Origin of the sequence: Metamycoplasma orale ATCC 23714 (assembly GCF_000420105.1) — a bacterium.
GTDB classification, from domain to species: Bacteria; Bacillota_I; Bacilli_A; order Mycoplasmatales; family Metamycoplasmataceae; genus Metamycoplasma; species Metamycoplasma orale.
Genome location: NZ_ATUH01000001.1, coordinates 57,672 through 108,908, shown reverse-complemented (window position 1 = coordinate 108,908; position 51,237 = coordinate 57,672). Strand labels below are relative to the sequence as shown.

The window sequence follows — 51,237 nt, the reverse complement described above, 5'->3', positions numbered from 1 at the left end:
CAAGGATGACAATATACTCATGAAGAGTATATAAATTATTTGAAGGAGAAACAAACAATTCAAAGCATGTCAAGAAAAGGAAATTGTTTAGACAATAGTCCCACTGAATGTTTATTTAGTGTTATAAAAAGAGAATTTTGATTTGAAGAAGAAAATAGATTTAAAAGTTTTAAAGAATTTAAAACTGCTTTAGAAAAATATATTTCATATTATAATAATGACAGAATTGTTAATAAATTAAAAGGACTTAGTCCTGTTCAATACAGGAATAAGTCCAAACACAATTAAAAAGTCCAATATTTGGGGTTCATACCAAAGGTTATTGTTCATTTAATTTGTTTTTCTTCTTAGTAAGTTCTTCTTTGTAACCTTCAATTTGAGAAATAAAATTATTTAATTTTTCAGTTTTTTCAGCAATAATCTTTTTGCTTGCTTTTTCTAAGAATTTAGGATTTTCTAACATCTTTTTATTAAAATCAATATCAATTTGTAATTGTTTGATTTTTGCTTCTAAATCATTGATATCATTTTTAATATTTTCCTTATTTAATTTGACATAAATTCTTGCATTAGGAATTTCTATTAAATAATCAAAGTTTTTTTCTTGTTCAAAATTTGTCATCTTATTTACTATAGTTGCATATAAAGTACTTAAACTAAACTCTTCAAGATGGAATTTTAATAATTCAGATTTAGAAATCTTTTTGCTTTCACGATATTGTCTTAATGCAGTAATTATATTTATTAATGAATCAATTTCTTGTAGATCGCTTTGAACAAAGTCAACATTGAAATTGTATGAAATATTATTTAAAAGTTCTTCATGATAAATAGTTTCAAATAAATAGTCAGTTAAGAATGGCATGAATGGATGCAATGTTAATAAAAGTTCTCTAAATAAAACATGGATAAATTTTTTATTTGATTTTAATTTGAGAAATTCTAAATATCAGCTAGAAAGATCATTTACAATGAAGTTTTGAATATTTTTAAAAATAACTGTAAATTCATATTTAGACATACTATCATCAATTGATTTTCTTAATTGTATAAATTTATTTAAAATTCATAAATCAAATTTATCAATTTTATGTAAGTCATAGTCAATTTCATCTTTAATTTTAATTTGAGAAATTAAACGGGCTATATTTCAAAACTTATTGATAAATAGTTTAGCACTATTTATTTTATCATCACCAAAATTGATATCTTGGCCAGGAGTTGAATTAAATATTAAAGCATTTCTTAAAACATCTGAACCATATTTATCAATAACGTCGATAGGATCAATTCCATTTCCTAAAGACTTAGACATTTTTCTACCTTGACTATCTCTAACTAGACCATGGATTAAAACAGTATCAAATGGTTTTTTATCCAAAAAGTATAGAGATTGGAAATACATTCTAGCAACTCAAAAAAAGATAATGTCATATCCGGTAACTAAAAGTGAAGTAGGGAAATATCTATCTAACTTTGCAGTACTTTGAGGTCAACCTAAAAATACAAATGGAGAAAGTGCTGAACTAAATCAGGTATCAAGAACATCTTCATCTTGAACTCAACCATCGCCAGGGCAATTTTTTTGTACCAAGACTTTATTGTCTTTATATCATGCAGGTATTCTATGTCCTCATCATATTTGACGACTAATAGTTCAATCATGAACATTTTCCATTCATTTTCTTAGAACATCTTCAAAACGCTTTGGAATAAAATTAACTTTATCTTCTTGATTAAAATGTGCTAAAAGGCCTTCTGCAAGTTCTTTCATTTTAACAAATCATTGAGGTTGAACTAATATTTCTATTGGGCAATCGCTTCTTTCACTAAAACCAACAGCAGAAGTTATTTTCTCAATTTTTTCAATTAAATTATTTTTAGCTAAATATGCTTCAATTTGTTTTCTAGCTTCAAAACGATCAAGGCCTTTAAATTGCATAGCATTTTCATTTAAAATACCATTCTCATCAATACATTCAATTAATTCTAATTTATTATCTTTAATAATATTAAAATCATCCATAGCATGAGCTGAAACCTTCATAAGTCCAGTTCCAAAATCTTTATCAATTAATTCTGAAGCAATGATAGGAATTTCTTTCTTAGTTAACGGATTAATAACTAATTTTCCAAGTAAGTTTTTTGCTCTTATATCACTAGGATTAATCGCAATTGCAACATCAGAAAACATAGTTTCAAGTCTAGTAGTAGCAACAACAATAAATGAAGAAGAATTTTTCAACATGTATTTAATGTAATACATTTTTTGTTCAACATCTTTATTAATAACTTCAATATTAGAAAGTGCAGTTTTTAAAATTGGGTCTCAATTTATTGGTTTAACATCTCTATAAATTAATCCATCATTATATAAATCAATAAACACTTTAATAACAGCTTCATTAGCATCATTATCTAAAGTAAATCTTTCTGCATCATAATCTAATGCTAAACCTAATTTATTTCATTGATTAGTAATGTTTTTTGAATATTCATCTTTTCATTTAATTGCTTCTTCTAAGAATTTATCTCTACCAATTTTATACTTATCAATTTTCTTTTCGGCTAATCTTTTTTCAATTTTAGCTTGTGTAGCAATTCCAGCATGGTCTTTACCAGGAATTCATAAAACATCAAATCCTTGTAATTTTTTATATCTAATAACAGTGTCTTGAATATAATCACCAAAAGCATGACCTATATGTAACTTACCTGTTACATTAGGAGGAGGTAAAATAACTGTAAATGCTTTTTTATTTAAATCATGAGTAGAAAAGAATTTTGCTTCATTTCATTTATCTACTCTTTTTTCTTCAACAATTTTATGATCAAATTGTGGCTTCATTTCTTCTCCTTTGCTTTCCTTATTAAGAAGGGTATTTGAAAAATCAAATAATTCTGTATCTTTTTCATTTGCATTTGGGTTATCAAAATTTACTTCAACGCTTTCACTATGTTCAACTTCATTAAATATAAGTGCAGCGAGTTTGGGGTTTGCAACATTTTCCTTTGTTGCTCATTTATTTAGTTCTTCTCATGTACATCAAACTTTATGATCTGTATCAATTTCATATCGATTAATATTTTCATAATCATCTAAATAGGAAATATAATCAGTAATATTTTCCACTGTTCTTTCATCAGCACTACCAACGAACCCTTTAACAAGTGGGTTAATCGGGTTTGAAATAATTTTTAAAGTTTTTCCTTGTTCAATTGGCTTCTTATTATTTATAAATATTATGTTAGTGGTTACATCCTTTGCAACTTGAAAGTCATTTAATAAATAAATACCAATAATATTGTTTTCAAAAATATATTTATTAATTTCATTTAAAAATTTTTTTTGCATTAATTCGCTTAATTTAGAAATATAATGACCAATCACAATTAAACTAGGTTTATTAATTTTAATTTTTTCTATCTCGACTTTTAGCTTTGTTTCATTCGAAAATGAATCTAAACTGAAATTATATTTTTCTAATGAAATATTAGATTTTTTCATTATTGTATAAACTAAGGAACGAATAATAAACTTTCTTATAATTGGGCAATCATGATAAAGTCCATTAACAAAAATCTTACGATAACCTTGAAAATCATTTCTTTGCGATTCTAAAGTTTTTCATAAATTATTAATTTTCATCATGTTAACATGATAGTCAGTAATTAGTTTATAATCAAATGAATTATAATTATCAATTACAACACTATTTATAGAATATAAATAGTGTATAAACAATGACGAAATTTTTTTGAAAATATTCTTGTTAGCTTTTTTAACTTTGCTAATTTGAGCCATTTCCCTTGAATATACACTAGTTGAATCATTATATAAATTATTGTAATTTCACAAGTATTCATTTTTGATTTTTATATATTCATTTTTAATTTGATTTAATTCTTCAAGTGAAAATCTATTTTTAAAATTAATTTCAAATTCGTCTGTTGATATTTTTTTCTTTGAACTATATTGAGAAATTTTTTCTATATAATTAGCTTTCTTTTCATCAATAATATCTTTATAGAAATCTTCTTTTATAACAAAACTATTATTAACTAATAAAGTAATATTTTTTCTTATATTTCTTTTTGACTTGTTTAAATTAATAAAACTGAACTCATCGAATATTTCAGTTTTTAATTCATAAATTTTTTGAAGAATAATGCTAATTATTTCCATATTTAATCATTTAGCATTTTTCAATAAAATTTTGATTAAATTAGATATTTTATTATCAATTAAATAGTTTTCTAAATAATAAGCATATTCTTTATTGCTTTGAGCTTTAGATAATTTATACATACAAAATTTATTTTCAATTTTTATATCATAATAAATTTTCTTAAGAAGTAAAGTTACATCATTTGATTGAATAAAGAATTCATTTCTAATTTCTTTTCTTCTTTGAGCTTTAAATTTTTTAATTTCTTTTCTTAAATTGAAAAAATTATAATACTTGTTGTGTGCATCGATGTATTTGTCTCTACATGCAACATATTGATTGTAATTTAAAAGAATTTCACCTTTTTGAAATCTATTGATAGTGTTATAAGATATTTGCATAAGTTCATATTCAATATCTTTATATTTATTAATTATCAAAGTGAATTTTTCTTCCAATTCTTCTAAGTTTTTATTAATAGCAGATAAACTTGTTCTAGCTGATTCAACTTTAAAAGTTTCTAACATTTCTAGCAAATCTTCTAACATATATTTAAGAGTTTTTTCTAGATTATTAAAATTAAGGGCAAATTCTTTTTTTAAATAAAAGCCATAATTATCAAAAGTTTCTTTTCAAGCACTACTAAAATCATCTAGTGAAGTTTTTAATAAATTAGATTCTACAAAATAATTTTCTAAATATTGATAAAGAGAAATTTGACTCGCTTTAGAATCATCAGAATCATTATCAATTAATTTTGTATCAAAAGAATATGCTAAGTTTTTAATGTATTGTTTATTTTTAATTGATAAATTCTTTTCATAATCAAATTTTACACTTGCAAGTCCTTGATAAGATTTTAGAGACTTTCATTTATTGGTTACTAGTTTAAAAATATCTTCTTGCAAATTTGCATTATAAGAAATAATACCCAAAATTTCATTTTGCTCTAAATGCATATTGAAATTTCTTAATTTGTAAGATCATTTGTTAGCTTGCTTTTCATAAATTCTTATATCTTTAAAATCCAAAGATTTAATTTTAGTTTTAGCCATTAGAACTTATCTCCTTCTTTTGATTTTAAAAGAGGGGCTACAATTCTATAAGTTGTTGTTATTATAACAACATTAAAGAAAATTTTAATTGGCCCGGTTAAAGAGTGATTTGCTAAATTAACTCAAAAGTCAATTTTAAGAGTAGCAGCATCAGCTCAAGAAAGTATAATAACATTAAGAAATTCCAGGATTGCAGAAAATGTGACTATTGCCATAATATCAATAAATAATTGATAACGTTTTTTAATAAATATTCTAAATAAAATTAGAAATACACCCATTCCAACAAAACCAGATGAAGTTGCAAATATATAAAATAATTTGTTTTTAATAAATCTATTATTTTCAAAATATGATGGATCTAATTTTATAAAAATAGAAATTATTAAAAAGACTTGTATGGTGAGCACTGCTAAAGCTGAAAAGAATGCAAAATTAATCATTGCAATAGGTTTTGCTTTATTTTCTAATAAAATAATTTTAACTTCATAATAAGCAATACATTCAGAAAAATATTGAACATCTTCTGTATTTCCTTTAATGGTTGCTTCGCTATATTGCTTTTTAAAAAAGTCAACAATTTCTTTAAACTTAAAAATTTTATATTTATTTGAAAATAACATTTCATTAAGACCAAAGAAATAATATCCACAAAGTCCAGGAATAAAACCAGCAATTGATATTGAAATTGTATATAAATAGTGATAATAAGTTGGGACTAATAAAAATGAAATTAAATCAGCTAATATTCCTGTAAGCATACCAATAATTGGACCAAATATAAAGCCTGTTATTTTAACAGGAAGCCCAATAAATGAAAACTTATAGCTTGGTAAAGCACTAATAGGAATAATTCTAACTGAAATTAAAAAGAAAACAACCGATATTGCTATCAATACCGATACAAAAGCAATTCTTTTTGAGCTTCATTTTTTATATCCTAAACTAACTTTAGAACGCGCCCAAGAAAGATAGTGTCTAATTCCTCCCGGAACTCTAATATCTGATTTTTTCTTTTTAGTTTCAAACATATATTATATTTTATATTATTTATAATAATAATTGATAAAAGGTTTATTTTAAATTATTTAGATTAAGACATTCTTTTCTAAATAAAATAACTTTTTTACTTTTAAAATTTATTTTTATTTTTGAATTAAATGGAAGTATAGATTTTGGATGGGCATGGCCAATATTAAAATTATATAAAACAGGTATGTCTTTAAAAAAATTAGTTAATATGTTTTTATATTCGTGATAGTAAACTTCATTTTGAGGTTTTCCTACAATAATGCATTTGGGTTTGATAAATACATTATTTTCTTTTAACTTCAATAACATTTTATTAAATAATTCAGGATTTGGTTTTTGTTCAGAAGTTTCTAGAAGAATAATTTTATCTTCTCATTCTTTAGCATTTGGAAATATGTTATATATTTCGTTTATTTGTCTATAAAGAGGGTTTTCAAAAATTTCATACATACTATCAATACAGCCACCCAAAATTTGTCCTTCAATTATTTTTAAATTGTTTGAATTATTTAAAATTTCATATCCATATTTTTCTTTATGTTTAACACGCTTTTTCCCTAAACTATTTATAGAATAATCACTATATTCCTCAAATCAATACTTTGATGATTTAATTATAAAATTTTGTTTTTTATTATTTAAAAATAAACGTAATGATCTTTTATTATAAGATAGAATTTTTTTATTAAATTCAACAATACCAGATAAAACATTAATTCCATAAAAAGTAATTAAACCAATTTTGTTAAACATAAAATGGTTAATGGTGCTATCTGAAAAACCAAGGAATATTTTTGGATTTTCTTTAACTATATTAACAAAATGATTATCTTCAAATAAAAATTTTGTTAATCTTATTGTGTCAAAACCGCCTATTGCACAAAAAATACCTTTAATATTTTTATTAGTAAATGCTTCCTTTAAATCACTAGCTCTACATTCTGGATGTTCATCTAAAAATTTAATTCCTTTTAAAGAATTAGGCATAAAAATAGGATTAAAACCCAATTTTTTGATTTGCAAAATTAATAAATCCAATTCTCATTTAAAAATTTCTTCGCCTAATAAGCCACTAGATAAACTAACAATAGCAATATTGTCACCTTTTTGAAGAAAAAAAGGTTTTATAAATTCTTTTTTCATAAATTTGTGATTTCCTAATTTCTTTTACTATTTGCAAATATTGATTTTTTATCAATAGTTAATATGTTAATAAAAGTTTTATAGAAACTTGAATTAACAATAATTCCCATATAAGTAAAATAAGCAATAAAAGTGACTAATAAAATAATGTACATAAACGCAGCAACAGGGCCAAACTTATCATATTTAATAATCGAAGCAAGAGTACCAAATATTAAAATAAAGAATGAAGTTGGAATTGCGGTAATTAAAGCACCAGGGTGTACTTGATTAAATTTTAATTTAAAACTTGGCGCATATAAATAAAATGCAGCAAATCCTAAATAAGTAAATAAAGGTAAAGTTAAAACAACAATAAAATAATAAATAATTCAAAACTCTGTTTTAAGTTCAAGCGCTTTTAATGGTGTGAAACTTTTATCATTGTTTGTTAAAGCATTAGCAATTAAAGTTGACATATCAGATAAATTATGTTTGTTACCAAACTCAGCTTTTTTAACTAAAAAAGTCATTAAAATTGTAAATAATAAAAGCATTAAAGTTAAAATAGCTATTAAAGATATTGAAACAACAATTCCTTTTGCTCAACCTTTTCAAGCTCTATATTTTGTTTTGTGTTCATAAAGTGCATCTATTGAAATAATAAATTTAGAATATCCTTTAGACGTAAAGAAAATAATTGATAAAGTAAGAATTAAAAAGCTAATTGCTCCACCAGGGTTTGTTCAAATACTTGAAATATCCTTAGGTAAAATAGTATCAATTCCTGGAATAATCTTCCCTAAAATAGCATATCGAAAAACAGTATCATATTCTGGGCTAATTGAAGCAATAATAGAAACCAAAATAAGAGAAATAGGAATAAAAGATAAAAATAGATACATTGCATATCCAATAGGAATAAATGCAAATTCGTTTGATTTTAGTTTTGTGTGCGCACTATTAACAATTTCTTTTCCTTTAGTTCTTGAACTTTTTAAATATCTAGAAATAGCAATGTATAAAATACCGTATATAATGGCTTTTAATATTTTTTCTAAAAAGTTATTATGTGTTTGATTTAAAATAACTTGATCATTTGCAAGTTCAGGTTTATTTTCATTTTCAGGATCTTTTTTATTATTTTGTCATCCACTTTTAATTTTATTTCATTTATTTTTTCTGCACATTTTATTTAACCTTGTTAGCTAAAATTATATCTAATTTTTCAAGTTTTGCTTTGCCTTGAGTCTTTTTCATAATTTGACCAATTAGATATTTCTTGTTTTTATCAAAATTATTATTAAAATCTTTTAATAAATTAGGATTTTCTTTAAATATTTCGTCAACTATTTCTTCAAGCGAAATATTTAAAACTTCAATAAACATTTTTTGAGATTCAATAATTTCTTTTAAAGATTTTGCTGAATTTTTTTGTTTTAAATCTAAAATAGTCATTACATTTTTTTTATCAATTTTACCTTCAATTAAATAGTTAAAAAGTTCTTTAACTTCAGGTAACGAAATTTTTAAATCTACAATGTCTAATTTATTATCATTTAAAAAAGGCACAATGTTTGAGAAAAATAAATTAGCTTTTTTCTTAAAATCTGTAATATCAATTTTTTCGAAAAAAGAAGCATATGCTAAATTATTAATAAACTGACTAATTTGTAATTCATTGAGTCCTTTAGCTAAGTATTCCTTTTCTTTTTCAAAAGGCAATGTATTTAATTTAACTGAATCAATAACTTCTTTACTAATTAAAATAGGTAAAATATTAGGTTCTGGAAAATATTTGTAATCTTCAGCATTACCTTTTTTACGCATAACTACAGTTTCTAATTTTTGTTCATCAAACTTTCTAGTTTCTTGGCTAACTTCTTTATTTGATTCATAACATTTTACTTGTCTTAAAAATTCAAAGTTAATAGCCTTTTCAACGTTAGCTATTGAGTTTAAATTTTTAATTTCAACTTTAGTATTTAATACATTAGTACCTTTTTTTCTAGTTGAAACATTAACATCAACTCTTAAACTACCTTCATTCATTTTAGCATCCGAAATATCTAAATATAATGCCATAAGTCTTATAGCATCTACATAAGCAGCAGCTTCTTTTGCTGAATGCATCACCGGTTTAGAAACTATTTCAATTAAAGGAACACCTGCTCTATTGTAATTTAATAAAATATCATTTCCTTCATAAATAGATTTAGCAGTATCTTCTTCAAGATGTATTCTTTCAATTTCAATATCTTTTCAAACTCCATCAACTTTAGCCTTGATTTTTCCTGCTTTGCCAATGGGATTAAATTGTTGAGTAATTTGATAGCCTTTTGGTAAATCAAAATAGAAATAATTTTTTCTATCAAATCTAACTAAACTATCAATTTGCATATTTAAAGCTTTTGCTAATTTAAGTCCTTTAATAATTGCTTCTTTATTTACTAATGGTAAAGTTCCAGGATAAGCTAAATCAATATTTGATACATTACTATTAATAGCACTATCATAATTATTTAGGATAGGTGAAAACATTTTAGTCTTGGTATTTAACTCAATGTGAATTTCAATTCCTATAACTAATTCTCAATTATTCATTTTGGTCTCCTATCAATTCTTCAATATACAATGCATGTGAAAATAGTTTTGTATCATTGTAAATTTTTGCATCAATTGTTAGATTAAATGGTAGGCCATTATTTTTATTTTTACCTAGTTTAATTGTCATTGATGGGTTTCCTACTAAATTGGCATAAGTTAAAATATAATCCATGTATGTTGATTTTTGCTTTTCACCAATCTTTGGTGCTGAACCATATGAAGCTGGGTAAATAAAAATATCTGCTTGAGTATGTATATTTGTAAAATATTCTTTAAGATAATTTCTAATTTTTTTAGCTTGAACAAAATATTTTATTTGGTTATCTTTTTCTAAAAAGTATGAGCCTAAAATTAAACGTGCTTGTGCCATTTTTCCTATTTTTTTACTTCTAGATTCAAATGCATTTTTTACTCATGAGTCATTTAATTTTTGACCAAAAGTAATATTAGTTAAATTTGATAAATTTGAACTTGCTTCTGAAAAAGCAATAATTCTATAAATAGTATCAATTGATTTTAGAAGAATTTTGTCTTCAGAAACTTTAATTAATTTGACGTTTTCTTTTTGCAATTTATTAATAATGTTTTGATAAGCTTCTTTTACACTAGGCTCTAATTCATTAAAACAATCAAGATAAGCCACTGTTTTTGGTTTAACTAGTTTTATATCATTATAATTAAACTCAAGGTTTTCAGAAGTTAAATCATGTTTTCTATCTTGCTTATAAAGTACTGAACTTAGCAAAATTAAGTCAGAAACATTGTGAGTAAAATATGAAACTGTGTCTAAACTTGAAGCAAAAGCAAACATTCCATAACGGCTTACAGCTCCATAACTTGGCTTAAAACCAACTGCTCCAATGTTAGAAGCAGGCTTACGAACTGAGTCTCCAGTGTCTGATCCTATTGCAAAAGAAATGGCATTTGTAAAGGTTGCAGCAGCACCAGAAGAAGAGCCCCCAACTAAATATTCATTGTTTTTTGGATGAAAAATTTTACCATATGCTGAATGTTCTCCGCTACCGCCTAGCCCAAATTCATCAAGATTTGTGCGACCTACACAAGTAGCACCCGCTGCTTCTAAAAGTTCTAAACATGTTGCTTTATACGATGGTTTAAAGGTTTCTAAAAATAAAGAAGAAGCTCTTGCTTTAACATTTTTGTCGGCAAAATTATCCTTAAGAGTAAAAACACAATTAGCCAATAACCCTTTAGAATTATTTAATTTAGCATCTTTAAATACATAAGCAACAGCATTATTTTTATTTGCTAGTAATTCTTTTTTAGCTAGTTCTAAGTTTCCTTTAATCTTCATTTTGTGCCTTCTTTGTTACAATATAATCATCTTTAGTAGAACTTGCATTGTTTAAAATATCAGGTAATTCTAGTTTAAAAGAATCATCTTCTTTGTCTTCTCTCAAAGAATTGAAATCAATTATAGTATCACTTACTCTAGCAAGTGGCTTATAATTTTCAACTTTTTTAGATAATTTTTCTTCCAAATCTTGTAAACCATCTTTTACATTTTTATATAAATTTAAAGTTAAATTGATAACTTCTTTTGAAGGTTTTATATAAATTGATTTGGCTAATTCAATAACTTTTTTTTCATCCATTTTATTTCTCCTTTAATTATCAATGTGGATAACATATAAAGATTTGATCATTATATTCTTCAAAACCATTAGCTAAATTATGAAACTTAATTGAATAAGAATGTAAATACATTCTTCTTGCACGCTTGCCACCATATTTAGTATCTCCTAAGATAGGACATTTCAAATATGATAAAGTTGCTCTAATTTGGTGTTTTTTGCCAGTAAGAATTTGTGCATATTTTCTATTTCCTTCTATTCAAAAAATAGTTTTTGCATTTATTCCAAAGTTTGGATCAACAACCATCTTTTCATTTTTAATATCTTTTTTTAATTTAACTGTAACTGTTTTTTCATTTTCATTAAAATCAGAAACAAATTGATAAACCTTATCAAAGAATTTTTGTTTTTCTTCAAATTCCAAAAGGGCTTGATAATTTTTTGCATACACAACTAATCCACTAGTTTTTTTATCTATACGCCCAATTGGTGATGGAATAAATGAAGAGGTTTTTTTATAATTTAAATATTTTAGAACTTGATCATTTAAAGAATTAGGTTCTGAATGCATGGCAATATTTGCTGCTTTATCTACAATTAAAAGATTTTTATCTTCATAAATAACTTTAAAGTTAATATCAGATTCAAAATGTGTTTGTTCTTTTTCGATATCTTTAAGACCATAAACTAATATTTCATCACCTAGCTGTAATTTATATTGTTTATCATTAGTACGTTTATTATTTAACTTAACATCTTTTTCTCTAAATAATTTTTCAATTCTTGAAACTGGAACATTATCAAGCATATTAACTAAATATTTAAATAATGACCTATTAACGTCATTATTTTTGGCTATAAATTTTTTATTCATTATTATCGTCGCTACTTATAATTCCACTATCTAAAGTTTGAGATGGGTCTTGTCTTTGTGAATCAAAAAGATTAAATTCTTTGCTTTGAAGAGATGATTCTTCATCAACATATTTAGCAAATTCAGGAAATGGAGGGAGTTCAGCTAAAGTTTTAATTTTGAAATAATCATAAAACTTATTGGTAATTCCATAGAGTACTGGATTTCCTGGTGTATTTGCAACACCAACTTCTTCAATAATTCCTTTATTTAATAATGTTGCAACTATGCTATCACTTATTACACCTCTAATGTTTGAAATCATTGAACGAGTAACAGGTTGCTTATAAGCGATAATTCCAGCAACTTCAATACCTGCATTTGATAAATGTTGTTTTTTTACAATAGTAACTAAATTTTCAATACTTTCTTTAGCATCTTCGACAGTTAAAAATTTAAATACATCATTAAATTCATAAACCATAATTCCGCGATTTTGGTCATTAAATCAAACTTTAAATTCTCTTAACATTTTTCTAGCTTCATTAATTGACATTAACTTTAACACATCTTTTAATTGTGCACTACTTAAGCCTTCACTACCTTGCACAAATATTAATGCTTCAATTATTTTATTTTTATTTTCCATATTCACTACCTCTACTAAATTTAATTAATCCATCTATTTCATCTTGTTCCATTTTAATAATTTGTTGGCGAGCTAAATCTAAAACCGCTAACAAAGTTATCACAAAATGCCCAGCGCTTGGAACAGAAAAGATTTCTTCAAAACTAACTTCATCTCTTTCACTAAATAATTTAATTATTCTTTTTTTCATTTCTTCAGGACTAACTGCAACTGTTGTTATGGTTACGTTTCTAATTATTTCAGCATATGTTCTTTCAAACATCTTTCTTAGAACTGCAATTAATCTAGAACTATTAGCATGTCCATCTAAAACAGAATCATCGGTTTCTCTAATAAAATCGCTTAAATCTTCAGGTTCTTTTTCATAAAGATTTTGTCTATCGTATTCTTTTTCTCTTAGAGTAATACCGATTTCTTTAAATTTTTGATGTTCGGCAATTTGTTCAAGAAGTCTTTTCTTTTCTTTTCTAACTTCTTCTTCCACTTCAGGATCTTGTAAAATCATTCTGGCTTTTAAATGAATTAAAGTAGCAGCCATAACTAAATATTCACTAGCCATATCAAAATCATTTGGTTTTAAATTTTTAATAATTTCAAGATATTGATTGGTTAGTTCAATAAGATCAACATCAAAAATATCTATATTTTTTTCTTTTACTAAAGCTAGTAATAAATCTAAAGGACCATCAAAATTGTCTAATTTAAATGAAATTCTATCGCTAGTATCTGCATCTAGTTTAGGTTTCATTATCGCTTCAACTGTTTTTTCAAGTTCTTCTAAAGATATTTCGCGAACTACGGGTTTATCTGATTGTTCTTGCATTTTTACCTTCTTTATTTATTTTTCTTAGAAGAATATTTATTTTTAATTGTTTCTTTTGAAGTAACAACTTGATCTTTATAATTTGAAGCAATTACACTTTTTACTTGATCAGCAATGTCTTTAGGATTTAATGTTTGAAACATTATAGGCTTCATTAAATTATGAAAAGTAACTTCAACTTCTAATATTCCATTACGATTATTATCTAATGCATTACATGCATTGTTAATTGTTACAGGAACAATCGGAAGAAATGCGGATTGAGCAGTTCTAAAAGCGCCTGAATTAAATTCTCCTAATTTACCATCTTCTGTTCTATGTCCTTCTGCAAACATAACACCACATAATTTTTTAGATTTTATATAATTTCCAAATTCAAGTAAAGTTTCAGGTATTTCTCTTGGTTTTTCTAAATCAATAAAAAATGTATTGATTAATTCAGCAATTTTAAAAATGCTTTTCTTGTTCTTAACTTCGGCTTTAGCAATAAAAGCAAAATTTTTAGTTATTTTATTCCCGTCGCCAAAATTTCATAAAGCTGAAGCGATAAAAAACGGATCTAAATAAGTTGAATGATTTGGCACCAATAAACAAGGTCCATTAGGTACATTATCAAAACCATTAACTTTTAATTTAATTCCTAATAATTTTAAAATGTTGTAAGTGTACTTACGAAACATATCACATTTTTGTGACAATGTGTAATATTCAGGCATTCTTTTATTTCTTGCTGCTTTAGATTTTAATTTTAGATAATTAATTACAAGTGGTAAAAAGTTTCAAAATTTTCTAGTTTTTAATTTCATTTTTATTCTCCTTAGTGTTTGTATGCAATAGCAATAATTAAATTTTCTTCGCTAGTGGTTGATATTTCAAAGTTTTCAAATGTATATTTGCCATTTTCTTTTGTAATATTTATCTTAGAAAATTCAAAGTATTTATTGTCGCATTTAAATAAAGCTTCTTTAATTGCTCATCTAGTTGCAAAGTAATGCACTTTATCATTTGACAACTGATATTCCTTTAATTCGCTTTTGCTAAGTACTTTTAAAGCAAGATCATCTAATTTGTCATATTTTTTTATAAGTCTATCTTTATTTATTGCATCTATTCCAATCATATTTTCCCTAGTATATAATATAATTTAAATATTATAATAAAAATAAGATTAAAAATGATAAAATAAATAGCACATATTAGAAATAATAAATAGCAAATAAAATATAGGAAGTAAAAATGGACAAAAGAACTTGCTATGAAATTCTTGGGCTTACAGAAGATGCTACAACTGATGAAGTTAAAAGCGCTTTTTATAAATTAGCTCAAATATATCACCCTGACCATAATAGTACTGAATTAGGGCTTAGAAAGTATTACCAAATTGTTGATGCTTACAATAGAATTAAAAGAAATGATTTTGAAGAAAATACTAACGGAAGCGACAATTGAAAAAATGTTATTCCTGCGGATGTTTGAATCTATGATTCAAATCCATTTGGCCGTTACTATAACTTTTTTAATTTAATTAATATTCAATATACTCAAGATCCTGAAGATATATTAAAAGCAATTGATACTAAAGTTAGATATTTAAAAGAAAGCAATGTTGATAGACAATTATTGATTTGACATTTAGAAATGAGAAATGTTGCAATTAAAATCTTTAGCCGTCCAAATAATTACATTCCATATTTTGCAGTAACAGCAAATAATTTAGGTCTTTATAGTGGATTTACTGATTATTTTAAATTTCATGGTTTAAAACCAAATTCAAGTGAAAAGAAAATAAGACACTATGTTCAAAAAATTAAAGGTGAATTTGAAAAGTTTGATGATACTTATTCAAAATCATGATTGCTTGCCGCTAAAGAAATAGAAATATATTGATTAAATAGTGCTTCAAGAAAAAAATACATAAAACAATTTTGCGCTAAAAAAGGTTTAAGTAAAAAAGCAAAAATTGGCCTTGCTATAGCATTTATTATTCTTCTTGTTGTTGGTGGTATTGGTGGGCTCATGTATTATTTATTTGCAAAAAAATAATAGAACAACAAGAAAATTAAAAAAGCAAATTTGATTAATTTGCTTTTTTTAATAATTATTTAATTATTAGTGATTTACCCGTCATTTCTTTAGGTTTTTTAATATTAGCATAATCGAGTACTGTTGGAGCAACATCAGCTAAGATACCATTTTGAAGTTTAATACTATTATCATAAGAAATTAACATGACTGGACTAGTAGTATGTTTTGTTACAGGTTTTCCATTTTGATCTTCAACAATTTCTGCATTACCATGATCTGCTGTAATAAATCAATTAATACTATCTTTATTTTTTGAAACATAATCTAATATTCTTTTAAATTGTTTATCAAGAAATTCAATTGCTTGTATTGTTGCTTTTAAGTTACCGGTATGGCCGACCATATCTGGATTTGCATAGTTCATAATAACAAAATCAAAATCTTTGATATTACTTAATAATTCATCAGTAATTTCTTTTGCAGACATTTGTGGACAGTCAGCAAAAGAAGCAGCTTTAATACTATCAACCAAAATTCTTTTTTGACCTTTATAATTTTCTTCTTTACCGCCATCCATAAAAAAAGTTACATGCGCGTACTTTTGAGTTTCAGCTAATCTTAATTGTTTTAAATTATTTTGTTCTAAAACTTTGCCAATTGGGTTAATAATTTCCATTTCTTTAAATGCTACTAGAGAAGGAATTTTTTCGTAATTCATAAATGAAACAAATTGATTTATTTTAACTTTATTTGAACTTTGATAAGAATATAAATCATTAGAGCCAATAAATAAATGCGAAAGTTGTCTTGCACGGTCAGGTCTGAAATTAAAGAAAATTATTGAATCATTATCTTTTACAAATAGCCCATTTTTATTTTGCGCTGGTATAATAAATTCATCGTAAATTTGTTGATCGTATTGATCTTGCACATATTTTTTTAGATCATCAAATTTATTTTTAGATTTACCTAAAAGGCACAAAAAAGCTTGTTCATTTCTTTCAAAAATTTGATCACGGTCCATTGCATAAAAACGTCCAGCAATAGATGAAATTGTATATCCATATTTTTTTACTAATGATTCTAATTTTTCTATTGAAGGTAAAATCGATTGAGGCTTAACGTCACGTCCATCACCAAAAATATGAACACTAACTTTAGTCAATTTTAATTCGTGAGCCATTTCAATTAGTGCAAATAGGTGTTCTTCATGAGAGTGTACTCCCCCATTAGATAGCATTCCCATCAAATGTAAGACAGTGTTTTTGGCTTTACAATCTAACATAACCTTTTTTAAAACTTCGTTTTTAAAGAACGTTTTATCTTCTATTTGCTTATTAATTAATGATAGTCCAGTATATACAATTCTACCTGCACCAATATTTAAATGGCCGACTTCGCTATTACCAATTTGTCCTTCTGGCAATCCTACATATTTACCAGATGCTTCTAAAATTGAATGTGGGCAATTTGAAAATAAGTAATCGAATGTTGGATGTTTGGCTAATGCATAAGCGTTTCCTTGTGTTTCTTTTCTAATCCCTAAACCATCAATTATTGTTAAAATTATTTTCTTTTTCATGTTATTCTCCATTTGCTAATCTATTTTTTTAAATTCCATTAATTAATAATAATTATAACTAAATTTTTAAGTGAAAAATAGTTATTTATAAATTAGCAAAATAAAAAAATACTATTTATGACTTAGTAGTTTTAAGGACATAAATAGTATTTAAAATTATTTAAAATGTTTTAAGATATCACTTGCTGGCATATAACCAGTTGAGGCATTAACTTGTTTGCCATTTTCAAAATAAAATAATGATGGAATTCCTTGAACACCCATTTCACGAGCAAAATCAATATTTAAATCAACATCAAAGTCGAAAATATTAATTTCAGGATGTTCTTTTGCTAATTCAAGAATTTCGCCTTCTATCATTCTACATGGAGGACATCAGGTCGCTCTAAAAGCTAAAATTGCTTTTCCTTGTAAGTGTTTATCTTGTAAATCTTTTTTTAATATTTTATTGTAAGCCATAATATGTCCTTTCTATTTTAATAAGCCTTTGCAAATATTACAACACGTTTTGTTTTCTTACCAGTATAAAAACATTTGTCGCCTTTTATTGCGATAGGCACATTTTTAGGAATACATCTAGTTGATGCTAATGTTTCTAATTTTATTTTAGCTTCATCTTCACCATCACCAGCAAATAAAGTTACTACTCATTTACCTTGTTTGATGTATTCTTTAAATTCATCATAGTTTGAAGCAAATACAAAATTATTATTTAATCTTTCCTTCGCTAAATTATATAAATTATTTTGAATATTTTCTAAAATATTGTCTATTTCTTTTTTTATTTTATTTAAAGAAACTAATTTCTTTTCTAAAGTATCACGTCTAACTAATAATACTTCATTATTTTTTAAATCTTTTGGTCCTATTTCAATTCTTAAAGGAGTGCCATGTATTTCACTATTAGCAGCTTTAAATCCTGGGCTTTTATCACTATCATCAATTTGAACTTCATATTTTTTTGACAATAATGCCTTTAATTCTAATGCTACTTTATGAATATTTACATCTTTAGAAGCTAGCACTTCTATTAAATCAATTTGTACAGGGGCAATTTTTGGAGGGATAATAATACCTCTATCATCACCATGTGTCATAATTAAAGCACCAAGTAATCTAGTTGTACATCCTCAACTAGTTCCATAAGCAAATTCTTCTTTATTGTCTTTATTTTTAAAAGAAACATTAAATGCTTTTGTAAAATTTTGTCCTAAGTAATGACTAGTTGCCGCTTGAAGAGCTTTTCCATCTTTCATCATCGCTTCAACAGTTAAAGTTAAATCAGCACCAGAAAACTTTTCATGATCAGTTTTTTGACCGGCAACAATAGGAATAGCTAAATATTCTTTTAAAAATGTTTCATAAACATTTTGCATTTCAATTGCTAGTTTATTAGCTTCTTCTTTAGAACTGTGCACTGTATGCCCTTCTTGTCATAAAAACTCTCTAGTTCTTAAAAATGGATTAGTAGTTTTTTCTCACCTTAGAACATTACATCATTGATTATAAATTAAAGGTAAATCATTGTATGATTCAACTTCTGATTTAAAAAGTTCGCCAAATAAAGTTTCACTAGTAGGTCTAATGAAATATTTTTCAGCAAGTTTTTTCCCACCTACTTCAGTTACTGTTGCAAGTTCAGGATTAAATCCTGCTAAATGGTCTTTTTCTTTTTGTAACAAAGATTCAGGGATTAGAAGCGGCAAATAAACATTCTTAACACCCTTATTTTTAAATTGCACATCTAAAACTTTTCTAATGTTATCTCAAATACCAAATGATAATGGTTTAAATATAATTGATCCTTTTGAAGAACCATAAGCCATTAAATCACCATTTTGAATAACATTAGTATATCACTTAGCAAAATCCTCTGATTGTGGTGTAATCTTTTCTAATTTTTTCATAATGTGTCCTTTATTCTTTTTTATTAGTTAGGTCTATTAATTTTTCATTAGAATCAATTTTAATAAATTCTTTATATTCTTTTACATTTTTAAATGTTTTTATTTTGAATAAATGTTTTCATATAAACATTAAAAATGGTGCCATAGCAAATAAACAAACTATTAATAAAATATCAAGAAATATTGCTTTGGTTCATAATAGACTTGGAGAAACTATTTTATTACCGCCATAAGTAATTGGGTTTTTCATAAATACTGGTTTGGCAAAATTTATAAATTGATATAAATATTTAACTGCTTCATTTCCGGCATTCATTTTATCTACATAATTGCCAGTTGTTTTTTGATATGCAGGAATAAATTTAGCAGCTCACATTATAAACATTCCAATAATATAAATTACAACATATAACATTGATCATCATATATCACTTTTAACCATTATTAAGTCTTTTTTAGCAAATATATAAGCTATTAAAGCGAACACTAAAGTTGTAAGGTGCGAATAATATACATGGAAATAATTGTAAAGTCTAAGCGATCTTAAATAACTTGGTAACGTGGTTTCAAATTGTTCAAATCTATCTGCTAATTCGAAGTGAACGAAAGTTCAATAAAGAAATATACCAAATACTAAATAAGTAAAAGCAAAATTTAATAATCTTCTTGCAAAATAACTATATTTTTTATTTAAAGCGTAATTTAGTAAAGCAGCTACAAAAAATAAATTAATTTGTACAGTAAGAAATGTAAATCTTAATAATCAATAAATAATATTGTGTTTTATAGCTGCTTTATTCTTTGTTATTCAATACTCAACCGGAATATCTCAAAAAAATAAATCATTAATTAAAAACAATGATAATGTTATAAATAAAAATATTCCAATTCCTAGTGCAACTTTTCTAGAAGTTGTTCACCAAATCTTTTTTTCATTATTATTTATGTTTTTTTGCGAAGTAGAGGACATTATTTTAATTCCTCAAAAATATCTTCCCCTGTTTCACAAAGAGGAACATTAAAGTTTTTAGCAACAATATTTCCAACTGTTCCTAAACCTTTTAAAGGTTCTTTAATAACATGTGGTTTCTTAAATGATTTAGAAAACGCAGTAAATGGAAGGGCTTCACGAGTATGATCATTACCAGGCATAGTTGGGTCATTACCATGATCTGAAGTCATTAATAGAAGGTCATCTTCTCTTAATGCATTAATTAGTTTACCTAATTTAATATCTAATCTTGAAATATTTTCACTATATCCAAGTGGATCTCTCCTATGGCCGTAATGACTATCAAATTGAACTAAATTAACAAACACGAATTGATTTTCCGATTTTGATTGTGCAATATCAATCGCAATATCCATATTTTCGTCATCTGAAGCAGGACCATAAATTGTATTAATACCTACACCAGTAAAAATATCTTTAATTTTTCCAATAGCTACGGTATCAATACCTTTTGCTTGTAAATCTTCAAGTATGATGTGAGAAGTAGGCTTGTTAGCATAATCATGTCTATTAAATGTTCTAATAAATTTTCCATTTTCATAAATAAATGGACGAGATATAACTCTTGCAACATTTCACTTAGGATTTGCAGAACAAATTGCTCTAGCTTTTTTTGCATATTCATTAAGTTTATCTGCACCTAATGTTTTTTCATCACCACAAATTTGCAATGTTGAATCAGGCGAAGTATAAATAATCATGTCACCTTTTTCAATATGTTGTAATCCAAGCTCTTCTAAAATTTGCATTCCCGAAGCATGTCTATTACCAATAATTTTTCTTCCTTCAAAAGCTTCTTTTGATAATTTATCTACAAGTTCTTTTGGAAAACCATGTTCAATAAATTGTGGGTTAGGAACTTTTGTATATACTCCCATCATTTCTCAATGTCCAGTTAAAGTATCTTTACCATTTGACATTTCATAAATTTTTCCTACATAAGCTAAAGGCTTTTTAACTCTAGCTACATGTCCAGCAACCTTTGCAACTTCGGTAATACCTAATTTTGTTCAATTAGGAATATCTAAGGGAAGTACCTCAGAAGCATGCAGCATACTATTTGCACCTTTATCACCAAATTCAGCAGTTCTTGGTTCTTCACCAATGCCAAGTCCGTCAGTAACAATAAGAAAAATCCTTTTAAATCTATACATTAAATGTCTCCTTTTAAATTTTTTATTAAATGATTGAATAAATATTTGAATTATTAAAATATATTTTAATAATTAAATTATATTACAAATTTAGTTTTTTTATGGTTGAGCATTCAATTTAAAAATTTTTATCCTTTGTTAAAGAAAAGACCAACTAAATAAAGTTGATCTTTTATATGATTATTTTGAATTAACTGTTTTTTTATTTTTAGATTCTTTATTATTTTTTGATAATTGATGAGCAAATATATGTTCATATATTTCATCATAATATTGAACAGGAATAAATTTAACTTCTTTTTTAACTTCTTCAGGAATATCAACTAAGTGACGAGCATTATCTTTAGGAATAAATATTGTTTTAATGCCAAATTTAGAAGCTGCTAATGATTTTTCCTTTAAACCACCAATTGGAAGTACTTTACCACGTAAAGTAATTTCTCCAGTCATACCAATGTTCGCTGGAACTGGTTTATTTGATAAAGCACTAATAATAGAAGTTGTAAATGTAACCCCTGCAGAAGGACCATCTTTAGGAACAGCCCCTTCAGGAACGTGAATATGAATTGTTGTGTTATCAAAATCAAAATCAGTAATATCAAATTTCTTTGCATTGTGTCTTACAAAAGATAATGCTGTTTGAGCTGATTCTTTCATAACATCTTTTAATTGACCAGTTAATTTAAGACCTTCTTTTCCTGGGTATGTAGTTACTTCAATAGCTAAAGTTGAACCACCGTATGAAGTGTATGCAAGACCATTAACAACACCAACTTGTGATTTGTTTTCATTTTCATCTGGTTCAAAAATAATCGGGCCTAAAAATTCTGTTGCTAATTCTTTAGTAATAACAAATTCTTTATCAACTTTTTTATCAAGAATCTTCACAACTATTTTTCTTGCAATACTGTCTAATATTCTTTTAAGTTCACGAACTCCACTTTCACGTGTATATCTAGTTATTAAGTATTCAATAACATCATCAGAAATTTGGAATTGTTTTTTATCTAAAAGGTTTTGTTCTAATACTTTTGGTATTAAATAATTTCTGGCAATTTGTATTTTTTCAATAATTGTATATGTTGAAAGTTCAAGCAATTCAACTCTATCAATTAAAGGCGCCGGAATTGAATCAAAATAGTTTGCAGTTGCAATGAATAAAACTTTTGATAAGTCATATTCTAAATCTAAGTAGTGATCTTGAAAATTAGCATTTTGTTCAGGATCTAATACTTCTAACATTGCAGAAACGGGATCGCCTCTAAAATCAGCTGACATTTTATCAATTTCATCAAGTAAAATAACAGGGTTTGAAACTCCCGCTTTTTTAATAGCAGTAATTATTTTACCCGGCATTGCTCCAACATATGTTCTTCTATGTCCTCTAATTTCAGCTTCGTCTTTTACTCCACCTAAAGAAATTTTAATAAATTTACGATTTAAAGCTTCAGCAATTGACTTAGCTAAAGTGGTTTTACCAACACCTGGAGGACCTATTAAAGTTAAAATAGGAATATTATTAACTTGTTCATTTGTTACAGTTCCTAATTTATTTATAAATAATTTATTATCTATAAAGCAATCAGGTTCCCCTTTGATAGGTACATAATTTTTATCGCCTTCTTTATTTTTGGTATGAGTAAGAACAGAAATAAATTCAATAATTCTCTTTTTAGGTTTTTCAAGGCCATAATGATGTTTGTCAAGAATTTTTCTAACATTATCAATATCAATAACTTCTTTATTAATTTTTCTTCAAGGTAATTTTAATAAAAGTTCTATATAAGTTTTAGAAACATTTGCTTCAGGACTAGAAGGCATCATTGATGCTAAACGGGCTTGTTCATTTTGAATAGTTTCTAAAACATAATCAGGATATTGTGCTTTTTTGTTTTCGTTTTTAAGAATATTGTCAACTTCTTTAGAACCATCTTCTTCACCCAACATTTTTTTAATTTGACGCATTTTTTCTCTTAATAGAAAATCTCTTTGCTGATCGTCTAAATCATTTCTCATAGTTGAAGAAATTTCTTTTTCAATGTTTCCTAATTTAATTATTTTATTAATTAAATTAAATGTTTTAGCATATAAGTCTTCTACTTTTTCTAATAAAATAATTGCACGTAAATCCTCTATATCCATTAATATAGACAATTTACCTAATAAGCTAAAAATTGCATTTTCGTGTTCTTTACTGCTTAAAAGTTGTTGATCTAAAATTCTTACAAGTGATGGAATAAAATCACTATTATTGTCTTTTATATCGCTTATAAATCAAGGTTTAAGTTCTTTAACTAAAGTTATTAATTGATCTTTATATTTATTTAATGGTTTAATATCTGCTTTACTTTCACTATCGTATTTAACATATTCATAATCAACTTCAGTTGCTTCAATATCATTGTTTTTATCATGCACAAAATTTTTAATTAAAACTCTATCTAAAGTTTCAAGTTCAACCGTAGCAACATCATTTGAATCAGTAGTAGCTTTTTTAATTTTAGCTAACACACCATATTTTAATATATCATCTGATGTTAAGTACTCATTATTACTATCATTATTAAGAAATACTAATACTATTGTAGGGCTATTTTTATTAGCTTTTTGTAATTGTTTTGCTTTATCAAGAGAAATTAAAGATCTAGTTTTACCAACTTTAATTTCATCAGAACTATATGGCAAAATAATTTGGTTTTTTATTGCTATATATGGTAATTTCATATTTATCTCCTTTTGCTCGATTTGTGAAATAATTATTTTTCTAAGTTTTACTGTTTATAGAAGTTTTAATTAAATCAAATATATTTTAGCACTTTCTAATTATGAGTGCTAAAAATTCTCAAATTATTTTTTAAATCAAAATATTGTATAATTATAAAAATATTTAAATAACTAAAAACTAAGGAGATAATATGAAAAAAATGAATTTTATTTGATTATTATCTATCACTCCATTAGTGCCTTTAACAGTTGCTAGTAAATGTACTACAACAAAACCAGTAGTTCCTGCTCAGCCCGAAACTAATGAAGGCATAGACAAAGAAGGTTTTTTAATTAAAGAACTTCAAGATAAAATTAAAGAATTTTATGAAGGCAAATTTACTAAATCCTTATTTTCTTCAGAAAATAAAGACGTAAATTTAGAATCTTACCATGACATAGATTTTGATTTAGAAAAACCTAATATTGTTGCTTACAATGATGTAGAAGATACTTTAACAGTAAAAGTTAAAGGTAAATATAAGTCTAAACCATTTAATGAATTTGAATTTAAATTAGTAGATTTTAAAACATATTATGACATACGTAGATTTGTTTCTGCTTCTGCTATATCTGCTAAATTAAACCTAAATAAAATGATTGAAGATAAAATTAAGTGAAGCGATTTAATTCTAAAAGAAAATAAAGAGTTGTTTAATTATATTAGTGAATTTAAGGCTATTAATAGTGAATATAAAGAATTAAATTTATTAGATTTATTATTAAATAATAATAAATATTATGAACTAAGAAATGTTAAAATTCTTAAAGATGGTTCTACTTATTATTTAAACTTTACTTTAATTTTTAAAAACTATGAACTTAAAAATGGAATAGAAAGTGTTAGTGAAGATAGCCTACAATTTAAAAATGTTATTATTGAAAATGTTGAATATACAGTGCAAGATATATTTAATTTCTTAGAAACTAAATTAGTTGAAAAGAACTTAGAAGAACAAAAAAGAAAAAACTTCCCATCATTTTTTAGTGCTAGATTCCAAGCGTCGCGTAATTTGGTAACTGCGGCAAACTTCTTAGAATTTAGTGATGCAAAATATGCAAACTATTTTGGTTTTCCAATTCAATTTGAAACCATAAATATTGCTGCTAATGATTTAACAGGCTCTTTATATTTAAAATTTAATTTAAAATATGAAGATGGACAATCAAATGAATTTAAACATAATAAAGCAATAACTTATAAAATTGAAGGATTTAAATCAAATACAAATGATAAAGTTTTGAAAAACTTCTTTATAATGAAAAAAATAGATTCTAATTGAAATGCAATAATTAAAAAAATTAAAGATAAATATTTAGTAGATAATAAAAATACAATTACTAAAGAAGAATTAGATAATTTAATTAATCCAGCAGTCAAAAACATTCGAGTACTTAAAAAAGAAAATAATAATAAATATAAACTTTATACAAATAATTACTTAGAAATACTTTATGAAGGAGTTTCTTTAGAAACTAGTGGATATAATGAAGGCAATGGCTTATTAGAACTGGGTTCAATATCAAGTTCAAATAAAATATTTATTGAATATTTAACATTTGATCTTGCGAAAATAACTGATATTAAAATTGATGAAGGCAAATTAAGTTTTAACTTACACTATAATATAATTATTTCTTTATCTCAAGCAACTAACGGTGATAATGAAGGAACTGATTTTTATGAAAATAATGTTGTTTTAGAAGTACCTATTAAAGAAAAATAATTAACAATATAAAAAATATGAAGACATAAATATTATTTATGATACTTCATATTTTCTTTTATACTAAACCCACGATAAATTTGTTCTGCTAATAAAATTCTAAATAGTTGGTGTGGAAAAGTAAGATCTGAAAATGAAATTTTATTTTCGAAATGTTCTTCATTAACTCCATTACTTCCACCAATAATAAAAGTAATATTATCTTCAACTAATAAATTTGAAAATTGAACACTATCTAGCTTTTTTCCATGAATGGATAAATAATAAACTTTTGAGTTTTTGGGAATCTTTTCTAAAATAAGTTTAGTTTCTTTTTCTTTTTTTAGTTCAATATTATCAATATTTTGTTCTTTAATTTCAATTAAGTTAATTGAACAAAATGGTTGAATCTTTTTGGTATAACTATTATACAAATCTAAATATTGCTTAGTTAGTGAACCGACTGCAATAATGTTTAATTTCATTATTTATTCCTTTTGTGATTCATTCAATAAATAAGCATTTGAATATCTGCTGGATTAATTCCACTAATTCTTGAAGCTTGACCAATATTTAAAGGTTTTAATTTGTTTAATTTTTCAATAGCTTCTGTAGCTAAATTTTCAACTTCGCTGTAATTTAGATTTTCTGGTAATTTTAATTTTTCTAATCTATTCATTTTTTCAGCCATAGATTTTTGTTTTTGTAAATAACCAAATAATCTGACTTGAATAGTAAGTTCAGTAATGTAAGGAAAATCTTTGCCTAAAATATCAACAGGGTCAACTTCTGGGTTAGATAAAAATTTCAATTTTGAAATTCCATGTTCCAAACCATATTTTTTAGCAACAAAAGAATTAGATGAAACAAATTCTTTTTTTAATGTCGCAATAGTGTCATTAATAAACTTGTATTTATCTTTTATCTTTTGATATTCTTCTTTAGAAATCATTTTATTTTTAAAAGCATATTCACAAAGTCTTTCATCAACATTATCGTTTCTTAATAGCAATCTATATTCAGCTCTGGACGTTAACATTCTATATGGTTCATTTGTACCTTTTAATGTAATATCATCAATTAAAACACCAATATAAGCATCACTTCTTGAAATTATCATTGGTACTTTTTTATCTAATTTATTAGCAGCATTAATTCCAGCAACTAATCCTTGAGCAGCTGCTTCTTCATAACCACTTGTTCCATTAGGTTGCCCTGCTGAAAAAAAGTTCTTAACTATTTTTGATTCAAGAGATCTATATAAGTTTTGTGGATTAATTGCATCATATTCAATAGCATATCCATATTTTTGAACTTTAGCATTTTCTAAGCCTGGAATTGATTTGATCATTAAATCTTGAACATCTTCTGGCATTGATGTAGAAAGTCCATTAATATACATAATGTCACCTTTATTAGTTTCTGGTTCAAAGAAGATATGATGTGCCACTTTTGAGGGAAATCTAACAATTTTATCCTCAAAACTTGGACAATATCTAGGTCCTATTCCTTCAATAATACCTGAATATAAAGCGCTACGTTTAATATTTTCTTCTACTATTCTTTTAGTTTCGGCAGTTGAATGAGTTAAATAACAATATGTTTGCTTTTCTAATCTACGATTTGAACGAGGCGAGAAAAATAAATCATTATCATCTAAAACTTCTTTTTCTACTTTAGAAAAGTCGATACTATTTGTATATATTCTACATGGAGTTCCAGTTTTAAGTCTTATAATATCAAAACCATATTTTTTAAGGTTTTGAGAAAGACTTGTACTCCTTTTTTCACCATCGGGACCTATATAAGTAATTTTATCGCCGCGTAAAATGCGAGCGTTCATATATACGCCGGTTGTCATTACTACAACTTTAGCATTAATAATTTCATTATTAGAGCTAAGAACAACGCCTTTACATACATTTCTTTTAGATACAACTAAATCAACAACCTCATCTTCAATTAATGTAATATTAGGTTGCTTTTTAATATCTTCTAAAATAATTTTGCAATATTTTTCTTTATCAATTTGAGCACGCAATGACCAAACAGAAGGACCTTTAGAAGAATTTAACATTTTGATTTGAATCATTGCTAAATCGCTAAAAAATCCTTGCATGCCACCTAAAGCATCAATTTCCTTTGTTATAATACCTTTAGCAGATCCACCAATAGAAGGATTACATGGAAGCATTGCTAATCTATTAAGATTAAGCGTAATTAAGGCAATACTAAAATTGCGTTTTGCAAGTGCATACGCAGCCTCAATACCAGCATGGCCACCACCAATAACAATTGCATCAAATTGTCGTGGTTTAATTTTATTATTCATTTTTAGTCTTTAATATCTTTTAGAATTTTTTCAATTCTAGAAGCTTCTGGTTCAACTGTGTCTATAATAAATTCTAATTCTGGAAGTTTTTTATAGTTTCAGTTTCTAGCAACAACTGAACGGATAAAAGGAGACATCTTTTGTAATTTTTCTAAATATCTTGCTTTATCTTTGAAAAAAGTTACATATACTTTTGCATATGATCCATCTAATGTTAATGTAACATCGTTAATTGCAACGTTGGTTACATTAAAATCTTGTAGTTCATAAAAACTATCACCAATTAATTTTAATAATAAACTGGTTTTTCTTGCGTGGTTAATATCATTAGTCATCTTTAATTACATCCTCATAAAATTTTAATACATCATCTACTTCTATTTTATCAAAATCTTGAACGTGTGTTCCAAATTCAAAACCTTTTTCAACAGTTTTGACATCATTTTTTTCTTTTTTAAGGGAATTTATTTTTCCTTTGAAAATTGATTTATCTTTTCTAAATACTTCAACTTTACATTGTTCTTTACAAATTCCTTGCAATTGTTTACATCCGGCAATGGTTCCGACTTTAGAATAATAGAACAGTTGTAAAACAATTGCTTCACCAATTAATTTTTCTTCATAAACTGGTTCTTTTAAAGTTTTTGCTAATTTTTCAAGTTCTTCAATTATTTTATAAATAATATTATGTTTTATTATTTTAACGTTTTTTTGTTCAGCAAGTTTTTTAACATCACTTGCAACATTATCATTATTAAATGCATATATTCTTGCATTTGAAGCATCTGCTAATAAAACATCAGCTTTATTAATTTCACCAGTTGTTGCTCTAATAACATTAACAACAACTTCATCATTTTTAATTTTTGATATTGAGTTTTTAATAGCTTCTGCTGTTCCTTGAACATCTGTTTTAATTATTATATTAATAACTTTAACTCCATTTTCTTCAGAAAATGAGTTTTTGGTATTTAGTTCTTGTTGTTTATCTAAAAATGCTTTTTCTTCAGCTAATTTCTTAGCGAATTTTTCATCGTTTAAAACAATGAATTTTTCACCAGCTAAAGGACATTTATTAAGTCCAGTAATAACACAAGGCATACCAGGTAAAGCTTTTTGTAGAGCCTTTCCATCAGAAGATATTAAACTTCTAATGTTTCCATATTGCCCACCTGCTACAATAAAGTCTCTAGCATACATTGTTCCATTTTCAACAATAACTGTAGCTACAACGCCAAGACCCTTATCTAATTTAGATTCAATAATAGTTCCAAATGGATCTCTATTTAAATTTGCTTTTAAATCTAGAATTTCTGATAATAAGAATATTGCTTCTAGCAATTTATCAATATTTTTATTATTTAAAGCAGATCCATAAACAAATGGAACATCGCCACCTCATTCTTCACAAATAACATTATGTTCACTAAGTTGACTTTTAATTTTTTCTAAATCAATGTTAGGTTTATCAATTTTGTTTACAAAAACTATAATTGGCACATTAGCAGCTTTAGCGTGGTCTATTGCTTCAATAGTTTGTGGTTTAACGCCATCATCAGCGGCCACAACAATAACAACAATATCAGTAATTTTTGCACCACGTGCACGCATTTCAGTAAATGCCTCATGGCCTGGTGTATCTAAAAATGTAATACGTTGATTGTTATATGGTATTTGATATGCACCTGTGTGTTGAGTAATGCCGCCAAACTCAGTATCTAAAATTCTACTTTTTCTTATTTGGTCAATTAATGTAGTTTTCCCATGATCTACATGGCCCATAATAGTAACAATGGGCGCTCTTTTAACTAAATCCTTTGGATCATTCACAACTTTTAATTTATCAAATAAATTTTGTGCATCAACAACTTCTTCTTTTTTAAAATCAAAATCAAATTCAAAACAAAGTTCTGCAATTTCATCTTCATTTAATATTGCCGTAATTGTTTTAGCAACTTTTTTCTTTGTAAAGAAATAAGTAATAATACTTGAAGCAGGTTTATTAATTTTTGAAGCAAATTCCGATATTGTTAAAGGTCCATGAAAAACAAAAACACCATTTTGTAGCTTTGTTTCATGTCCTTGTGAAAGTTGTTCTTTTATTTGATTAATGTTTGATTTTCTTTTAGTTTCATTTTTACTCATTTATTTACCTCCTGTCTTATTTTGTCATATTCTTCTTGAGTTATATTTTGCCTAAAGGCTTTGTTTAATAGTTTTCTTTTAAAAAGAATATCTAGTTGGGAAATATTATTTAAACAATAAGCTCCTCTGCCTTTAAGTTTAAACTCTGGATCAAAATATATTTGGTTATCTTTTTGTTTAGAAAATCTAAGTAAATCTGAAATAAGATATTTTTTATTATCTACGATAGATTTTCTTTCATATTGTTTTTTATTCTCAATCATCATCATCTATATCACTAATATCAATTCCTGAAAGAAGATCATCATCTTGTTTAAAGTCTTTCATTTTGCTTTTAGCAATTTGATCATAGTCATCTTTTTGACTAGCTTATTTTTCTTTCGCTTTTTCTTCTTCACTAACTTTATCAATTAAACTTTCAACATCACTTTCGTTATCGTGTAACCTTCTAGTTCTTTCATCATTATCAAAGAGTACGTTCTAAATCACTATTAAGATTTCCTTTTGATTCATTATTATTAACTATATCTTCAAAATTATTAGCTTCGCCTACTTTTGAACGAAGTTCAGCAATTTCATTTGCAAATATATTATCTATATCAAAACTATTTGGTGAAGAAGGTCCATTATAAGTTGGGTTTCTATGTGGTTTTTTATTAGCAAAATTAGCATGTAATCTTTGGCCTTGATTTAATAATTCAATTTCTTCTTTGGCAATATTGCCATTAGCAAAATCATATTTAATGTTTCTTTCATCGGCTTGATCTTGACTAATGATATCTAATCTAGCATTTACTAATTCAGAAGCTAGCATTACATTATGTCCTTTTTTACCAATTGCTAAAGTATGATGTGGATTTGGTACCACAACTATAAATGAAGGTTTATTTTTCTTAGCTTTAATTCCATCTGAAATAATATCAATTACTTTAGCAGGACTTAAAGCATTTTTAATAAAGTCTTTTAATTCACTAGCATAAGGGATAATATCGATTTTTTCACCATTTAATTTTTCAGAAATAGCAGTTATTCTTTGGCCATTTTTACCAATGATTGAACCAAGTTCTTCAATATCTTTAGAAGCTAATGGTGATTTTCTTACTGACACTTTAGTTCTAATTCCTTCAAGTCTTGCAATATCAACTATTTCAATAAAGCCATCATGAATTTCAGGAATTTCATCAAATAATAATTTTCTTATTATTTGTGAAGAAGAAATACTTACCAATAGATGTGCGCCTTTATATTCTTCAGATTTACCAATAATGCATGCTTTTATCGAAGAAGCTGTTCTAAGTTTTGATAAATCACGTTCTGCTAAACTACTAAATGGTAAATATGCAGTTACATTTTTGTCTTCAACTAATTCTAAAATTGCACCATTTTTATTTATAGCAATTACTTTTGCACTAACAATATCGTTAATTCTATTTTGATATTGATTTCAAATAATTTCTTTTTGGTCATCATTAATAATAGTTTGAAAATTAAGTGCAATTTTTCTATGGTCTGAGTTAGTCAAAGAATTTAAATCAATTTCTTCGCTTATTTCATCTCCAACTTTAACATTAGGATTAATTTTTATTGCTTCAGAATAAGGAATTTCAATACATCTTTTGATATTATCTAATTCTTTTAGTTGTTCATTCCTAGTTTTACCTTTAGGATCATCAATAACTATTTTAGAATGGTTAATGATTTTAAAAATATTTTTATCTTCATCAATAACAAATTCTAAATTAGCATCAGGATCATAAGTTTCATAAATGATTTTCTCAAATGATTTTTTAAAAGCATCAAATATTGCTGAAACTTCTAAATTTCTAGAACCAGCAATGTTTCTTGCAAATGTTACAATTTGTTGTACATTAAAATTTTCGGTTTTTGACACAATTCTCCTTTTTTTTATTTTTTATTTAAAAAAGTTAGCTAATTACTTGCTAACTTTTTTATTAAAACGTTAACATAATATTATTTATCTTAATATGTAGATTAAATAATATTATTAATATTATATACTAAATTAATTTTCTTGAATAATTGTAATTGATTTTAAGTATTCTATATCAATTAAAGAATCTTCAATAAGCTTCTTAATTTTAGCGAATTTTTCATCATTTGCATGAATTTTAATTTCTATTGCTTTAGCATATTGAATAAGTTCATTGCCGTAAACTCTATCAAATAAATAATCAAATGAACCTTTATATATCATATCAATAGTTGAAGGAAGTTCTAAAGTAAACTTATCTAAAATTTCCCCTGTTTTTACACCAACCATTAAATCTGGAAAATCGTATAAAGGATTATTTAATGAAAGCTTTTCATATCCTTCAGAAATTATTAATTTATTTAAATTAGTATGTAATCTATCAAGTGGATATGAAAATAACTTTACACCATTATAAATAGCTGTATACTCTTTTGAAATTCCAGTTAAATTATGAACAACAGAACTTTCATTAATAATTTCAATATTTTTAACATTACTTATTATGAAATTAAGTGAATTAATATTGAGTTTATCATTAGGAAAAATTATTTTTCTTAAGTTATTTAGATCTAAAAATACATTTGCCGGAATATATTCAATTCCATTTTCAAATTGAATTTCAGTTCATGCAGCACCTCAAAATTTAGAAAATTTATATGTGTCATTATCTGATATATTATTAGCACCGTATTTAGCCATATCAAAATTTTTGTCAACAATAACTTTACCCTTAAAGTTATACAATAATGGTCAAACATCTTCTGAATATTTTTCAATTCATTCTGATAAATTAATTTCAGTTAAACCATTAATCGATTCAATAAAGCCTTTATAAAACAATCTATTTCTAATAGCTAATCTATTATAAGGGTAAGGATCATTTTTAGCAGATTTCATATAATTTACCATATTTCTTATTGTAGATTCTGGCATAATTAATTTTTTAACATTGCTTATTTTTAAAATAGAATTATTGTCAAATGTGACATTTTCTCCAAATTCTAATGTGTCTACATCTCTAAAAGTAAAGTCTGTATCTATATCTGAATAATTAGTTCCATCTGAAATAACAATTTTTTGATTAATATTTGATGCTAATAAATATTTAGGTCATTTATTATAAAAATCATTATAATTTAATGTATTTGATCCGTTAATTTTTTTAACTTTTATTATATTAAAATCTCAATATCTTCCAACATTCCTATTCAAAATAGTTGTTTGCTCTAAAATTAAATTATTAATGGTTATATTTAATGCATTATTTTCGTTTGGTGTATATCCTTTACTAAATAAAGAAGATCCTAAATTAGTAAGCACTTCAAATGCGTCTGTAGTTATTTTAACTTCATCAAACATGATATCATTTTTATTTAAAAGTTGTTGTTGATAATAAGAAATATTTCAAATAAAATTATTCATTTCGCTAGCACTTGCTTTTAACAACATTTCCTTATTAATAGTTAATTTAGAAAGATCTCCAAGTGAAGGTAGATAATTTAAAGCCCAAAGTATATATTTAACATATAAATTCATTTTATTTAAATATTGTGATTTATCAATTTGTACTTTAGTAAAGTTTTGAGGTTTTAAATATATAAAATCATTTACTTTATCAAATTTAAATTCAAAATTATCTTCATAAACAATTTTTATTTTATCATATCATGAATTTATATCCATAAAGTGATTATGTTGAAAATAAGTTTTAAAACTTTTAAATTCAAAAGTTAATGGATTACTATTTGAAAATTTACGATCTACATAATTTCGAAGATTATAATCATAAAGTGTATCACCAAACAATTCTATATTAGAAGGAATAATTATCTTTTGAAGAGCAGTAAATTTTGATGAAGCAATAAATTTGTTTAAAATTAATTTAATAATTTCAAGATTAGTACCTTCTTCAAATTCAATTTCTTTGACAAAATTATTAAATCATCCAGAATTAAATGGAAGTGAACTAAAATATTTAGAATCACTATAATTATTTAAACTTTTTGAAAAGAATATTTTTGAACCACTATATGACATTAATTGACTAACTACTTCAGCACCTATTTCGCCATTAGAAATAGAATAATTTAATGTTTCGTCTTTTGGCGTTGTTAAATTTTTAAAATTTAGTACTGCACCAATACCTCTAATATTTTTATAATCATAATATTCTAATCTGCCATAATATCTATAATCATCAATTGAAAATGAATATTTTATGTCATTATTAAATAAAAATTTTACATTTCAAATTGAGCTATTTAATTGAACCAATACCTCAATTAGTTTTTCAAAAGTTGAAAATGAATAATCAACATTTAACTCTAATAAAATATCATCCCTAACCTTATAATCATAATTATAGTCATTAGTCTTAAGTCCATATAATAATGATATTAGTTCAGTAGCAATTTGTGATTTTGTACCATTAAAGAAGTTTTTTCAATTAGTGATTGTTAATTTAGTATCTCCTACGATAGTTTTATTAGCATGTTTTAATCAAAAAATTAGATTATAATCATACATTTTATACAATTCAATAAGATTATCAAGAGATATATTTATATTTTTTGCTTTTCAAATTAAACCAAAAATTAATGGGCTAAATTTATTATTAATATAGTTATTTAAATCAAGGTTTTCAATATTATCATTTAATAAATTAAATTTTAAGTATTTATATCATTTTATATCAAACCGATACATTGGAAATTTATCTGTTAGTCCTGAAAAATCATTTATAGATTTAGGAATAATAATTGTAGATATTTCTTTATTTACACTAAGATATGTGTTATATACTGCTAATAAAAATTTAGCAGGTAAGGCTGTTGTTCCTTCTTCAAATATTAATTCATTTAAATTTTTAAATTGTAAAATATCTACAATTTTATTCATTATATCTTCATCTGCTTCTATATTAAAATCTTTTGGTATTAGTAATTTTTTATTAGCAAGAGAAGCTAATAAATTAATACTTTCTTTATTATTGTTAAAGAATGCAAGTCATTCTTTAATGTTTATTTTTTCTTGGCTAGTATCAAAACCATTTAAAATTAATTCATCAATTTGGAAATTATAAAAAGTAGTAAGTCCAAAAGATTTTAATGTGCTAGGCAAAATAAGTTTTTTCAAATATTTGGAAGTAAAAACATTACCTTGAATTGATGTTATTCCATTTTTAATTTCTACTATACTTGCATAAAACTCTGATAAATCGCTTAAATATAAAAGGCTTTGACAATTAGATGATATAACTAATTTACCTGTAAATCTTACTAGCGGCGCAAGAAAATTAGAATAAGAAGTCTTTCAATTTTCCAAATCAATTTCAGTCATATCATTTATCGAATTGAAATTAAATCATCCACAATAATTTAATTTATTTCAAAATTCAACATTATCAGAATTATTGACAAATTTAACATTATCTACTTTTAATTTTGTTATTAAAGGTGATTTATCAGTAAAATTAACATCTATAAAATTAGGTAATTTATTTGCTTCAACATTTCCTTGTATTTCAATTTCTTTAAAATTAGCATAACTAATATTAAGTTTACTAAAATCATAACCTACAGGAATTATTAATTTTGTATTACTAAAATCTGGTCGATGATTATCATTATCCTTTCTGCTTCCATTAAATAGCATAGAAAGTTGCACAAGATTTTGAGTACCTAAAGTTGTTAAAACATTTTTTAAATTAATTTCAGTTGCTGTATTAGAAATTCCATTTATTGAAAAATTATTTAATGCTTCTTTGCTTTGATAAAAATAATCACTACTACTATTAAAAGATAATAAAGATTTATTACCTAAATTTAATGATGTATCAAATACAATTTTTTGCAAATATCTATAATATCCTTTTAATGGAGCACCAGAATTTGTATTATCTGCTGGTTCATAACCATTTTTAAGTTCTAATTCAGTTCAAAATACTTGTAGTAAATAAACATTGTCGTTATCTCAGTTATTTAATTTTGTATTTATAATCATTTTTCCATTAAATAAATATAATAAATTAACATTTTGAGTTTTAGCAATTTTGTTATTAAACTCTTGATAATTTCATTCAGATTTGTTATTTATTTTTTTGATTCCAAAAATATTAGAATAGTATGTTTCAATTATTTTATAATCAAAGTCTGGTGCTAATGAAATATTTTTTATGTGATCACGTTCGAAATCTTGTTTAAACTTAAAAATTGGAAATGGTTTTGTAATACCACTAGAAATTTCTAGTTCGGAAAACATATAATTGGTCAATTTTTCGATTTGTCAAGTAAATTTGTTAATTTCAGAAGACACCTTAATTTTTCCAGTAAATCCTTTTAAAAATTCTAAAATACTATAATTTTCGTCATTTGAATATTTAACAGCAAAATCTGATAATTCTACTTCTGATTTTCCATTTATTTTCTTTATAACAATATCATCATAAGAATCATCTTTAAATCAGTTATACTTATTAATTTTTTTTGAAAACGTAATGTTCTCTAAGGTTAAACCATTAAATACGCTCATACTAAAATTATGACAATCTTTTATTTCTAATTCATTTATTGAAAATTTTTTTGAAAATTCTTCATCTCATTTAGGAATATAAGAGTATGATCGAATCTTGAAATCAGAACTATCATTATCTAAAATAAGTTTTTTATCATATTTTTTTAATCCTAATAGTTTAAAGACAAAATAACTGCCTTTTCACTCTAAAGTAGGATTATTTTTTATCTTATTATAGTATTCATCACTTGGTACAATATATTTATATTCAACTCCCCTTATATTAATGGTTTCTAAATTAAGTTCTAAATTATCTAAATCATATAACCTTATTTTAGTTAATTTTGTATTTCCTTTAAATAAATAATATGGACGATCAACATCATTTTGGCTATTTGGGTTTTTTCAATAAAAATAATCTCTAAATGAAGCTCTACATGACATCTCAAGCGTTTCTATTTCATCATTATTATATAAAATATATGGATCAATTACCGTTGAAATTGGTAATCTTTTATTTTTAAATCTATTAGGGTGCCTAAATCAGTTTCCTCCTAAATAATCTAATTTTACATCATCTGAAAAAGAAAGAATAGTTGAATCAAAAGTGTATAATTCTTGACCGTTTTCTTTATTGGGAAGATAAAAATCAGCATATTTAATAGGCCCTTTAAACATAATTTCTTCAATTTTTGGACCTCCTAAAGGTCTATTTAATTTTTTAAGAATTGAATTAATGACATCATTCAAATTAATATTAATTGCATTCTGATCTGTAGTGTCATAATTATCAATTTCAAATATTATTTTTTTAGCATTCCAAGAACTTAATAATGAAGAATAATAATTAGCATATTCAGGAACAATAAATGTTTTATTTGTACTATCATATTTTATACGAATAATATTTGTTAAAGTATTCCATTCCATATTGTCAGCATTTACATATCCAAATTTATTAAAAGATAAAGAGTTGGGAAGAAATTTAAGTGTTTCGATACTTTTAATATTTATTCTAGAAATATTTGGAATATTATTAAATGAACCCGATATTTTTCCTAAGCTAAAAGGTAATTCAATTTCTTTAGAATATTTTTCCGCAATATTATTTGTGCTGCCGTAATTATATTCAATATTAAAAGAATCATAAATTTCTTTAATGCCTTCTGGTAAAATAATTTTTTTCAACTTAATTACTGAACTATTAAATGAACTGTTAATAGTTTCAATTTTGGTTGTACTAGGTCAAACTATTTCTTCTAAATTAGGCAAGTTGTTAAAGCAATTTGAACCAATAGATTCTAATGAACTTGGTAAAACAATTTTTTTCAAATAAGGTAAATTTGAAAATGAATTAGGCTTAATAGATTTAACACCTTCTTCTAAAACAAGTTCTTCAAATATTGGGCGACTTTTTTCACTACTATATTGATCAAAAGAATATCCATCAACATTTTCAACAAAGCCTGGAATAACTAGTTTTGTTATACTATTACGTAACTTATCTAAAACATTTAATAAAGGATTATGAGATGAAGAAAAAGCATTAATATTTTCGCCTACATAAGTATTATTAATTTTGTAAAGACTGAAGTTTTTAGTAGAAACATATTCTTCTTCAAAAGGCGATAATGATACTTTATTTATTTCATTATGATTTACATTCATATTATTAAAAATTAAGTTAATACCTACAAACTTAAGATTTATATTAGCATCGTCTTTTACATTAAGATTATCTAAATACAATGTGTGAAATATATTAGCAATATTATGACAGCCTTTACCATAAGTTATTGATCTTAAATTTTTATAAATATCATGATTTTTTTCATTATTAATAAATGTAAAAGTTTTGCCTGTATAATGGTTTTCACTAGTAGTGAAAACTAAATTAGCAAATTCTAAAAATCATTTTGATAAATTGTTTTCATCATAACTTTTTTCAACTAAAGATTTAGGAATGAAAATTTCTTCCAATGCAATTCTGGAATCAGCTACATATTCTTTATAGAAATATTGCGGCAAAACAGTGTCATCAGATAATAAAATTTTCTTAATTTTTGAACATCCTTTAAAAGTGTTTATATCTAATTTTTTATCAAGATCTAAAATACTTGTTAATCTTAATTCGGTAAAGTCATTATTAGCGAATGAGTAAGCATGTAAATCAGCATTGGTTGCTAAATCAAAGTTTACATTTTTAAGACCGCAGTTATTAAATGCATTAACACCAACGAAATTTAATGAAGCTGGCAATTCAAGATTTTCTAATTTAACATTTTCAAATGCAGCCTTACCAATACGTTTTAAAGTCGAAGGTAAAGTTAAAGCTGTTAAGTGACAGTTTTTAAATGCATTATTACCAATAATTTCCATTTTGTCACCAAAATCAACTTCTTGGAGAGTTGTATTATCTAAAAATAAGTCATCAATTAATTCATTTACATCTTTAAATGAAACTTTTTGTAATTCAAATCCATCAATTGTTTCTTTGCTTAATTTTTTAATTGAATCCCCAATAACTAAATGTTTTATTTTTAAATTTTCAAAGTTAGAAGGTAAAAACTTATTAAATTTGTGAACATCAAATTTTTTAATATTTTGTGAGTTTGCAAAAGCTAAAGAACCTAATTTTATTAAAGTAGATAATTCAACATTTTCTAAATTAAGAGCACCATTAAAAGCATTGTCTCCAATTTCTTTTAATGTATCAGGTGCAATGAAGTTTTTAATGCCTGAATTTTTAAAAGCATTATTGCCAACTTTTGAAAGTTGTGTATTTGAAAAGTCGATGTGTTCTAAAGCTGTAGTATCTTCAAAAGCACCATTACCAATAATAGTAGTATTTAATCCAAGTTCAACATTTTTCAAAGTATTCATGCCTTTAAATGAATCATTAGTAATTTCTTTAAAATAATTAGAGAATTTAATAGTTTCTAATGTAGTTCCTTGAAAAGCATCTTGTCCAATACTTGAAACTTTTGAACTTTTTAAATCGACTTCTTTTAAATTAGCATTAAATGAAAATGCATTATAAGAAATAGTTTTAACGTCTTTTAAATCATTTGCGCTAAGTACTTCTTTATTTCATCTTGCTAAATATTGATCCTTGGTTTCTATTTTTGAACTAGGATCAATATCTTTGCCATATTGAACGCTTTCAAATTTAGTATATTCACGTAAATCAAATACAGTTATAGCATTAGGATCTTCAAATGTAATTTTCTTTAAATTAGTCATTCCTTTGAAAGCATCTTTACCAATACTATCAAGTTGACATCCTTCTCTAAAAATAATTTCTTCAATATTTTTAAAATCTTTAAAAGCTTCTGCTTTAATATTTTTTGTTTTTTTAGAAAAAATTAATTTAGTAACTTCTGGATTATTCTTGTAATCAGTAAGGCTATCAGGCGTTAATGATTCTGAATTTCTAATAGATAACTCAGCTTCTTTATTTGCATCAAATGTCGGATTTTCTGGGGTTTCTTTATTTTTAACTTGACTTAATATAACTCCAGCAGCTAATTGAATTGCAAAAATAGATATCAAAGGAATTGACATTATTTTTATAACTTTTAATCTGTCTTGAGCAGCTTGTTTTAACACTGCTATTTTTTCATTTTTTGTTTTCACATTGCTTTGTTGTGAATCAATTTTTTTGTCTTCCATATAAAATTCCTTTTAAATTTATATTCATAATTTATATTTTATAAATTGCTTAGCTTTGTATTACTTATTTTTTTACAAATACTATTTACTTTAATATATATATATATATATATATATTATTCATATCAATTTATGCTATATATTATACACTTAAAACGTTCTTTTTATTTTCAATCAATTTTAAATACAAAACAAAGGAACAAATAATACACCAAAAGTTCTTTTAATTAGTTACCAATTCTTTTACTTTTAGGACAAAATTAATATAAAATAATATATTATGAATAACTTAAAACAATGATTTAATTACTTTTCAAAAAATAAAAAAGCATTAAAAGAACTTAATAAAATTGAAAATAATGGAAATATTAATGCATTTAACTTACCACTAAAAACACATAATAATGTTTTTTATGGAATGCCCGGATATGGGTATAACAAATTTAATGAAATAACAATTAAAGCTATTACTAAAGCTTATTTATCATTTTTTCTACATAAGTTAAGAAAAAATGAAAATTATAGAAAACTTAATATTTTAGTTTGTAGTTCTTTGGAATTTGATAAAGATAATAATTTATTGAACTTTATCCTTGAAACATTAAATGGACATAATATAAATACATATTGCTTTGATAACTATTTTTTAGTTAATAAACAATTTTTACAATTTTCAATTCAAAAAATTGCTAAATTAGATGGATGCATTTATATTTCAGAATATAACAATATCGGGGATATATCTATTGAGTTTTTAGATAATAATGGTAATAGAATTTCAAATGATGATTTTTTAATTATAAATGAAATACTATCTAAATTGGATTTTTTTGATATTAAATCATTTAAAGATATACCTAACTTTATAAACTTAAATATTTTATTAGATGAATATGCTGAATATATTTTAAAATTCAATTACAACTTTTTAAGTAATAAGCCACTCAAAGTAGGTATTTTTTCTAAAGATAATACAAATAAATTAGTTACTAAAATATTAGGTTGAAATGATATTTCTTATTCTTTTATTAAAGACAAAAATATTAGTTATGATAAATATTTAAAAAATATATATTTAAGACCTTCTTTTGATTATGTAATTAGATTTTCGCCAAGATCAGATAAGGTATATTTATATCAAAGAATTAAAAAAGGTTTATTAAATAAATATATATTAATAAATAGCAATATATTAAACCTAGTGTATTTAAATTACATAAATCATGGTCTTCCTACAAATTCTAAATACGAACAAACAAAAAAAATATTTATTTCACCTTGTTTAGATATAAATGCTTTTCAAAAATTATCAGTTAAAAGAAACTTACAATTTGCATTTGATATTAAAGACAATAATGAACTTGAAAAATTAGAGGACAATAATATATATTTTTCAGAAGATCATAAACTTTACATTAAAAACAAATTAATTAGATCTTCGGACTCTATTTTTATGCTTTCTATATTTTGCGATATGTTAAATTATTTTTCAACTCAAAATAAAACTTTGCTAGAAGTTTTCTATGAATTAAATAAAGGAAATGAAAAATTAATATTTAATGAATTTTCATTTCCAATATCACAAGCTAATTTAGAGTCTTTTGAAACTAAAATGAATGTTCAAGATGATAGTATAGCTTCTTTACTTGTTACTGAGAAAGTTGATTTGAGGAAACACAGTGATGAAACAACAAAATATATTTCGAAACTTAATTTAAGTGAAACAGAAATAATATTAATTAAATATTCATATGAATATAGTTCAATAATTGTAAATGTTATAGAAACAGAAAAAACTCGCGGAAATATATACAAACGTATAAAAGCATTTTTCAAAAAGTTTTTACGTGGATATGACACTGACTTACTACAAGATATAACAGATCATATTACTATCGAATTAGAAAATGCTTATTTAGACAAAGAAGAATAGAAATTTTATTTAAATTTAAGGGTTATGTTAATTGCATAACCTTTTTATTTATTAAAAATAAAACAAACATTGAGTAATAAATTAATTAAAGAAAATTAAAAATGCAATGTTAAAAAGTTAATTTATTTAAAAGTGCTTAGTTTTTATTATAATAATTAAATATGTTAGATTTTATACAAAAAAGAATGCAAAGATCAGTTGATAAGATAAATAAAAAATTATCTATTACTGAAGAAGATATTATTGAAATTTTAAGAGAAGTTAAGCTTGCTTTGTTGGAAGCTGATGTTAATTTAGAAGTAGTAAGACTATTTACTAAACAAGTTAAAGAAAAAGTTTTAGAAAGTAAAATTATTGGTAAATTAAATCAACAACAAACTTTTTTAAAAATATTTAAAGATGAACTTGTAAATATTTTAGGCAATAAAACTTGTGAAGTCAAAATTAAAAAAGCACCTACTACAATTATGCTTATCGGTCTTCAAGGATCAGGTAAAACTACAACAGCTGCTAAATTAGCTACATATTTAAGAAAGAAAGGAACTTGCCAAAAACCTTTATTAGTTGCAGATGATATTTATCGTCCAGCTGCTAGAGAACAACTCGAACAACTTGCTAAACAAACACAAGTTGATTATTTTACAATGAAAGATAACGATGCTACATTAATAGCAAAAAATGGTATCGAAAAAGCTAAAAAAGATAAAAATGATTTAGTTATTATTGATACTGCTGGTAGACTTTCAATTGATGAAACATTAATGGAAGAACTTAAATCAATAAAGAAAAATGTTCGCCCAGATTATATATTTTTAGTTATTGATGCAATGAGTGGTCAAGATGTTATTAATGTTGCCAAAACTTTTAATGAAAACTTAGAACTAAACGCAACAATAATTACAAAACTTGATAGTGATGCTCGTGGAGGAGCAGCTTTATCTATAGCATATTTATTAAATGTACCAATAATTTTTATTGGTACTAGTGAAAAGATGTCTGGACTTGAACCTTTTCACTCAGATAGAATGGCAGATAGAATTCTTGGTATGGGTGATGTTATGACCCTTATTGAAAAAGCTAGTGAAGAAGTCGATGAAAAAATGATGAAAAAAATCGGCTATAAGATGCTTACAGGAAAATTTGATTTAACAGACTTAATGAATAGTCTTGAACAAATTAGAAAACTAGGAAAAATGAAAAGCATTCTTAAAATGATTCCTGGCCTTGCTGGAAAAATTGATGAGCAAAAAATTGAAGAAGCAGAAGAAAAATTTGGTATTTATACAATTTTAATTAATTCAATGACTGAACAAGAAAAGAAAATGCCTAGATTATTAAAGAATGCTTCTAGAAAAGAAAGAATTTTAAAGGGAAGCGGTAGAAGCGCACATGAATATAATATGCTAGTATCTGATTTTGAAAGAATGGCAAAACAAATGAAAGATATGGCCGATGGTAAACTTCAACTAAAACCTGGCATGTTTTAAAACAATAATTAAAAATGGTTGCTTAATAAGGTTAGCCATTTTTAATTATTAAAATATTTAATTTTGACTTTGGATTTCTAATTTTTTTCTTTTTAACAAAATCATAGAAAGACTAAACTTATAAATAGATAATAGTAAAGTTATAGAACTTAAAAAGAAAATTGTTCTCATGCATATTTAATTTATTTTATAAAAAAAGGTGTAGTTACTTTACTATGTGCAAAGTTTTGCACTTCATATTTATTTAAAAAACTTACTTGCTTAACAAATAAGTTTTTTAATTATTTTTCGTCTTTAAATATACTAATTAACATTTCTTGAACTTGGTCTAATGCTATAGCATTAAGCTTACCGTTTTTAGCTAAACTTATTCCACCAGTTTCTTCACTAACAACAATTGTAAAAGCATCGCTTATTTCACTAATTCCAAGTGCCGCTCTATGCCTTGCTCCATATTTATTATCAACTGACTTTCTTGTTATTTTGTAATAAGTAGCAGCAAAATAAATTTTGTTTCCTCTAATAATTACAGCACCATCATGTAATGGACTTTGTTTATTAAAAATAGAAATGAGTAGAGAACTTGAAATATTTGCATCTAAAATAACACCATCTGTTCTAAGCATGTCGAGGTTATCTTTATTTTCAATGCTTATAATTGCACCAATTTTATTAGCTGATAAATATTCAAGCGCTTCTCTAAGTTGGTGAATTAATCTAATTCTTGTGCTATCGCCAAGATTGGTCTTTAATTTTTTTCTAGTTGTTAATTTGTTTGCTAATACTATTAAGTAATGAATAACTGCGATAATTGCAATTACCAAAAGCAAAGCAATAACTATATATAATAATGTATTTGTTTCCATGCTTATTACCTTTTATTTAATTTTAAATCAACCTTTATTTAATCCTAATATTATTAATAGCATTGCTATAAATATTAAAACTACTATAGAAATTATAACAATACGTTTAACTTGCGATAATGGTTTTGCAGGTTCTGCAAGTGGAGATTCTGATCAATATTTATATTCAATATAATTTTCATATTTTGCTTTTAGTTTAGATTGCTTTTTAGCAAAAGCTAAAATAGTTTCTGAAAGTTTTTCATCAACTGATTTCATTCAATGTATTTCTTTATAAAATTCAAAAATTTCTAATTCAGAATATGACTTAATAAACTTAGCATCTTTTAAATACAATCTAAAATTATTAATTAATGAGGTAATTTGTTCTTCTTCAGGGTCATAAGAAGTTGTTGTAATTGCTTTTTGTTTTAAAGCATATAAATATTTTGATTTTTGCTTAACCATTTTAATCTCCAATTAACTTTAAAATTATATTACATTAAGTACTAATTAATATATAATAATATAATAATTTACTTAAATCGGAGGTATTTTATGAAAAAAACTTTAAAAGATATTAATATAAAAAACAAAAAAGTTATTTTAAGAGTTGACTTTAATGTTCCTATTAGTGATGGAAAAATAATGGACCTTAAAAGAATTGAAGCTGCTTTACCAACAATTCAATATATTCTTGATCAAGGTGCAAGTATTATTTTATTATCTCACTTAGGTAGAATTAAAAAAGAAGAAGACTTAAAAACCAAATCACTTGAAATTGTTGCTAAAAAACTTGCTGAATTATTACCTAAAGTACATGTTAAATTTATAGCAAAAACTAGAGGTAAAGAAGTTGAAAAAGCTGCAAGTGAATTAAAACCAGGCGAAATTCTATTCTTAGAAAACACAAGATTTGAAGATTTAAATAATAAAGCAGAATCTTCAAATAATGATGAACTTGCAAAATTCTGAGCAAGTTTAGGTGATGTATATGTAAATGATGCATTTGCAACTGCACATAGAGCACATGCTTCTACAGCAGGAATTGCAAAATATGTAAAAGAATCAGCTATTGGATTTTTAATGGAATTAGAAATTAATCAACTTTCAAAATTGCTTAAAGGATATGAACATCCATTTGTAGCAATTATTGGAGGCGCAAAAGTTTCTGATAAATTAAAGGTTTTAGAAAAATTATTTGAAATCGCTGACAAAGTTTTAATTGGCGGTGGAATGGCTTATACATTCAAAGTTGCACAAGGAAAACAAATTGGAAACTCACTTTTTGAAGAAGATAGAGTTGAAGATGTAAAAAGATATTTAAAACAATATGCAGACAAAATTGTTTTACCTGTAGACAATGGAATTTCAACAGAATTTGCAAATAATAAAGCAATTTATACAAGTTCAAAAAATGATAATATCCCTGATGGATATATGGGACTTGACATTGGACCTGAATCAATCGAATTATTCGCAAAAGAAATAGCTAAAGCTAAAACAATCTTTTGAAATGGACCAGTTGGTGTTACAGAATTTTCTGAATATGAAAAAGGTACAAGAGGAGTTGCAATTGCTATTGCAAATAACAAAAAATGTTTCTCAGTTGTAGGTGGTGGAGATTCAGTTACAGCTATTAACAAATTAGGATATCAAGATAAATTTAGTTTCATTTCAACTGGTGGTGGTGCATCAATCGAATTTGTTCAAGGTAACAAATTACCTGGAATTGAAGCAATACAAGACAAATAAAGTTTATATAACAAAAAAATTCCGAGAGGAATTTTTTTATTTCTTTAATATTTCTTTTAAGTATTTAGCAGTATATGAAATTTCATTAGTAGCTACTTGTTCAGGTGTTCCTGAAGCTATTATTCTTCCGCCAGCTTTACCCCCATCAGGACCTAAATCAATTATATGATCAGCACACTTAATAACATCTAAATTATGTTCTATTACAATTAAAGTATCACCATTATCAACTATTTTATTTAATATAGTTAAAAGGTTCTTAACGTCATGAGTATGTAGACCTGTGGTAGGTTCATCTAAAATATAAAGTGATTTACCAGTAGGTTTTCTTTGTAAGTAGGTTGCTAATTTAACTCTTTGTGCTTCTCCACCTGAAAGGGTTATAGAAGATTGACCTAACTTAATATATCCAAGTCCAACACTTACAAGTAATTCAAGTTTATCTCTTAACTTAGGTTTTGTTATAAAAAAGCTGTACGCTTCATCGACTGACATATTTAAAACATCATTAATAGTTTTACCATGGTATTTGATTTCTAAAGTTTCTGCATTATATCTTTTACCATCACAGTGATCGCATTCTACATATACATCAGGCAAGAAATGCATTTCAATTTTAATAGTTCCATCTCCACAACATTTATCGCATCTTCCGCCAGGTACATTAAATGAAAAACGTGATTTAGTAAAACCTTTTTCTTTTGCTTCTTCAACATTAGCAAATATTTCTCTAATATCATCAAATAAAGAAGTATAAGTAGCAGGATTAGATCTAGGTGTTCTTCCAATTGGACTTTGATCAACATTTATTACCGCATCAATATTAAAATGTCCAGCTAACTTCTTTTCTTTACGATAATCATAACTTGGTGATTTTAAATAATTATTTAAATTGCTAATTAGCTCTTCATTAATTAAAGTAGATTTACCTGAACCTGATACTCCTGTAATTGCTATAAATTTGCCAAGCGGAAAAGAAACATCAATGTTTTTTAAATTATTTGTCGTTGCATTAAATAATTTTAAAACTTTGCCATTACCACTTCTTCTAGTTTTGGGTACCTCAATTTTAAGCTCACCCGATAAATATTTACCTGTTAATGATTCTTTACAATTACAAATATCGCTTAGACTTCCAGCAGCAACTATTTTTCCACCTTGTTCGCCAGCAAGAGGACCAATATCTACAATATAATCTGCTTGCCTAATTGTATCTTCGTCATGTTCAACAACAATTAAACTATTTCCAATTTCAACCATTTGTTTTAAACTATTTAAAAGTAGTTGATTGTCTTTTTGGTGAAGGCCAATAGAAGGTTCATCTAAAACATAAAGTACACCGACTAAATTAGAACCTATTTGAGTTGCTAGTCTAATTCTTTGAGATTCTCCACCTGAAAGGGTTTCTGCTTTTCTATTTAAAGTTAAATATTGTAAACCAACATTAATCAAAAACTTAAGACGATGTTCTAACTCATCGATAATTAATGAACTAACTTCTTTATCATAATCAGATAAATTAAGTTTAGTAATAAACTCGTATAACTCATCAATTGCTAAATTACAAAGTTCATAAATATTGTATTTATCTATTCTAACTGCCAAAGCATATTTATTTAAACGTTCTTGGTTACATACTAAACAAGGTTTATCAGTCATATAACTTTTATATCACTTACGCATTTCTTCAGATGTAGTTTCATGGTATTTACGTTCTATTTTATCTACAATACCTTCTATTTGACGATTAGATTCAAGCACGCTTCCTGAACTGGCTGTTTTTCTACTATATTGAATTTCTTCATATGAACCATGTTTTATTATTTCAATTTGTTCATCATCTAAATCTTCTAAGGGTTTATCTAATGGGATATTATAATAATCTAATAGTACTTTAAATTCTTGTCACTCTAAATTTTGGCTATTAACTAAATTTTTAAAGTATTTAATTCCACCTTCTTTTATTGATAATGTTTTGTCAGGCGCAAGCAAATCAAAATCAACTTTTTGTAAAACACCTAAACCTTTACAATTTTCACACATTCCACTAGGCGAGTTAAATGAAAATAATTTAGGTTCAATTTTTGGCATATCAAAATCACCAAACGAGCAACTATGTTGAATAGAAAACATTTTCGTTTGACCGTCAAATGGTTCAATTGAAACAAAACCATTTGAATAATTTAATGCAATTTCAATAGCTTCTGATATTCTGCTTAAGCTATCTTTAGCTAAAGAAAGACGATCAATAACTATTTCAATTGTTCACTTTTTATTTTTATCTAATGTGATATCTTTATCCAAAAGAAAAATTTCGCCATTAATTTTAACACGTAAAAATCCGTCTCTTTTTATCTTTGATAAAAGAATTTGATGAGATCCTTTTTGATTTATTACAACAGGGGACAAAATATACATTTTTTGTCCTTCAGGATATTGAAAAACAGCATCAATAATATTTTTTAATTTTTGAGCTGAAATTGGACATTTATGATTTGGACAATAAGGTATACCAATATGAGCATATAAAAGTCTTAAATAGTCATATATTTCAGTTATAGTACCAACTATACTTCTTGGATTGTTATGAATTGTTTTTTGTTCAATAGATATAGCAGGACTTAGACCATCAATACTTTCAACATTTGGTTTTTTAGTTCCACCTAAAAATTGACGAGCATAGTTTGATAAACTATCAACATATCTTCTTTTTCCTTCTTCGTAAATAGTACTAAAAGCTAAAGAAGATTTACCAGAGCCACTAAGGCCACTAAAAACAACAAACTTATTTCTTGGTATTTCTAAACTTACACTTTTAAGATTGTTTTCCCTTGCATTTTTTATTACAATCTTATCTTCCATTTTTAGTGCCTCCTTAATTTGCTTTAATTAATATCTGATTTTTTCTTTTTTGATTTTGAAATATATTCATTAGGAATATCTAAAAAATCATGATACATATCATCTAGTTGTGATGAATATGCTAAATATTCACCCAAATATTTATTAGCCAAAAGAAAATGAACTTGATTTAAAATTTCTGAATATTTTTTTATTTCTTTTGAAGAAATTTGTTCAAAAACTTTTGATCTTATATGATAAAAAATATAAAAAGCTTCTTGCATATTTCTTTTATTAGAAAAACATTTTTCTGATATACGACTAATAACTGAAAATGCTAATTTAAATTCTTTCTCATTATAATCATTTAAATTTGATTTCGAAATATGCTTAACTTCTTTTAAAGTAAACTCAATTACATTATTAATATCTTTAGAATCTAAATTAATTTTATTTATAAAATCATCATTATATTTCTTTTCAAAAACTAAGAAATCTTTTTCAGTAAGTTGTGGTTCATAAATATCAGAATATAATTTATAAAAATTGTTATTAACATAAATTCTTTCTCATAGTTCTTTTGAAATATTTTTTCAAGCCTCAGCATTATAAAAAATATCTAAAATTTCTGGAGAAGGGTTTGCATTTTTAAGATATGTGTCTTTAAAATATTCATTTAAAAAATAATAATCAAAAGTGCAACGAGAATCTATTGGCAACCAATTACTTTTAGCTTTGTCTAAATAATTATCCATATAACGACATCAAGATGCAATCTGATTATTTGCTTTGAATTTTGTCATAAAAGATATTTGATCTTTTTCTGCTTTGTCAATAATATCACTAGCTTTTTCTTCAATTGCAAGATTATATTTAGACAAGCCAAATGAATAAGCTGTAAAACAATGTTTACTATTAAAACTAAAAGTTTGAAAATCTACAAAAATATCATATGTGTTAGGTAAATTTACCATGTCACAAAATGTAAATTTTAATGAAGCGGTTGATGACTTTAATGAAGCATTATATAAATATTTATAAATGCATTCATTTTCAGGAATTCTATAATATGTTTTTTCTTCTTCTAAAAAAGACGGCGCAAAAATGTTTTTTAATTCAGAAACTCAAAGTTTATCATCTATTGTAATATAAGCATCAAAACTTGTATTGCCTTCAATTCACAATACTATTTTTAATAAAGAAATCAAATTAGTGAAAGTCATAGAAGGACTTACAAACATAGTTAGGTCTTTATTTTTACCGCTAAGAAATGTTCCATTCTTATTAAATGCTTTAACATCTTGAAACTGTTCTTTACTTGAATTTAATTTTGTAAAAATGTTTGGCATTTTGGAAGAACGTTTTAAAGTTAATTTGTAATAAACGTTTTGATTTTTTAATGTTTTAAAATCTTCAAATGTACCTTTTGCCATTCTAATTTATCTCCTTCTTGTCATCGCCTTTTTTCTTATTAATTAAATAATCATCGTAATCATGTTCTTGATCAAAATCATCTTTTATATTGTCTATAATTTTTTTATTCTTTTCTATTTGTTTTTCTATATTTTCAAATATATCTTCATTAGGCTCTCTATTAATATTTTTATTCTTAGAAACAACTTTTTTTATGATATCAATTATTTTTTTCTTAAATTCTTCTGCTTCTTG

General features: G+C 25.2%; 36 protein-coding genes (1 of these 36 cut by a window edge). 6 read left to right on the top strand and 30 right to left on the bottom strand.

Annotated features, from left to right (window positions below; all coding sequences use genetic code 4):
* On the top strand, positions 1-288 hold a 288-nt coding region (locus tag F795_RS06165; protein WP_022935780.1), incomplete at its 5' end, for an IS3 family transposase.
* A gap of 31 nt (positions 289-319) precedes the next feature.
* Here the strand turns inward: F795_RS06165 and F795_RS06160 are convergent.
* Genes F795_RS06160 through F795_RS06140 form a run of 12 tightly spaced genes read right to left on the bottom strand, consistent with a single transcriptional unit; the run spans position 320 to position 15,025 of the window.
* Positions 320-5,224 carry a valine--tRNA ligase gene (locus tag F795_RS06160; RefSeq protein ID WP_022935779.1) on the bottom strand — a complete coding sequence of 1,635 codons (4,905 nt, stop codon included), beginning with the start codon at positions 5,222-5,224 and terminating at the stop codon, positions 320-322.
* Positions 5,224-6,255 carry a hypothetical protein gene (locus tag F795_RS0100410; RefSeq protein ID WP_022935778.1) on the bottom strand — a complete coding sequence of 344 codons (1,032 nt, stop codon included), beginning with the start codon at positions 6,253-6,255 and terminating at the stop codon, positions 5,224-5,226. The genes F795_RS06160 and F795_RS0100410 overlap by 1 nt, the downstream gene beginning before the upstream one ends.
* A 43-nt stretch (positions 6,256-6,298) precedes the next feature.
* The gene (locus tag F795_RS06155; RefSeq protein ID WP_022935777.1) at positions 6,299-7,399 is read right to left on the bottom strand and encodes a S66 family peptidase; all 1,101 of its coding nucleotides are present in this window, start codon (positions 7,397-7,399) and stop codon (positions 6,299-6,301) included.
* 14 nt (positions 7,400-7,413) lie between these two features.
* Entirely contained in the window at positions 7,414-8,568 is a 1,155-nt protein-coding gene (locus F795_RS06150) for a YhjD/YihY/BrkB family envelope integrity protein (RefSeq protein ID WP_022935776.1), read from the bottom strand.
* A gap of 1 nt (position 8,569) precedes the next feature.
* Entirely contained in the window at positions 8,570-9,982 is a 1,413-nt protein-coding gene (gene gatB / locus F795_RS0100395) for an Asp-tRNA(Asn)/Glu-tRNA(Gln) amidotransferase subunit GatB (protein ID WP_022935775.1), read from the bottom strand.
* Complete coding sequence (locus tag F795_RS0100390; RefSeq protein ID WP_022935774.1) at positions 9,975-11,300, bottom strand: amidase family protein; 1,326 nt, start codon at positions 11,298-11,300, stop codon at positions 9,975-9,977. Before F795_RS0100390 ends, gatB begins: the two co-directional genes overlap by 8 nt.
* Positions 11,290-11,601, bottom strand: a complete 312-nt coding sequence (locus F795_RS0100385; protein WP_022935773.1) for a hypothetical protein — start codon at positions 11,599-11,601, stop codon at positions 11,290-11,292. The genes F795_RS0100390 and F795_RS0100385 overlap by 11 nt, the downstream gene beginning before the upstream one ends.
* A 16-nt stretch (positions 11,602-11,617) precedes the next feature.
* Positions 11,618-12,454 carry an RluA family pseudouridine synthase gene (locus tag F795_RS06145; RefSeq protein WP_022935772.1) on the bottom strand — a complete coding sequence of 279 codons (837 nt, stop codon included), beginning with the start codon at positions 12,452-12,454 and terminating at the stop codon, positions 11,618-11,620.
* On the bottom strand, positions 12,447-13,082 hold the full coding sequence (gene scpB / locus F795_RS0100375) for an SMC-Scp complex subunit ScpB (protein ID WP_022935771.1): 636 nt from the start codon (positions 13,080-13,082) through the stop codon (positions 12,447-12,449). Before scpB ends, F795_RS06145 begins: the two co-directional genes overlap by 8 nt.
* A complete protein-coding gene (locus tag F795_RS0100370; protein WP_022935770.1) occupies positions 13,072-13,905 on the bottom strand; it encodes a segregation/condensation protein A in 834 nt (277 codons plus the stop codon). The genes scpB and F795_RS0100370 overlap by 11 nt, the downstream gene beginning before the upstream one ends.
* Before the next feature lie 11 nt (positions 13,906-13,916).
* Complete coding sequence (locus F795_RS0100365; protein WP_022935769.1) at positions 13,917-14,711, bottom strand: lysophospholipid acyltransferase family protein; 795 nt, start codon at positions 14,709-14,711, stop codon at positions 13,917-13,919.
* A gap of 11 nt (positions 14,712-14,722) precedes the next feature.
* The gene (locus tag F795_RS06140) at positions 14,723-15,025 is read right to left on the bottom strand and encodes a 4'-phosphopantetheinyl transferase superfamily protein (protein WP_022935768.1); all 303 of its coding nucleotides are present in this window, start codon (positions 15,023-15,025) and stop codon (positions 14,723-14,725) included.
* Between the two features lie 116 nt (positions 15,026-15,141).
* Here F795_RS06140 and F795_RS03655 point away from each other — a divergent pair, with 116 nt between their 5' ends.
* Positions 15,142-15,948: a DnaJ domain-containing protein gene (locus F795_RS03655; RefSeq protein WP_022935767.1), complete on the top strand. Its 807-nt coding sequence runs from the start codon at positions 15,142-15,144 to the stop codon at positions 15,946-15,948.
* Between the two features lie 55 nt (positions 15,949-16,003).
* Here F795_RS03655 and gpmI read toward each other — a convergent pair whose 3' ends face one another.
* From gpmI to lon, 6 genes are all read right to left on the bottom strand, one after another.
* Complete coding sequence (gene gpmI / locus F795_RS0100350) at positions 16,004-17,512, bottom strand: 2,3-bisphosphoglycerate-independent phosphoglycerate mutase (RefSeq protein ID WP_022935766.1); 1,509 nt, start codon at positions 17,510-17,512, stop codon at positions 16,004-16,006.
* Between the two features lie 156 nt (positions 17,513-17,668).
* A complete protein-coding gene (locus F795_RS0100345) occupies positions 17,669-17,971 on the bottom strand; it encodes a thioredoxin family protein (RefSeq protein ID WP_022935765.1) in 303 nt (100 codons plus the stop codon).
* Between the two features lie 17 nt (positions 17,972-17,988).
* On the bottom strand, positions 17,989-19,419 hold the full coding sequence (gene proS, locus F795_RS06135; RefSeq protein ID WP_022935764.1) for a proline--tRNA ligase: 1,431 nt from the start codon (positions 19,417-19,419) through the stop codon (positions 17,989-17,991).
* A 10-nt stretch (positions 19,420-19,429) separates the two neighbouring features.
* Positions 19,430-20,389 carry a hypothetical protein gene (locus tag F795_RS06130; RefSeq protein WP_022935763.1) on the bottom strand — a complete coding sequence of 320 codons (960 nt, stop codon included), beginning with the start codon at positions 20,387-20,389 and terminating at the stop codon, positions 19,430-19,432.
* Complete coding sequence (locus F795_RS06125) at positions 20,389-21,585, bottom strand: phosphopentomutase (RefSeq protein ID WP_022935762.1); 1,197 nt, start codon at positions 21,583-21,585, stop codon at positions 20,389-20,391. The genes F795_RS06130 and F795_RS06125 overlap by 1 nt, the downstream gene beginning before the upstream one ends.
* Positions 21,586-21,765: 180 nt before the next feature.
* Entirely contained in the window at positions 21,766-24,309 is a 2,544-nt protein-coding gene (gene lon / locus F795_RS0100325) for an endopeptidase La (RefSeq protein WP_022935761.1), read from the bottom strand.
* Between the two features lie 191 nt (positions 24,310-24,500).
* Here lon and F795_RS06120 point away from each other — a divergent pair, with 191 nt between their 5' ends.
* Entirely contained in the window at positions 24,501-26,075 is a 1,575-nt protein-coding gene (locus F795_RS06120; RefSeq protein ID WP_022935760.1) for a hypothetical protein, read from the top strand.
* A gap of 32 nt (positions 26,076-26,107) precedes the next feature.
* On the opposite strand, the gene F795_RS0100315 is transcribed toward F795_RS06120, so the two are convergent.
* The 7 genes from F795_RS0100315 to F795_RS06110 form a co-directional block, all read right to left on the bottom strand.
* Entirely contained in the window at positions 26,108-26,539 is a 432-nt protein-coding gene (locus tag F795_RS0100315) for a 23S rRNA (pseudouridine(1915)-N(3))-methyltransferase RlmH (RefSeq protein WP_022935759.1), read from the bottom strand.
* Positions 26,539-28,386 (bottom strand): tRNA uridine-5-carboxymethylaminomethyl(34) synthesis enzyme MnmG, encoded by a 1,848-nt coding sequence (gene mnmG / locus F795_RS0100310; RefSeq protein WP_022935758.1) that lies wholly within the window; start codon positions 28,384-28,386, stop codon positions 26,539-26,541. Before mnmG ends, F795_RS0100315 begins: the two co-directional genes overlap by 1 nt.
* A gap of 2 nt (positions 28,387-28,388) precedes the next feature.
* Positions 28,389-28,721 carry a 30S ribosome-binding factor RbfA gene (gene rbfA, locus F795_RS0100305; RefSeq protein ID WP_022935757.1) on the bottom strand — a complete coding sequence of 111 codons (333 nt, stop codon included), beginning with the start codon at positions 28,719-28,721 and terminating at the stop codon, positions 28,389-28,391.
* Complete coding sequence (gene infB / locus F795_RS06115) at positions 28,714-30,531, bottom strand: translation initiation factor IF-2 (protein ID WP_022935756.1); 1,818 nt, start codon at positions 30,529-30,531, stop codon at positions 28,714-28,716. The genes rbfA and infB overlap by 8 nt, the downstream gene beginning before the upstream one ends.
* A complete protein-coding gene (locus F795_RS0100295; RefSeq protein WP_022935755.1) occupies positions 30,486-30,800 on the bottom strand; it encodes a YlxR family protein in 315 nt (104 codons plus the stop codon). Before F795_RS0100295 ends, infB begins: the two co-directional genes overlap by 46 nt.
* A gap of 194 nt (positions 30,801-30,994) precedes the next feature.
* The gene (locus F795_RS03300) at positions 30,995-32,422 is read right to left on the bottom strand and encodes a NusA N-terminal domain-containing protein (RefSeq protein ID WP_022935754.1); all 1,428 of its coding nucleotides are present in this window, start codon (positions 32,420-32,422) and stop codon (positions 30,995-30,997) included.
* Between the two features lie 132 nt (positions 32,423-32,554).
* Positions 32,555-40,708: a leucine-rich repeat domain-containing protein gene (locus F795_RS06110; RefSeq protein ID WP_022935753.1), complete on the bottom strand. Its 8,154-nt coding sequence runs from the start codon at positions 40,706-40,708 to the stop codon at positions 32,555-32,557.
* A 280-nt stretch (positions 40,709-40,988) separates the two neighbouring features.
* Between F795_RS06110 and F795_RS06105 the strand changes: the two genes are divergently transcribed.
* Both F795_RS06105 and ffh read left to right on the top strand, forming a co-directional pair.
* Positions 40,989-42,641, top strand: a complete 1,653-nt coding sequence (locus F795_RS06105) for a hypothetical protein (RefSeq protein ID WP_022935752.1) — start codon at positions 40,989-40,991, stop codon at positions 42,639-42,641.
* Positions 42,642-42,802: 161 nt separating this feature from the next.
* Positions 42,803-44,128: a signal recognition particle protein gene (gene ffh, locus F795_RS0100275; protein ID WP_022935751.1), complete on the top strand. Its 1,326-nt coding sequence runs from the start codon at positions 42,803-42,805 to the stop codon at positions 44,126-44,128.
* Between the two features lie 281 nt (positions 44,129-44,409).
* Here the strand turns inward: ffh and F795_RS0100270 are convergent, their stop codons facing one another.
* A complete protein-coding gene (locus tag F795_RS0100270) occupies positions 44,410-44,994 on the bottom strand; it encodes a diadenylate cyclase (RefSeq protein ID WP_022935750.1) in 585 nt (194 codons plus the stop codon).
* 12 nt (positions 44,995-45,006) lie between these two features.
* Positions 45,007-45,441 (bottom strand): hypothetical protein, encoded by a 435-nt coding sequence (locus F795_RS06100; protein ID WP_022935749.1) that lies wholly within the window; start codon positions 45,439-45,441, stop codon positions 45,007-45,009.
* Between the two features lie 90 nt (positions 45,442-45,531).
* On the opposite strand from F795_RS06100, the gene F795_RS0100260 reads away from it, so the two are divergent.
* A complete protein-coding gene (locus F795_RS0100260) occupies positions 45,532-46,728 on the top strand; it encodes a phosphoglycerate kinase (protein ID WP_022935748.1) in 1,197 nt (398 codons plus the stop codon).
* Positions 46,729-46,764: 36 nt separating this feature from the next.
* Here F795_RS0100260 and uvrA read toward each other — a convergent pair whose 3' ends face one another.
* The 3 genes in view from uvrA to F795_RS06085 are tightly spaced (at most 23 nt apart) and all read right to left on the bottom strand, a layout consistent with a single transcriptional unit that may run on beyond the window.
* Positions 46,765-49,590: an excinuclease ABC subunit UvrA gene (gene uvrA / locus F795_RS06095; protein ID WP_022935747.1), complete on the bottom strand. Its 2,826-nt coding sequence runs from the start codon at positions 49,588-49,590 to the stop codon at positions 46,765-46,767.
* 23 nt (positions 49,591-49,613) lie between these two features.
* Positions 49,614-51,002 carry a transcriptional regulator gene (locus F795_RS06090; RefSeq protein ID WP_022935746.1) on the bottom strand — a complete coding sequence of 463 codons (1,389 nt, stop codon included), beginning with the start codon at positions 51,000-51,002 and terminating at the stop codon, positions 49,614-49,616.
* Position 51,003: 1 nt separating this feature from the next.
* Positions 51,004-51,237, bottom strand: the 3' end of a protein-coding gene (locus F795_RS06085) for a hypothetical protein (RefSeq protein WP_022935745.1). It continues 1,290 nt past the right edge of the window; only the last 234 of its 1,524 coding nucleotides appear in the window; the start codon falls outside the window, past its right edge; it ends in the stop codon at positions 51,004-51,006.